The 41,959-nt window shown below is 69.6% G+C and carries 36 protein-coding genes and 4 pseudogenes; 16 read left to right on the forward strand and 24 right to left on the reverse strand.

What is annotated here, in order from left to right:
• The 6 genes and pseudogenes from H3H34_RS12710 to H3H34_RS12735 all read right to left on the reverse strand — a co-directional run.
• Positions 1 to 138: pseudogene (locus H3H34_RS12710) on the reverse strand (IS5/IS1182 family transposase); the annotation flags it as partial.
• 349 nt (positions 139 to 487) lie between these two features.
• A complete protein-coding gene (locus tag H3H34_RS12715; RefSeq protein ID WP_194745676.1) occupies positions 488 to 1,078 on the reverse strand; it encodes a hypothetical protein in 591 nt (196 codons plus the stop codon).
• The gene (locus tag H3H34_RS12720; protein WP_194745677.1) at positions 1,066 to 2,277 is read right to left on the reverse strand and encodes a M48 family metallopeptidase; all 1,212 of its coding nucleotides are present in this window, start codon (positions 2,275 to 2,277) and stop codon (positions 1,066 to 1,068) included. Before H3H34_RS12720 ends, H3H34_RS12715 begins: the two co-directional genes overlap by 13 nt.
• A complete protein-coding gene (locus tag H3H34_RS12725) occupies positions 2,274 to 3,023 on the reverse strand; it encodes a hypothetical protein (protein ID WP_328832088.1) in 750 nt (249 codons plus the stop codon). The genes H3H34_RS12720 and H3H34_RS12725 overlap by 4 nt, the downstream gene beginning before the upstream one ends.
• A 137-nt stretch (positions 3,024 to 3,160) precedes the next feature.
• Complete coding sequence (locus H3H34_RS12730) at positions 3,161 to 4,288, reverse strand: relaxase/mobilization nuclease domain-containing protein (RefSeq protein ID WP_194745678.1); 1,128 nt, start codon at positions 4,286 to 4,288, stop codon at positions 3,161 to 3,163.
• Position 4,289: 1 nt separating this feature from the next.
• Positions 4,290 to 4,619, reverse strand: a complete 330-nt coding sequence (locus H3H34_RS12735) for a hypothetical protein (protein ID WP_194745679.1) — start codon at positions 4,617 to 4,619, stop codon at positions 4,290 to 4,292.
• 359 nt (positions 4,620 to 4,978) lie between these two features.
• Between H3H34_RS12735 and H3H34_RS12740 the strand changes: the two genes are divergently transcribed.
• From H3H34_RS12740 to H3H34_RS13800, 6 genes and pseudogenes are all read left to right on the forward strand, one after another.
• Complete coding sequence (locus H3H34_RS12740) at positions 4,979 to 5,587, forward strand: UbiX family flavin prenyltransferase (RefSeq protein ID WP_207790948.1); 609 nt, start codon at positions 4,979 to 4,981, stop codon at positions 5,585 to 5,587.
• The gene (locus H3H34_RS12745) at positions 5,584 to 6,528 is read left to right on the forward strand and encodes an ABC transporter permease (protein WP_194745681.1); all 945 of its coding nucleotides are present in this window, start codon (positions 5,584 to 5,586) and stop codon (positions 6,526 to 6,528) included. The genes H3H34_RS12740 and H3H34_RS12745 overlap by 4 nt, the downstream gene beginning before the upstream one ends.
• Positions 6,525 to 7,391, forward strand: a complete 867-nt coding sequence (locus tag H3H34_RS12750; RefSeq protein ID WP_194745682.1) for an ABC transporter permease — start codon at positions 6,525 to 6,527, stop codon at positions 7,389 to 7,391. Before H3H34_RS12745 ends, H3H34_RS12750 begins: the two co-directional genes overlap by 4 nt.
• 56 nt (positions 7,392 to 7,447) lie before the next feature.
• The gene (locus tag H3H34_RS12755; RefSeq protein WP_207790949.1) at positions 7,448 to 8,335 is read left to right on the forward strand and encodes an ABC transporter ATP-binding protein; all 888 of its coding nucleotides are present in this window, start codon (positions 7,448 to 7,450) and stop codon (positions 8,333 to 8,335) included.
• A complete protein-coding gene (locus H3H34_RS12760; protein WP_194745684.1) occupies positions 8,332 to 9,111 on the forward strand; it encodes an ABC transporter ATP-binding protein in 780 nt (259 codons plus the stop codon). Before H3H34_RS12755 ends, H3H34_RS12760 begins: the two co-directional genes overlap by 4 nt.
• Positions 9,112 to 9,266: 155 nt before the next feature.
• Positions 9,267 to 10,358: pseudogene (locus H3H34_RS13800) on the forward strand (ABC transporter substrate-binding protein); the annotation flags it as partial.
• Between the two features lie 302 nt (positions 10,359 to 10,660).
• Here H3H34_RS13800 and H3H34_RS13805 read toward each other — a convergent pair.
• The 5 genes from H3H34_RS13805 to H3H34_RS12785 are packed head-to-tail and all read right to left on the reverse strand — an operon-like array spanning position 10,661 to position 17,022.
• The gene (locus H3H34_RS13805; RefSeq protein WP_235945967.1) at positions 10,661 to 11,836 is read right to left on the reverse strand and encodes a class I SAM-dependent methyltransferase; all 1,176 of its coding nucleotides are present in this window, start codon (positions 11,834 to 11,836) and stop codon (positions 10,661 to 10,663) included.
• 24 nt (positions 11,837 to 11,860) lie between these two features.
• The gene (locus H3H34_RS12770; protein WP_194745686.1) at positions 11,861 to 12,328 is read right to left on the reverse strand and encodes a (2Fe-2S)-binding protein; all 468 of its coding nucleotides are present in this window, start codon (positions 12,326 to 12,328) and stop codon (positions 11,861 to 11,863) included.
• Position 12,329: 1 nt separating this feature from the next.
• Positions 12,330 to 13,760 (reverse strand): flavin monoamine oxidase family protein, encoded by a 1,431-nt coding sequence (locus tag H3H34_RS12775; RefSeq protein ID WP_194745687.1) that lies wholly within the window; start codon positions 13,758 to 13,760, stop codon positions 12,330 to 12,332.
• Entirely contained in the window at positions 13,757 to 14,749 is a 993-nt protein-coding gene (locus H3H34_RS12780) for a formylglycine-generating enzyme family protein (RefSeq protein WP_194751929.1), read from the reverse strand. The genes H3H34_RS12775 and H3H34_RS12780 overlap by 4 nt, the downstream gene beginning before the upstream one ends.
• Positions 14,746 to 17,022 carry a xanthine dehydrogenase family protein molybdopterin-binding subunit gene (locus tag H3H34_RS12785; RefSeq protein WP_194745689.1) on the reverse strand — a complete coding sequence of 759 codons (2,277 nt, stop codon included), beginning with the start codon at positions 17,020 to 17,022 and terminating at the stop codon, positions 14,746 to 14,748. The genes H3H34_RS12780 and H3H34_RS12785 overlap by 4 nt, the downstream gene beginning before the upstream one ends.
• A 72-nt stretch (positions 17,023 to 17,094) precedes the next feature.
• Here H3H34_RS12785 and H3H34_RS12790 point away from each other — a divergent pair, with 72 nt between their 5' ends.
• The 5 genes from H3H34_RS12790 to H3H34_RS12810 all read left to right on the forward strand — a co-directional run bounded on the left by H3H34_RS12790 (position 17,095) and on the right by H3H34_RS12810 (position 22,195).
• Positions 17,095 to 18,327: an MFS transporter gene (locus H3H34_RS12790; RefSeq protein ID WP_194745690.1), complete on the forward strand. Its 1,233-nt coding sequence runs from the start codon at positions 17,095 to 17,097 to the stop codon at positions 18,325 to 18,327.
• Between the two features lie 109 nt (positions 18,328 to 18,436).
• The gene (locus tag H3H34_RS12795) at positions 18,437 to 19,312 is read left to right on the forward strand and encodes an ABC transporter permease (protein ID WP_328832095.1); all 876 of its coding nucleotides are present in this window, start codon (positions 18,437 to 18,439) and stop codon (positions 19,310 to 19,312) included.
• A complete protein-coding gene (locus tag H3H34_RS12800) occupies positions 19,309 to 20,190 on the forward strand; it encodes an ABC transporter permease (RefSeq protein ID WP_194745691.1) in 882 nt (293 codons plus the stop codon). The genes H3H34_RS12795 and H3H34_RS12800 overlap by 4 nt, the downstream gene beginning before the upstream one ends.
• Positions 20,190 to 21,155, forward strand: a complete 966-nt coding sequence (locus tag H3H34_RS12805; RefSeq protein ID WP_207790950.1) for an ABC transporter ATP-binding protein — start codon at positions 20,190 to 20,192, stop codon at positions 21,153 to 21,155. The genes H3H34_RS12800 and H3H34_RS12805 overlap by 1 nt, the downstream gene beginning before the upstream one ends.
• Positions 21,152 to 22,195 (forward strand): ABC transporter ATP-binding protein, encoded by a 1,044-nt coding sequence (locus H3H34_RS12810; protein WP_194745692.1) that lies wholly within the window; start codon positions 21,152 to 21,154, stop codon positions 22,193 to 22,195. The genes H3H34_RS12805 and H3H34_RS12810 overlap by 4 nt, the downstream gene beginning before the upstream one ends.
• On the opposite strand, the gene H3H34_RS12815 is transcribed toward H3H34_RS12810, so the two are convergent.
• The 6 genes from H3H34_RS12815 to H3H34_RS12840 all read right to left on the reverse strand — a co-directional run bounded on the left by H3H34_RS12815 (position 22,164) and on the right by H3H34_RS12840 (position 27,209).
• The gene (locus tag H3H34_RS12815) at positions 22,164 to 22,847 is read right to left on the reverse strand and encodes an SDR family NAD(P)-dependent oxidoreductase (protein ID WP_194745693.1); all 684 of its coding nucleotides are present in this window, start codon (positions 22,845 to 22,847) and stop codon (positions 22,164 to 22,166) included. The two genes, H3H34_RS12810 and H3H34_RS12815, sit on opposite strands and share 32 nt — an antisense overlap.
• A gap of 53 nt (positions 22,848 to 22,900) precedes the next feature.
• Complete coding sequence (locus H3H34_RS12820; RefSeq protein ID WP_194745694.1) at positions 22,901 to 23,614, reverse strand: TenA family transcriptional regulator; 714 nt, start codon at positions 23,612 to 23,614, stop codon at positions 22,901 to 22,903.
• Entirely contained in the window at positions 23,611 to 23,811 is a 201-nt protein-coding gene (locus H3H34_RS12825; protein WP_194745695.1) for a hypothetical protein, read from the reverse strand. Before H3H34_RS12825 ends, H3H34_RS12820 begins: the two co-directional genes overlap by 4 nt.
• Positions 23,802 to 25,247: a UbiD family decarboxylase domain-containing protein gene (locus H3H34_RS12830; protein ID WP_194745696.1), complete on the reverse strand. Its 1,446-nt coding sequence runs from the start codon at positions 25,245 to 25,247 to the stop codon at positions 23,802 to 23,804. The genes H3H34_RS12825 and H3H34_RS12830 overlap by 10 nt, the downstream gene beginning before the upstream one ends.
• 28 nt (positions 25,248 to 25,275) lie before the next feature.
• A complete protein-coding gene (locus H3H34_RS12835) occupies positions 25,276 to 26,799 on the reverse strand; it encodes an aldehyde dehydrogenase family protein (RefSeq protein ID WP_328832102.1) in 1,524 nt (507 codons plus the stop codon).
• A gap of 62 nt (positions 26,800 to 26,861) precedes the next feature.
• The gene (locus H3H34_RS12840; protein WP_194745697.1) at positions 26,862 to 27,209 is read right to left on the reverse strand and encodes a hypothetical protein; all 348 of its coding nucleotides are present in this window, start codon (positions 27,207 to 27,209) and stop codon (positions 26,862 to 26,864) included.
• A 124-nt stretch (positions 27,210 to 27,333) separates the two neighbouring features.
• On the opposite strand from H3H34_RS12840, the gene H3H34_RS12845 reads away from it, so the two are divergent.
• Positions 27,334 to 28,224, forward strand: a complete 891-nt coding sequence (locus H3H34_RS12845; RefSeq protein ID WP_194745698.1) for a GntR family transcriptional regulator — start codon at positions 27,334 to 27,336, stop codon at positions 28,222 to 28,224.
• On the opposite strand, the gene H3H34_RS12850 is transcribed toward H3H34_RS12845, so the two are convergent.
• Genes H3H34_RS12850 through H3H34_RS12870 form a run of 5 tightly spaced genes read right to left on the reverse strand, consistent with a single transcriptional unit; the run spans position 28,119 to position 33,365 of the window.
• Positions 28,119 to 29,726: a peptide ABC transporter substrate-binding protein gene (locus H3H34_RS12850; protein ID WP_194745699.1), complete on the reverse strand. Its 1,608-nt coding sequence runs from the start codon at positions 29,724 to 29,726 to the stop codon at positions 28,119 to 28,121. The two genes, H3H34_RS12845 and H3H34_RS12850, sit on opposite strands and share 106 nt — an antisense overlap.
• Before the next feature lie 57 nt (positions 29,727 to 29,783).
• Positions 29,784 to 30,671 carry a hypothetical protein gene (locus H3H34_RS12855; protein ID WP_194745700.1) on the reverse strand — a complete coding sequence of 296 codons (888 nt, stop codon included), beginning with the start codon at positions 30,669 to 30,671 and terminating at the stop codon, positions 29,784 to 29,786.
• Complete coding sequence (locus H3H34_RS12860) at positions 30,668 to 31,033, reverse strand: hypothetical protein (protein WP_194745701.1); 366 nt, start codon at positions 31,031 to 31,033, stop codon at positions 30,668 to 30,670. The genes H3H34_RS12855 and H3H34_RS12860 overlap by 4 nt, the downstream gene beginning before the upstream one ends.
• Positions 31,030 to 32,169, reverse strand: a complete 1,140-nt coding sequence (locus tag H3H34_RS12865) for a class I SAM-dependent methyltransferase (RefSeq protein WP_194745702.1) — start codon at positions 32,167 to 32,169, stop codon at positions 31,030 to 31,032. Before H3H34_RS12865 ends, H3H34_RS12860 begins: the two co-directional genes overlap by 4 nt.
• Complete coding sequence (locus tag H3H34_RS12870; RefSeq protein ID WP_194745703.1) at positions 32,169 to 33,365, reverse strand: Rieske 2Fe-2S domain-containing protein; 1,197 nt, start codon at positions 33,363 to 33,365, stop codon at positions 32,169 to 32,171. The genes H3H34_RS12865 and H3H34_RS12870 overlap by 1 nt, the downstream gene beginning before the upstream one ends.
• Before the next feature lie 159 nt (positions 33,366 to 33,524).
• Between H3H34_RS12870 and H3H34_RS12875 the strand changes: the two genes are divergently transcribed.
• The 4 genes from H3H34_RS12875 (at position 33,525) to H3H34_RS12890 (ending at position 39,050) form a co-directional block, all read left to right on the forward strand.
• Positions 33,525 to 34,637 (forward strand): nitrilase-related carbon-nitrogen hydrolase, encoded by a 1,113-nt coding sequence (locus H3H34_RS12875; protein ID WP_194745704.1) that lies wholly within the window; start codon positions 33,525 to 33,527, stop codon positions 34,635 to 34,637.
• The gene (locus H3H34_RS12880; RefSeq protein ID WP_194745705.1) at positions 34,625 to 36,061 is read left to right on the forward strand and encodes a flavin monoamine oxidase family protein; all 1,437 of its coding nucleotides are present in this window, start codon (positions 34,625 to 34,627) and stop codon (positions 36,059 to 36,061) included. Before H3H34_RS12875 ends, H3H34_RS12880 begins: the two co-directional genes overlap by 13 nt.
• Positions 36,062 to 36,228: 167 nt before the next feature.
• Complete coding sequence (locus tag H3H34_RS12885; protein WP_194745706.1) at positions 36,229 to 38,595, forward strand: TonB-dependent receptor; 2,367 nt, start codon at positions 36,229 to 36,231, stop codon at positions 38,593 to 38,595.
• Positions 38,592 to 39,050, forward strand: coding sequence for a c-type cytochrome (locus tag H3H34_RS12890; RefSeq protein ID WP_194745707.1), 459 nt, complete (start codon positions 38,592 to 38,594; stop codon positions 39,048 to 39,050). Before H3H34_RS12885 ends, H3H34_RS12890 begins: the two co-directional genes overlap by 4 nt.
• 266 nt (positions 39,051 to 39,316) lie before the next feature.
• Here H3H34_RS12890 and H3H34_RS12895 read toward each other — a convergent pair.
• Together H3H34_RS12895 and H3H34_RS12900 are read right to left on the reverse strand one after the other, a co-directional pair.
• Positions 39,317 to 40,159 (reverse strand): annotated as a pseudogene (locus H3H34_RS12895) (IS5 family transposase).
• Between the two features lie 177 nt (positions 40,160 to 40,336).
• Positions 40,337 to 41,442, reverse strand: a pseudogene (locus tag H3H34_RS12900) (IS256 family transposase).
• Positions 41,443 to 41,959: the final 517 nt, after the last annotated feature.

Consider the following 41,959-nt stretch of genomic DNA (forward strand, 5'->3'; position numbering starts at 1 on the left):
CCGCGGACGACCGCGCCGACCGGGCCGGGGCATCAGCGGCGCAATCCGCTCCCACTCCTCGTCCGTCAGATCCAACGGATAGCGCCTCGTCTTCCTGACAATCTCGGCCATCCGGCCACGGCTCCGCTGCGTCCACATCCGCAGCTTGAATCACGTCAAACAGCCCATGGGAATCCCCCATCAGCAATTTTCCAAACAGGCTCTAAGGACCGCACTCGGGATTCTATGAGCGATAAGGGACCTTGCCGTATCGTTGAGGCCGTGAGCCTCGCGAAAGCCGTGGTGTCGAGATTTGGTCGGACCTCTGTTCGTCATCGCCTGTCATTTCGCTCGTTGTCTTCCAAGCCGCGGCAAGCGCGGCTTGCGGTGCCTGTCAGCCATGCAACACATTGTCGGCGCCAAGTGCCGAGGGAAACCGGCGGATCCAGAGCGGGGGCCGCTTGTGGCAAGCCCGTTCGTAGACTGGGTTGGGTGCGCGCTGGTTCCATCAGAAGCGGACGGAATCGACCAGCGCCTGCCAGACAGGCCGGTCGCGCTCGAAATAATGGAGGCTCGGTGCCAGGAGCGACACGGCGTGAAACTGCGCGTTGCGGATGCACAGGAGCGCCCGGCCGCTCCTCTCCACTTCGTCCTCGGTGGTGACAGCGCGCCAGCTCGCGATCACGCCCGAGCAGCCGCCGCGCTCGGCCGGCTCGAGCGCGACGAGCGTGATGGTGACGCCCGGGATCTCGGCGGTCAGCGACTGCGAGAAGAAGTCGAACAGGCCGGTCGCATCGACCGCCGGATCGAAGCGCGGCAGCGGCCTGTCCTTGCGGTCTCGCTCGCGCAGCATCGGTTGCCCCGCCGCAACCCCTGCCACCAGCAGGAAGCGGTTGAGCGGCAGGCCATCGAGGGTCCAGAGCTCGGCCTGCCGGCCCGGCCGGGCGCCGAGGCGGTTCATCTCGACGGGCGGCGTGACCTTCATGGCCGAGCGCGCGACTGTGACCGGCGTGCCAGGGGGCACCAGCCTGTTCGAGCCGGCTGCGGGCGCGGCCAGCAGTAGGGCAGCAACGGCGGCGAGGCGGGTCACGGCTGACATGGCGGCATGTCCTTCACAAGCGGCGCGAGCACGGCGGCATCCGGCGCGTCGGGCCGGGCGCCGAGATAGGCGGCAAGATGGCACAGGCCGGACTCGCGCTTGCCCATCCTCAGCTCGACGAGCCCGAGGCCCCGCGCCGTCTCGGGCCTCGCGCCCGGCATGGCGAGCGCCGCCGTGAACAGCGTGGCGGCGGTCTCGAGGTCGCGCGGATGGCCGCGCCGGCGATAGAGTTCGCCGCGCGCATAGAGCAGGTCCGGGTCGGGCAGGATGGCGTTCAGCTGTTCGAGGATGAAGTCAGTGCCGCTGAAGTCGTTGCGGCCGAGCTGGTCAGACAGAAGGTCGCCCCAGTGCGGCCTGAGCGCCGTCCGCAGCGACACCACCGATTCCGGCCGGATCCCTTGGTTCGCGCCCGCAGCAGGTGCCAGATACGTGGCACGTTCGCGCATGCCGGGGTGGGTGTCGAAGATCCCGGATTTCAGCAGCCGGTCGGGGTTCCGGCCGCGACCGGTGGCGGTGGCGCGCGCCTCGCCGATCAGACGCTGCCAGAGGCGGGCGGCGGCATCCCCGGGCCAGCCCGACTGCCTGAGGTAGGCAGCGCCCAAGAGGTCGGCCTCGCGCTCCTGCTCCCGGCTGAAGCCGAACCAGCCGATGATGAACATCTCGGGCACCACGGGCACGCCCAGCATCGACAGCCAGACTGCGGCATCGGTGTTGCGCCGCGCCCGCTGATAGCCGGCAAGGCTGTGCCTGCGCTCGAAATGGGCGAACTCGTGGCCCAGCACTGCGGCCAGCTCGTCATCGCTCGCGGTGCGGAAGAGGAGGCCGGTCCAGACTTCCATCGCTCCATTGGGAAGCATCGTCGCGTTGAACAGCGGCACCCGCATCAGGTAGACCCGCACGTCACGGCAGCGTTCGTCCCCCACCGTCCGGCACAGCACGCCGCGCACATGGGCTTCGAGCGCCTTGTCCTTCAGCCGCCGGGCGGAGCTGGCGATCCGGCGCTCCATCTCGTCGGCTTCGGCCCACAGCCCTTCCTCGTCGCGGCCGACCGGCCTTGGAATGCCCTGCCACGGGCCGACGACGACGATTTCCGGGGCCGCTTCGGGGGCGGGCCTGCTCTCCTCCACCGCGGCTGCCGCCGGCATGGGGCAGACGGGCGCCAGCGCCAGCAGCAGGCCGAGCGCCGCGCGACGGATCACGGTCGCTGAGGCGCGGGCGCCGGCGCAGCGAGCGGAAAGCCGGCCAGCAGCTGCCCCGCGCGCTTTCTGGCACCGTCCGGCTCGCGCGGGTCGCCACCCATCTGGAGGTCGGCGTTGATCCAGACGAGATCGCCGGTCTTGAGGTCCACCAACCCGGCATAGCCCTGGTGGGTGCCCGTCGGCACATAGGCGCCGAACAGCACCGCGGCAGCGATCGCCGCGGCCTTGCGCCCTCCCGAGGCATAATGATCCTCGGTGGTGACGAACAGCGCATAGTCAGCGCCCGTGCCCTCGGCGATCCGGGCGATCCCGGGCCCGAGCGAGTAGGCGAGACCCTTGTCGCGCTTCTTGGTGGGAAGCCGGTTACCGGGAAAGAACTGATACTCCATGACCGCGGTCGCCACCGCCCGGAACAGGTGGCGATACTGGTCGATGAGCGCCGGATCGGCGCCGATCAGCACCTCCTCCTCGTCCACCGTGCGCAGCCCCATTGCCGCCTTCTCGGCTGCCAGGGCGGCGCCCAGGTTGCGCCGGGCCTGCTCGGTCCACTCCCGGTCCGGCTCGAACAGGCCGCCGGTCGAAACCTCGCCAACCCGGATATTTGGTCGCATGAAGATGACGGTGGCACCCGGCCGCGGCTCGAAGCCTGGGATCGTCGCGGTCTTGGTCGTCCCGAGCTGGGCGGTGGCGGGGGTTGCCGCCAGGAGAAAGACGGTCGCAAACCCGATGATGATGCCTCCGCGCACTCGCTTGCTCCCCAAAGCCAGGTGTCGAGCTAGCAGCCGGCGAAGGTCGTGTCGACCAAATATGGCTCCCTCCTACGGGGAACCCTTTCTGAATCCAACCTGGGACACGACGCACTGTGCCCTCTGGACGATAGCAGCTAGCACCCGTGCGCGTAGTACATCTTTCTGGTGCAGGCGATGATGTGTTCGCGTGGGTGGAGCATGTCCCACCCCCGGAATGCAGCGTCGCTGACGGCCACCGGGCTTGTCGTCATTGTGGAGTTTCCACAACTCGACCGTGACGAAGAGGAGTTCCCGATGACCGAGGACAGATTCTTGAGTGAGCTGGCTGCGAAGAGCGGCCAGCCGCCCGAGCCGTCGGTCGCGGCAAGGCGCAGGCCGCGGCCGCCCTTCGGGCCGCGGGTGAGCTCGGGGGTGAGGCTGCAGGCGGCGAGGCGTTCGCCGAGCTCCGGCCAGCTCGCCGCCTCGCGCAGGATGCGGGCCACCTGTCCGGCCCCGTCCAGCGTCATGCCGGGGGGAGCGACGGGGCGCCCCTGCGCCCGGGCGCGTTCCTGCCGTCCGGTCTCAGCCACGAAGCGATCGTGCTCCCGATGCAGCGCGTTGCCGGCATCCTCGCACACCCCTTCGCCGGTCCAGCCGGGCTGTGGGCTCTGGCGGGCGGCCGCGCGGAGCGTGCCGCGCTCGGGCGAGAGGCGGAACCTGCGGTCGAGGATCGCCACCACCTGCTGGGCCCGGCGGAAGGGCCAGGCGCCACCCACCGGTCGCATCTCGCGGGTCACGGGATCGACCCGGTTGAGGACGATATGGCAGTGCGGGTTGTCGGTGTCGCCGTGGACTGCCGCCACCACCGGCAGCCCGCGGGCGTCCATCAGGTCGAGCCAGTCGTCGAGCCGCCGCTCCCAGTCCGCCCGGGTCTTCGGGGCCTCCCCGCTGCGAAAGGAGATCACCCAGTGCTGCACCGGGTCGGCGCGCGGCCTGCCCCCGACGTCGCGGATCAGCGCGTCGAACTGCGCGGCCCACACCCTCGGGTTCCGGCCGGCAAGCCCGCCCCGCGTCATGACGTGGAGCACGCGCTCCCGGTGCGGCACGGTGGCCCCGGCCGCCCCGCCGTGCATGTCCGCAACATAGGCAAGGAGCGACCCCGCGGACCCGACCGCGCCGTCGTGGCCGGTCACGTAGGCGACGAGGCGCGCTGCCGATGCCGCGGCGGAGATCGGCGCGGGAGCCTTTCCTGCCCCCGAGATGCGCTTGATGACATGGCCCATGTCAGCGCGTCCTTGCAGATGCGTGGGCGAGCACGAGCCGCTCCACCGCCGCTTCGAGCTGGGCGACGAGGTCCGGATCGGCCCGGCCGGCCGCCTCGAGCCGGGCCAGCGTGGCGGTCAGCGCCACCAGCGGGTCGCGCGGGCGGGGAAGAGGCAGCACCGGGTCCCGCGGATCGGAGAGCGGCAGCAGCTCGTCCGCCCGCGCGAGGAGCTCGCGCACCAGCTGCGAGACGCTCCACCCGCGCGCCTTCGCCCTGCGCTCCGCGTCCTCGAGTTCCTGCCGGGTCATGCGGACGCGCAGCAGACCCTCCCGCGCCCGGCCGCCGCTCACCGCTGTCCTCCCGCCACGCCGCGAGCCGCGCAGCGCCGAGCGGCGTTCCCGACCTCGCGGGGCCAGCCGTGGCCACGCGAGGTCCATGCTGCCTTCTGGATGCCAGCCGCGCGGTGGTCGTGGACATGGTCGGCCAGAAGGTCGGCGCAGCGGTCCGGGGTCGGCCGGCACGGCGGACCGGTCAGGGCAGCGCTGAGGGCCATGCCGGAGCCAACCGGCAGGGAGGGGTAAAGGGCTCGGATCGGGCTGCCCTCCCGGCCGCTTCCGGGGCCGGGCGCCGGCCCTTAACGAGGATGTCGCAGCGAGGCACGCGCAGCACGCCTTGCACTTCGGGCCGGCTTGCTTGTAATGACGACATGATGAGTGGAACCCCGCCTCCCCGCAGGGTCGTGGTGGCCATCACCGGGGCGTCGGGGGCCGTCTACGGCGCGCGGCTTCTTGAACTCCTCCGTGAGCTCGGCCACGAAACCCATGTCGTCGTGAGCAGGGCAGGCGCGCTCGCGCTGCAGCAGGAGCTCGGGATCGAGGCGCGGGCGCTTGGTCAGCGCTCCGACTTCTTCTACTCGGCGGCGGATGTGGGAGCGCGGATTGCAAGCGGCTCGTTCCGGACCCACGCCATGGCGATCGCGCCCTGCTCGATCCGCACGCTTGCCGAGATCGCGACCGGCGTCACCTCGAGCCTTGTCACGCGCGCGGCCGACGTCATGCTGAAGGAGCGCCGCCGGCTCGTGCTAGTGGTGCGGGAGACGCCGCTGCACACCGGCCACATCCGGCGGATGCTCGAGGCCTCCGAGGCAGGGGCCATCATCCTGCCGCCGGTTCCCGCCTTCTACTTCCACCCGCAGACAATCGGCCAGATGGTGGACCAGACGGTTCACCGCATCCTCGACCTCATGGAGATCGCGCATGGGTTCGGCGCGGCCTGGGATGGGATCGCGCCGGCCGATCGCGCCGGCGCAGGCGCGTGAGCCTCCTAGCCCGGCTGGCTAGGCGGCTCGTGGCGCGCGCCACCGAGCTCCTGCTGCTGCTCGTCGCCCTTAGCCTCCTGCTCTTCGGCCTGCTGCAGCTCGCCGGCGACCCGGCGCTGGCACTGGCCGGTGCCGACGCCGATCCCGAGACCGTGGCTGCGGTGCGGAGCGCATGGCGGCTGGATCGGCCGCTGCCCGAGCAAGCGCTGCGCTTCGTCGAGCGCACGCTCACGCTCGACTTCGGGACCGCGATCGGCAGCGGCCAGAATGCGCTGGCGGCCGTCGGCGACGCGCTCCCGGCCACGCTCGGGCTCGCCGTTCTCGCGATCCTGCTGTCGATCATCGTCGGCGTGCCGCTCGGCGCCTGGATCGGGCAGGCCCCCGAGCGCGGGCCGCAGCGCCTCGTGATGGAGGGCGTGGTACTGATTCAGGGCACCCCCGGCTTCGTCGTGGCCCTGCTGCTCATCCAGCTGTTCGCCGTAGGGCTCAACCTCGTCCCGGCCATCGGCCAGTCGGGTCCCTCGAGCTGGATCCTGCCGGTGGTTTCGGTAGCCCTCTTTCTGTGCCCCAAGCTCATCCGCATGGTCGCCGGGAACGTCGCGGCTGCGCGCAGCGCGGACTGGGTGCGCACCGCGCGTGCAGGCGGGGCCGGCGAGGCAGACGTGCTTCTCCGGCACATCCTGCCCAACGCCCTCATCGGCGCGATCGCGCTCGTTGGCGCACAGTTCGCGTTCCTGGCCGGGGGCCTTCTGGTCATCGAGACCCTGTTCGCGTGGCCGGGCCTCGGCCGGCTCCTCTTGCAGGCGACGCTCACCCTCGACTACCCGATCATCCAGGCGGCAACCGTAGTCATCACGCTCCTTGTGGCTGCCGTCAACGCGCTCACCGACGCCCTCGTCGCGATCGTCGACCCCCGCGTTAGGAGACCGGCCGCGGCATGAGCGAGACAGCCTCCGCCGCCGACCCAGCCGCCGCTCTCGATGGGGATGCGGCCCGTCACCATCGCCCCGGCCAATGGTTCCTCCGGCCGCTCGCGATCCCACTCGCTGTCGTGGTCCTTGCCGCCCTTGGCGCGGGAGACACGGCCGTCGATCTTGAGCGACGGCTTCTGCCGCCGTCCCCGGGGCGATGGCTTGGCACGGACCAGCTCGGCCGGGACATCCTCGGCCGTCTCGTCGACGGAGCCGGCTGGACGGTCGGAGTCGGGCTTGGCGCGACCCTCCTGGCCTTCGCGATCGGCTGCGCCGTCGGGATCCTGGCGGTCGAGGGAGGGCCCCTCGTCCGGCGCGGCGCGCTCCAGCTGGTGGCGCTCGTCCAGGGTTTCCCGGCCCTCGTCGTCGCGCTTGGTGCGGTCGCGAGCCTCGGCCAGGGGGCCGTAACCGTCATCCTCGTCCTCGGGCTCTTCGGCTGGCCGGTGTTCGCCCGTGTCCTTGCTGCCGAGGCCGCCGAGGCGCTCCAGCGGGACTATGTGCTTGCCGCACGCATCGCCGGCGTCCGCCCCGTCAGCCTTTATCTGCGCCACCTGCTGCCGGCGGTCGCGCCCTCTCTGGGCGGACTGTTTCTGTTCCACTTCGCCGACATGCTTGTGGCGGCCAGCGCGCTGGCCTTCCTGGGGGTCGGTGCGCCGCTCGGCTTTCCAGCCTGGGGCGCGATGCTCTCGGAAAGCCGGGCCTATCTCCACGATGCGCCCTGGATGATGCTGGCGCCGGCGGCAGCGCTTGCCGGGACCGTGCTCGCCGTGAACCGCCTCGGCGAAGCGCTCGCAGGCCGGCTCGCCGGTCGCTCCGGAGATGGTCGACGATGAGCGGCAACGGGCTTTCCGTGAGGCGTCTGGTGGTTGCGACAGGGGACCGCGTTCTGGTGGAGTCTGTCGACCTGGTAGCCGAGCCGGGGGGCTTCACGGGCATCGTCGGCGAGTCCGGCTCGGGCAAGTCGCTCACCTGCCTCGCGATCGCCGGGCTTTTGCCGCCGGGGACGCGACTCGCGGCAGGCCGGGCCATGCTCGATGGGGAGTCGATCCCCCATGATCAAGCGGCCGAACTCCGGCGCTGGCTGGGCGCCCGGATCGGGCTCGTCTTCCAGGATCCCTACGCCAGCCTCAACCCCGTGCGCCGGGTGGGAAGTCTCGTTGCCGAAGTCGTCTCCCGCCATCGCGGCACGGGTCGCGCCGACGCCTGGGCGATCGCGCGGCGCGCCCTCCTCGACGTCGGGCTCCCGGACCGGGCTGCCGAGGCCTATCCGCACGAGCTCTCGGGCGGCCAGCGGCAACGGGCCGCGATTGCGCTTGCCATCGTCAATCGCCCGCGGCTGCTGATCGCCGACGAACCCACCACAGCGCTGGACCCCACCGTCCAGCTTCGGATCCTAGACCTTCTGGCGGAACGGGCACGGTCCGCGGCTGCTCTCTTCGTGACCCACGACCTCGGTGCAGCGGCCCGCCTCTGCCGTCGAATCGCGGTCATGTACGCGGGCCGCATCGTCGAGAACGCCCCCACACGGGGGCTCGTGGCCGCTCCCGCCCACCCCTACACCGCCGCGCTGCTCGCAACGGTTCCCCGCCTCGATGGTTCGGCGCGCCCGCGTCCGATCCCGGGAGCGCCGCCTTCGCCTGACGACCGAGGCCCGGGCTGCAGCTTCGCGCCACGCTGCCCGCGCCGCAGCAGCGCCTGCGAGCGCGCTCCACCGTTGCGCGCGCTCGGGGCGGGGCGGCTGGTTGCCTGCCACCATCCGGTGGCGGAGGCGGCATGACGGCGCCTCCGGTCCTTGCCGTCGAGTCGCTCTCGGTCCGGTACGGGCGGTTTCTCGCGCTTCAATCGGTTTCTCTCGAAGTCGGAGAGGGCGAGATCGTCGCCCTCGTCGGGGAGTCGGGCTCGGGCAAGAGCACGCTCCTTCGTGCTGTCCTCGGGCTGGTGCCGGTGGCGATAGGGCGGATCCTCGTCGCCGGGCGCGACGCCACGCGCGCGAACGGCGCCGAGCGGCGGCAGATCTGGCGCCATCTCCAGCCGGTGTTCCAGAATGCGGGCGGCTCACTCAGCCCGCGGCTCAGCATCCTGGAGACCTTGACCGAGCCGCTCCTTGCACATGGCATGGATCGCGCCGAGGCTGCGGAGCGGGCGCGCGCGATGCTCGACCTCGTGAACCTCGGCCACGTCGATCCCCGCGCTAGGCCCTGGAGCCTCTCCGGCGGGCAGCGCCAGCGTGTTGCGCTCGCGCGCGCGCTCGCGCTGTCGCCTAGGATCATCCTGGCCGACGAGCCGATGTCGGCCCTGGACGTCTCGGTCAAGGCACAGATGGCCGACCTTGTGCTTGCCATCCGCGAGCGGACGGGCACGGCCTTTCTGATCGTTTCGCACGACCTTGCGCTGATGGCCCATCTTGCCGACCGCATGATGGTACTCGACGGCGGCCGCTTGGTCGAGGCCGGGCCGGCGATGGCGCTCGCCCGCCACCCCGGCCATCCGCGCACCCGTGAGCTGTGCATGGCCCGGCTTGACCCGTTCGACGTGCTCGAGAGCCCTCCGTGAGCCGATCGCCTGCCTTGTCCCTGTCGGCGCTCCTCTCGGGCCTGCTGCTCCTGCTCCTCGGCGCCTGCGGCCGCGCGCCGCCTCCCCCCGACGAGCTCAGGGTGGCGGTGCCCTCGCTGCCGCCCTCGCTCGGCAACCCGTTCCAGGCCGAGGGCATGCCCTCGGCCGCGACCTGGGCGGCGATCTTCGACGGGCTAACGACTCTCGACGCGAAGGGACGCGTTGTCCCGGCGCTAGCGATGGGCTGGCAGACTACGGATGGACGGACATGGGACTTCTCGCTCCGCCGCGATGTGCGGTTTTCCAACGGCGAGCCGTTCGACGCGCAGGCCGTGGTGGCTCTCTTCGGCTGGCTGGCCGGTCAGGCTGGCCAGGCCACCTTCATGGGCGGCCGCTTCCGCGATGTCGCCGAGGTCAAGGCGCTCGCGCCAGACCGCGTTCGTATCGTGCTGAAGCAGCCGAGCGCCATCCTGCCGCAGCGGCTGGTTTCCCTCCTGGTTCCGGCACCTGGCGCCTGGGCACGCCTTGGCCCAGAGGGTTTCGCCCGTAAACCGGAGGGCACTGGGCCCTACCGCGTCATCGAGATCGACGAACGCCGGCGGCAGATTCGCTTGGCCGAAAATGCCCACGCGTGGCGGAAGCCGGTCACGCCGCGTCTGCGAATCATAGAGCTCGCCGACGAGGCCGTGCGGCAGCAGGCTCTCATGTCTGGGGATGTGGATCTCGCGCGGGTCGGTCTCGAGGACCGGGTGCGCATGCGCGAGGCAGGCGTCCGCATCATGCGCGCACCCTCGATGCAGGTCATGTCGATCGCCTTTCCTGTCGAGGAACGGTCAGGGCCTCTTGCCGACGCGAGGGTCCGCGAGGCGCTCAACCTTGCCGTCGACCGCGAGGCGCTCGCCCGGATCCTGCTCGATGGCCTTGCGCTTCCGGCAAGCCAGCCGGCAGCGCGGGGCACCTTCGGTCATGACCCGACCTTGCCCCCGATTCCTCACGATCCGGCCCGCGCGAAGGCGCTTCTCGCAGAGGCGGGCTACGAGCGGGGCCTTGCGCTCCGGGCCGAGGTCATCGTCGGCTCCCTGCCAGCGGATTCCCTCATCTACCAGGCGGCGGCAGCGCAGCTCGCCGAGGTCGGCGTCAGGCTCGAGCTCGCGACCATTCCCTTTCCCGTCTTCCTACGCAGGTTCCTAAGCAACGCGTGGACGAGTGACGCCTTCGGGCTCTCGTGGAACGCGGCCCCCGCCAACGACGTGCAGCGCCCGATGGAGATCTTCTCCTGCCTGCGCCGGCCGGCGGCCTTTTTCTGCGACTTGGCTGCCGTCCCGCTGCTGCGGGCGGCAAGTGCCGAGATCGATCCGGCGCGCCGAGAGGCCCTCCTGTTCCGTCTGGCAAGGCGGACGCGGGAAAGCTGGCCCGCGCTCTTCCTCGTTGAGCAAGTGGATCTGGTCGGTGTGGCCCCCCGCGTTGCCGGCCCGGTCGAGATCGCGAACCGAGTCCCGCGCTATGAGCGCATTGCCCTTCGCTCTCCAACCCTCCTGGCGCCGGGGCTTCAGGCGGCCTCGGCCCGCGCCCTGTCTCCCGCCTCCCCCGCCGCGGCGCACGCCGGCTTCGCTGCAGCGAAGAGATACCAGTGGCCTGGACCCGCCGTCTTGCCGATCCGGCCTTCCCAAACGTCCTCGGGCGCAAATCCGGCCTCGACGAGCTCGGCGGCGAAGTCGCAGGTGGCGTAGTCAAGCCAGAAGGGTTCGTTGTTGTAGCGGAGATCGTAGGCCCTCTCGGCCTCCTCCCATGCCTCCTTTCCGCGGAAGAGCAGGTCCACGTCCTGGTGGAGGGCCAGGCCTCCGGGAGCCAGGAGGCGGAGCGATTCCCCGGCGATAGCGCGCCGCTTCGCGGAGCTCACCTCGTGGAACAGGTTGTGGCTGACGACGAGGTCGAAATGGCCGTCCGGGTAGGGCGTAGCGGCCGCATCGGCCTGGCGGAAATGCACGGCAACGCCAAGCGCCTCGGCGCGCGCGTGCGCATAGCGCAGCATGGAGCTACCGAGATCGATGGCATGCACCTCGCACTCGGGGAGGGCAGCCGCCCAGGCTGCGCTGGCGCCGCCGGCCGAGCAGCCCATGTCGAGCATCCGCCGCGGCCGGAAGCCGGGATGATGCGCGCGCAGCCAGGCGAGCACGGCGCCGGCCTTCGAATCCTCCCGGGCCATGCCCCGCCCCATCGAATAGAGCCTTCCTCCGCTCTCATAGAAGGCGCCGGCGACGACGCTGCGCCCATCGGGATCGGGCGGACAGTAGCCCTCCGGTTGAAGGTGGATGGGAACCGCCTGATAGACCGGATCGGGCGCGAACGCGGGGTCGAGCGTGAGGCTGCCGCGGCGGGTCGAGCTCGCGGCGAGCCGCGTTGCGGCACTCTCCAGCCGGTCGAGCTCCCGATACACGGTCTCACCGACCGCCTGCCACATCATTTCTTGGCTGATGCGGTTGATCGCCTTGGCATAGCGGTAGTGGGCCGCCTCATCGAGCGCCGCCTCCGCCTCCTCGCGCGATGACGGATCGCGCCCATGCATCGCGCGGAAGGCTGGGCGCGCCACCATCTCCCACGCCACGGCAACCCCGGGCCGGAGCCTACTCATGAGATGGCGCTTGAGCGCCAGCACAAAGCGCTGGCGGGCCAGTTCGTCGCCCGTCGGCCGGGCGAGCATCTCGTGATAGAGGTTGTAGACCATCGGATGTCTCCTAGGCAGGCAGGATCATGCTAGGCGCGAAGGCAGCCGGGCAGCAACAAGAGAGGCGACGGCCCGGCGGACCGCAGGGGCGGTGCCGCAGCGACAGATGTTGGTCAGGGAGTCCATGACCGCGTCCACCCCGCGGGCGCCATGCTCTTCGATTGCTGCGGTCACTGCCATGACGAGCCCGGGCTGGCAGTAGCCGCATTGGGCCACGCCCTCCCGGATCCACGCCGCAACGACGGGGTGCGTCTGGTCCAGCGATTCGATCGTGCGGATCTCCCGCCCGACAAGGCCATCCACTGGCAGCAGGCAGGAGCGTTCCGCGCGCCCGTCGACATGCACGGTACAGGCGCCGCAGAGACCAGCACCGCAGCCATATTTCGCCCCGCGCAGGCCGAGGCGGTCGCGCAGGACAAACAGCAGCGGCATGGCGGGGTCGGCCTCGACCTCGACCATGCGCCCGTTCACCTGCAGGCGATACCGAGTCATCTCAAACCTCCTCGAGGATCGCGAGCGCCTCGCGCTCGGAGGATTCGCACGCGCCTTCCATGCCCTGATGCAACGTCGCCAGATGCTCCCCGGCGAACCGAACGCGCCCGTGCGGCTGCCGCAGCGCGTCGAACATCCGGCCGGCCTGCCCCGGAGCAAGGCAATGATAGGCGCCGCCTGCGCGCGCGCTCGCGTCCCAGCGGGTCACGGCAAGACCGACAATCGCGCCGCGCGCAGCCGGCCGGTGCGCCTCGATCTCGGCGATCGCGAAGCGCAGCAGCGCTGCATCGTCGAGCGTACGGCCGCGTATGGCCGATGCGCCACGCAGCCAGCAGGAGAGGGTCGCGCGGGTGCCGTCCTGCCCGGGCGCTGCAGTCACCCGCTGCGCCGGGCCGACGATTGCCATCGCCGGCGGCAGGCCGTCCTGCTCCCAGAAGGGATCGCGCACGCCGAGTGTCAGCATCAGGATAGGCGTGTAGGGAAGGGTAGCGAGCGCTCGCGCCTGGGCCGGCGGCAGTGGCGGATCGAAGGCGATCCGACAGGCGGCGGGCGCGGAGACTGCAATGAGCACATGCCGGGCGCGGTGCTTGCGCCCTCCCTCCTCGATCACTTCGACCGTGCGGCCGTCCTGCCGCACCGCGGCGACGGGCGCGCCCGTGGCCACCGCATCCCCGAGGCGCGCGGCCATTGTTTCGGGCAGACGCGCGGAGCCGCCCCGGATGCGGAGGAGCCGCCCGTTCCCCAGCTTCTCCACCAGCCGCTTCCGGCAGGCGAAAAGAGCCGACATCCTCGCGTAGCTTGGCCCGTCGAACCAGTGGGTGACAAGCGACAGCGTCGCAGCATCGGCTCCGCCTCGCCGGAGCAGCGTCGCCGTATCCTCCTCGTCGAGACGAGCATACGCGGGCTCGCGCCACTCGGCCAGCGAAGGGATCGGGTTGGCCCGGTCCACGAGATGGCCGAAGAGACCGAGCGGCGGCACCTCGCGAAGCGCGTCCGGCAGCCGGTTTTCGGGTTGAGACGGCCAGGCACTCGTCGGGATTGTCCTGCCGCCGACGAGGATGGCGTTGCCGTCTGCAAGGTCGGTCCGCTCGAATGTCTCGAGGCCGAGCGTCGCGACGAGGCCGAGGACCCGAGCGTAAGACGGATCAAGCGACTGGCCGCCGGCCTCCGGCTGGCCCGGCAGCCGGTCGAGCGTGTGCAACCGGCCGCCGACCCGGCGCTCGGCCTCGAGCACCCGGACCCGGAGTCCCTCCTCGGCGAGGAGGAGGGCAGCGTGCAGTCCGGCAAGGCCGGCGCCCACCACCACGACATCGACCTCTGGCCCTGCCGGGCCAAGTCTGCCACGCCCTGCCACCGGGCACGCTGCTGCCGCGGCGGCAAGGCCCGAAAGTCCGCAGAGGACCTGCCGGCGGTGGACTGCTCCGCCAGTCACGGGGCCGTCCGCGATGGCCCTGCGGGAGCCATCTCGTCGGGCAGGAGATCGCGCGCCACGCGGAAGCCGAACATGAAGAAGCGGGTGTCCGCTGGGTCGCGGCCGCGGAAGCTCGTGCGGTTACGATCGGGCCGAGTCATCCAGCTCCCGCCGCGGACGCTGCGCCGCGTGCAGGGCTCGCCGGCCGGTGCTTCCACCACCGCAGCCGCACGCGCTCCGGTGGCCGGCACGGGATACGGGGCGACGTAGCAGTCGGCGGTCCACTCCCAGACATTGCCGATCATGTCATGGAGGCCGAAGGCGTTCGCTGGGTAGCTCCCTACCGGCGCCGGGCCCGGGTGGCCGTCGTCGCAGGCGGCGTGCGGCCAGCTGAACCGGCCGGCCGCCGAAAGATCGTAGAGATTGGCGAACCGGCAGCCATCCTCGGCCCGGTCGCCCCAGGGGTAGGCAGCCGTCGTGCCCGCGCGCGCGGCATATTCCCACTCGGCCTCGCTGGGCAGCCGATAGAGTCGGCCCGTCCGTTCCGAAAGCCAGCGGACGTAAGCGACGGCATCGTTCCACGAGACACAGGCGACCGGGTGGTCCAGGCTGGATGGATCCGGGCCCGGCCGGCGCCAGTTCGCCGCCTCCCGGGGAAAGCTGCCCTGCGGCCACACCTCGCATCCGGCCGTGGGCTCGTGCCCCGTCGCTTCGACGAAGGCGGCAAACTGCCGGACGCTCGTCTCGGTTGTCGCCAGCGCGAATGCGCGCGCGACGACCACCTCGTGGGCCGGGCCTTCCGGGCGACCAAGTTCGCCGCCGTCATGGCCCATCCGGAACCGCCCCGGCGGGATTCGGACGAGCTCGGGGCATTCCGCGCAATCCCGGAACCGGAGCGCCCTAACGGCAGCAGAAGCTGCGCTCGCGCCAGCCGAGGCGGCAGGCGCTGCGACGCTGACGAACACGAGACCCGCCAGCACAGCTGCGATTGGCCGGATGCGGACAATCATGCCTCGAGGCCTTCCATTGCGGCAACCGGCAGGCGGCGGATCCACGGCCCGCCGGCGGCAGCGATCGCTGCCACCAGCGCGGCTGCAATCGGCACCACCCCCGGCTCGCCGGCGCCGCCGGGCAGGGCGCCCGGCGCGCGCGGCCACCTCACGATCTGCGCTTCCACGCGCGGCGCTTCCCGCACCGTCAGCACCCGGTAGTCGTGGAAGTTGGAGCATGCGGCGGCACCACCCTCGAACAGCACCTCCCCCCACAATGCCGCTTCCAGCCCGAACAGGCTTGCGCCCGCCAGCTGAGCCTCGACCATCGCTGGGTTGATTGTCTCGCCGCAGGCGATCGCGGCCCAGACCTTCGGGACCGCGATCCGCCCGCCCTCGCGCCGGACTTCCACCACCTGCGCCACCCACGAGCCGTAGCTTTCGGCAACCGCGAGGCCGAGGCCGGTTCCGGCAGGGCGCCGGCGCCCCCAGCGTGCCGCGCGGGCGACCGCATCGAGCACGGCGAGCGCCTCCGGGTGAGGAGCAAGAAGGCGACGCCGCAGCGCCAACGGGTCCGCCCCCAGCCGCGCCGCCGACTCGTTGATGAGGGTCTCGAGGAAGAAGCCGTTGTGGCTGTGGCCGACCGAGCGCCACACGCCCACGGGCACCGGTGTCGGAGTCGAGCTCCAGCCCACCCGCAGGCCCGGCACATCATAAGGCAGGTCGGGCAGCCCGGACACGGCGACCGGGTCGTGCCGCCCGCCCAGTCGCCCCGGGCGACCGAATTCGCTGATCGACGGCCCGGCCAGGTGGAAGTCGAGCGCGGCGATCGATCCGCCGGCAAGGGCCGCGCGCGCCTTGCAGGCGAAGGCTGGCCGATACCAGTCGTGCGCGAGGTCTGCCTCCCGGGAGTAGACGAGCTTCACCGGACGCCCAGCTCTCTGGGACAGCCTTGCCGCGATGACCGCATGATCCGTGTACCAGCGCCGCCCGAAGCCGCCGCCGCCCCGTAGCGACCGGACTTCCACACGGGCCGGTGCCAAGCCGAGCTGCCGGGCGACCGCGTCCCGCGCCCGGGTCTGGCTCTGGAAGCAGCCCATGAGGAGGCAGCCGTCCGCCCGCGCGTCGGCCACCACCGACATAGGCTCCATCGGCGCGTGCGCTAGGAACGGCACTTCGAGGGTGAGCTCGACCCGGTCTGCCGCCGCTGCGAACAACGCGTCCGGATTCCCACGCTCCGCCACCGGGATCGGCGCTGCAGCAAGTCCCGCGCGAATGCGGGCGGTGAGGATCGCCGCGTCGACCGGATCGCCGGTGAATCGGGGTGCCGCCGCCTCGAGGCCCTGGCGGGCGGTCCACCAGTCTTCGGCAAGCACCGCGAGAGGGTCGCCCGGCGCCTCGGGAGCGAGGACCGCAACAACGCCTGGGCGGGCGAGCGCTGCCGTGTGGTCGAACCGTTCCAGCCGTCCGCCGGCAGCAGGCGGAAATGCCACGGCCGCAACCAGCATCCCGGGCAGCTCGGCATCGATTGCGTAGACGGTGCGCCCGAGCACGAGGTCGGCCGAATCGCGCTGCGGCACGCGCCGACCGACGACGTGGCGTTCGGCGATAGAGCGAAGCCTCGGCGTCTCCGACGGCGGGATCCGCTGCGCGTCTTCGGAAAGGAGGTGGAACGGGATCCGTCCGCCAGGTCCCTCGACATGGCCGTCCGCTAGCCGGCAGCTTGCAGGGGACACCCCCCAGCGGTGGGCGGCTGCCGCCTCGAACTGCCCGCGCGCCGCAGCGGCCACCAGTCGGAGCTCGGCGAGATAGCCACGCACGCTGTAGGACTGGCCGACCGATTGGGTTCCCTTGCCCGGGTTGACAAAGATCTCGCCGGCGCCGGCGATCGAGACGGCGACCCGGTCAAGCGAAACGCCGAACTCGTCGGCCACGATCTGGGCAAGGGCGGTGGTGACGCCCTGGCCGATCTCGGCCGCCGGGCAAGTGAAGCCGAGCCTGCCGTCGGGCAAGACCGATAGGAAGGCGGAAACGAGCTGCGGGAGTGACCCCGGCAACTGGCCACGGCCGAGCGCCCCGTCCTGGCCGACGGCCACGCCCTCTGCGGTGGCCGGAAAGGCGCGCCCGACGATGACGGTGCCGGCAAACGCGCTGCCCAGCGCAAGAAGGGTGCGGCGATCGACGAAGCCTGACCGACGAACGTCGGCAGTCGCTGCCGGACCGGGCCCGTGTCGCCTCGCGGCGCTCGGCTTATGTGTAAACATCATGTTGTCATGACGATATACCTGTGCCATGGAAAAGGCAATGTCGAACGCGTCACCCCGGACCGTCCCGCAGGCCCGGCCGCCCGGTGCGGCAGGTGCCGAATGAAGCTGCGACCCATTGGGCCGGACAGTCGCCGGGCTGGGGCGGCGCGCGCGACACTCTTCGTTCTTGTCTTCGTCGACCTTATCGGCTTCGGGATCCTGAGTCCGCTCATTCCCTTCTATGCGCTGCGTCTCGGCCTCGCCCCGGAAGTCGTGACGCTCATCGTCGCGGCCCACCCCTTCGCGCAGTTCCTCGCCATGCCGCTTCTTGGCTGGATGAGCGACCGGCTCGGGCGCCGCCGCATCCTGCTTTTCTCGATGGCGGGCCATGCGGCGGCCTACCTCCTCCTGGCAGTTGCGGACCGCTGGGAGATCCTGCTCTTCGCCCGCGTGTTAAGCGGGGCGACATCCGCCAACCTTGCCACCGCCTACGCCTATGTCACCGACACGACGGCAGCAGCCGAGCGGCCGCGCGAGCTCGGCCGGATCTCCGCTGCGTTCGGGCTCGGGTTCATGGCCGGGCCGCTGCTTGGCGGGCTGCTGGCCGGTGGGACGAGTGCCGCCGATGCCGACTATGTCCGCCCAGCGATCATCGCTGCAGGCCTCTCGCTTGTCTCGTTTCTCGGCATCTTCCTGTTCCTCCCCGAAAGCCGGCCCGCGAAGGCCTCGGGGCGCTCCGTCTGCCCGGCCCCCAGGCTCTACCGTCGCCCCGAACTTGCCGGCCTCGTGTTCGTAGGTTTCCTCGTGATCCTGTTCGTCGCGGTGCGGGAGGCCATCCTCGCGATCTGGGCGCACGACCGGCACGCCCTTGGCCCGCCGGCGGTCGGCCTCCTGCTCGGCGCGAGCGGCGCAACCGTCGTTGCCGTCCAGTTCCTGCTCGCCGGGCCGCTCGCCCTGCGCTTCGGCTCGTTCCGGCTGGTCCAGGCGGCACTCCTGCTGTTCGCCCTCGGCTGGACTCTGCTCCTCCTTGCCCCCGGCCTGCCAATGATGCTTCTGGCCATGATCGTGAGCGGGTTCGGCATGGCCCTTTTCCAGACCAACATGCAGAATCTCCTCGCCGAAGTCGCGCATCCGGAGCAGCGTGGGCGCGTGATCGGCCTGTTCCAATCCGGCTCGGCGCTCGCCCGGTTCATCGGTCAGGGTGGCGCCGGCACGCTCTACGCCGGGCTCGGTCCGTCGGTGCCGTTCCTGTTTGGCGCCCTCGCCATGATCCCGGCGACGGCAGTGCTGGCTGTGTTGCGCTCGCGCCTCTATGGGCAGGCACCAGGCGCTTCGGGGCAGCCTGCGGAGTGACCGGGGCAGGACAGGCGATGCGGCAGGACAGGGCGGTACGACGACGATCGGCATGAAGATGCTCCCCTTCATCCTAGGGCGTGCGGTCGTCGCCGCCTTGACCATCCTCGTGATCATAACCGCTTCGTTCCTTCTGACGAGGCTTGCACCGGGCGGGCCGTTTGATGCGGAGGTCGACCTCGACCCTCTGGTCAAGGCCAATCTGGAGCGGACCTACGGTCTCGACCAGCCCATCGCCGTCCAGTTCCGCCGCTACCTCGGCGCTCTGGCGCGCGGTGACCTCGGCCCTTCGACGACCTATCCCGACCGCAGCGTGTCCGAGCTGATTGCGGATGGCCTGCCCATCTCGCTACGCATCGGGCTTGCCGCGCTTGCAGTTGCAACTTCCGTGGGCCTCGCCATCGGGATCACCGCTGCCCGGGCACGCAACAGCGTCCTCGACGCAGGTCTCATGGGAGCGGCGTCGCTGGGCGTTGCCCTTCCCGCATTCGTCACCGCGCCCTTCCTCACGCTCGTCTTCGGGATCTACCTCGCCTGGCTGCCGGTCGCCGGTTGGGGAGACGGCAGCGTTCGGCACTGGGTGCTGCCAGTCGTGGCCCTGGCGCTGCCGCAGATCGCGGCCATCTCGCGCCTCACCCGCGGCGCCATGCTCGAGACGCTCTCGGCCGATTTCGTGCGCACCGCCCGGGCGAAGGGACTGCCCGAGCGGCGGGTGATCGCCGTCCACGTCCTTCCAGCAGCCGTCCTTCCGGTCGTCAGCTATCTCGGCCCGGCCGTGGCCGGAGTGATCACCGGATCGGTCATCATCGAGCAGATTTTCGCGCTTCCCGGCGTTGGCCGCTATTTCGTCCAGGGGGCCATCAACCGCGACTACGGGCTCGTCCTCGGCGTCGTGATCCTCTACGCGAGCGCCCTCATTCTTCTCAATCTCCTGGTTGACTTTGCGTATGGCTGGCTCGACCCGCGGGCGAGGGCGAGGACATGACGGCAAGGACCACGATGGCGGGCTCCGCTTCGCCCGGGCCCCTGGCCCGCGCTTTGGCACGCTTCCTCGCCAACCGGCAGGCGGTCGCCGGGCTCCTGTGTCTCCTCGTCATCGCCGTGCTCTCGATCCTCGTGCCCGTCGTGTGGCCTCACGGCATCGAGGAGGCCTCGCTCGATCGCATAGCCCAGCCGCCCTCGTTTGCCGACTTCCACTGGTTCGGGACCGACGCGAACGGCCGGGACCTCTTCGTACGGACCTTCTACGGCGGCCGGATCTCGCTTGCCGTCGGCCTCGTCGCCACGGTTATCGCACTCGTCATCGGCGTCCTGTGGGGTGCGACGGCCGGATATCTCGGCGGCGCGGTAGACTTGGTGATGATGCGGATCGTCGACGTCCTCTATGCGCTTCCCCTCCTCTTCCTCATCATCGTGCTGGTGACCGTGTTCGGCAACAACATCATCCTCATCTTCGCCGCGATCGGCGCCGTCGAGTGGCTCACGATGGCACGGATCGTGCGGGGCCAGACGATCGCGCTCAGGAACCGCGAATTCCTCGAGTCGGCACGCGCGATCGACCTACCGAACCAGCGCATCCTCGCCCGCTACATCATCCCCAACGCAGTTGGCCCGGTGATCGTCTACGCAACCCTGCTCGTTCCCATCAACATCATCATCGAAAGCGCGCTAAGCTTCCTCGGCCTCGGCGTGCAGGAGCCGCTCACCTCATGGGGCCTCCTCATCAACCAAGGCGCTGCGCAGATCGACAGCGCGCCCTGGCTCCTCGGCTTCCCGGCGATCTTGCTGGTGCTGACCATGCTCAGCTTCAACTTCGTCGGCGACGGGCTCCGCGATGCCCTCGACCCGGGCGCGAGGGGCTGATGCTGCTCGTGGTCTCCGGTCTCCGCGTCTCCTATCCTGCGCCGGGAGGTCGGGTGACGGTGGTGAGGGGCGCCGACTTCGCGGTCGAGTCGGGTGAATGCCTCGCGATCGTGGGCGAGTCCGGCTCCGGCAAGAGCCAGGCACTGCTGGCCACGCTTGGGCTGGCCGGCCCCGGCGCGGAGGTCAGCGGCTCGGCCCTCTTCGAAGGCGAGGAACTGGTGGGCATGCCTTCCCGCCGCCTCCAGCAGCTCCGCGGCGACCGGATCGGGCTCGTCTTCCAGGACAGCATCACCGGCCTTACCCCGCACATGACCGTCGGCGAACAGCTCGCCGAGGTGCTCGTCGTCCACCGCGGTGCCGGTCGGCAGGCGGCGCGCGCCGAGGCGCGCGAGATGCTTGAGGTGTTGCAGATCCCGGAGCCGGACTACCGGCTCGGCCAGTATCCCCACGAGCTGTCCGGCGGCATGCGGCAGCGGATCATGATCGCGATGGCTCTCCTCTGCCGGCCGTCGCTGCTGGTGGCCGACGAGCCGACCACGGCGCTCGACACCACGGTCCAGGCGGCCATTCTCCGCAGCTTCGCCAAGCTCAAGCAGCACGCGGGCACGGCCCTCATCCTCGTCTCGCACGATCTCGGCGTGGTTGCCGGCCTCGCCGACCGCGTCGCCGTCATGTACGCCGGACGCATCGTCGAGATGGCGCCGGCGGAGCGGCTGTTCGCTGCACCGCGGCACCCTTACACGCAGGGTCTCCTCGCCTCGACGCCCCGGCTCGACCGCGCCCCGTCCGCACCCCTTCCGGCCATCGACGGCCAGCCCCCCGACCCGGCCAGTGTGCCGGAGGAGGCGTGCGCCTTCCGGCCGCGCTGCAAGGTCGCGCGCCCGGCCTGCGCAGCCGGTCGTCCGCCGCCGGTCGAGGTGGCCCCCGGCCACCGCGTAGCCTGCCTTGCAGCGGAGCCGGCATGACCGCCCCTCTGCTCGAGCTGCAGGATGCCGCGGTGGTCTACACGGTCGGTCGGACTCCGTTCCGAAAGCGCCGGCTGCAGGCACTTGCCCCCACAAGCCTGCGGATCGCGCCCGGCGAGAGCATCGGCATCGTCGGGGAATCCGGTTGCGGCAAGTCGAGCCTCGCGCGGGTGGTGACGGCGCTGGTTGCGCCCACCGCCGGCCGCGTGCTCTGGCGCGGGAGAGACCTCGCAAGCCTCGACAGGGAGGGCCGCCGCGCGTTTCGCCGCTCGGTGCAGATCATCTTCCAGAACCCGTTGTCCAGCCTCAACCCACGGATGAGCGTGGGCGAACTTGTGGCCGAGCCGCTCGCGGTGCTCCGCCCAGACGTCCGCCCGGCCGACCGGCCGACGCGCGTGGCGGCCTGGCTCGACCGCGTGGGGCTGACGGCGGCCCTTGCCGGCCGCTACCCTGCGGAGCTCTCCGGCGGCCAGGCGCAGCGGGTGGCGATTGCCCGGGCCATGATCTGCGAGCCGGAGCTCCTCGTCTGTGACGAGGCCGTCTCGGCGCTCGACGTCTCGATCCGGGCGCAAGTGCTCAACCTCCTCGCAAGCCTGCGCGCCGAGCTCGGCGTCGCGCTCCTCTTCATCAGCCACGACCTGGCCGTCATCCGCTACGTCTCGACCCGGATCCGGGTCATGTACCTCGGGCGGCTGATGGAGGAGGCCCCTGCAGACCGGCTCTTCGCCTCGGCGCAGCACCCGTACACCCGTGCCCTGCTCTCCGCAGTTCCCATCCCCGATCCCGTCGCCGAGCGCCAGCGCCAGCCGATCCTGCTCAACCCCGAGCTCCCGTCTCCCTTCGACCCGCCCTCGGGCTGCGTGTTCCGCACCCGCTGTCCCATCGCGCGGCCCAACTGCATCCTTCAGGTCCCCAACGTTGCCCCTGCCCCTGACGGCGCCGCCGGTCACGTCGTCGCCTGCCACTATGCCGGGCAGCCGGTCCCCGCCGGAACACCCCTTGCTCAGCCTAGCCCGGAACCAGCCCGCCGCTCAGGTTGAGGGTCGTGCCCGTCATCCCGCCCGCATGGTCCGAAAGGAGGAAGAGAACCGCCCCTGCCACTTCCTCAGGCGCGATCGGTCGCCCGCCGAACATCTGGCTGGCCAGACGCTGGCGCACCTCCGGCGCCAAGCGGTGAAGCATGGGAGTGTCGACCGGCCCGGGTGCCACGCCGTTCACCCTGACGCCGGCCTTGCGCCAGTCCTTGGCGGCATGGCGCACCAGGTTCACCACCCCCGCCTTGGCCGCCGCATAGGCTGGCCCCGAGAGGGGGCTGCCGCCATCGAGCGCGTTCGACGATGCCACCAGCACCACCCGGCCGCGCGCCTGCCGCAGCGGCGCGGCGCATGCCCGCAGCAGGAGGAAGGCCGAGGTAAGGTTGGCCACCAGCACCGATTCCCATTCGGCAAGCGACGTGGCCTCGATCCCGGCGCTACCAACCACTCCGGCAGCGTGGACGATATCATCGATCCGGCCGTGCGTGGCGAGCACCCGGGCGATGGCCGCCTGGACCTCCCCCTCGAGCGAGACGTCGCAGGCGAGAATCCCGTCTGCCGGCTCCCGGTCGAGCCCCACGACCGTTCCGCCGGCCGCAGCGTAGAGCCGGGTAACTGCCCGGCCGATGCCGCCCGCTGCTCCTGTCAGGAGAAGCACCCGCCCGCGGGCGTCTAGAAGCGGCGGTGGCGTCGTGTCCGCCGCTCCGTCGCTCAGGCCGCTTGCGGCAAGAGGATCGCCGCCTCCATCTCCGAGAGCATGTTGTAGCGCAGCGCAGCCGAGGTCTTGACGGCCTCGATTGCGAGATTCTGTTCGGCAGCCGTCGGACAGTAGCGGTCGCAGAGCTCGAGCCCAACGGCGGCATGCTCGACATCATTCTCGACATGCACGTGGAAGAACTCGAGGTCGTCCGGTGTGAAGCCCATCCGTTCCATCGCCGCGATGTAGGTGGGGTAGAGGGTGGGAAGCTGGCCCTCGAGCGCCACCATGATGCCGGCGCAGCTCTGCCCCAGCGGACGGATGCTTGAGAGCTCCCAGATCCACGCGCGCATGGCGCGGGTCGCCGGCAGGATCTGGCCGCGCTGCTCGGCCGCCTTCACTGCTGACGCCTCGAGCCCGCAGGCTTCGGCGAAGCGCAGCAGGAGGTTGGGGTGCGACTTTTCGGGCGCATGGGGCATCTCTTCGCCGACGAGGTTCTCCATCAGCAGGTGCCGGCCATCCTCGTCGGGCATCCGTGCGAAGAGCGCGGCGAACTGCTGCGGGATCGCCGAGATATAGTAGTAGTGCTGCGTCGCCCACTGGCCGAGCTGGGCGCGTGACAGCCTTCCCTCCGCCCAGGCTCGGCTGAACGGATGGCCGCCGGAGCCTCGCGGCTGGCGGGCGGCCTCGAGCGCCCGGAAGAACTCCTCCTTGGAAAGTCTCGTCATGGCGTGCTCCTTTCTTCGCGGGCCGGCCGGCCGGGGTGGAACGGGTGGTGGCAGGCCGGGCAGATGGCAGGGACGGTTGCGTGCGGCTCGGCAAGGGCGGCGCCGATCGGGAACCGGGTGCGGCAGGCAGGGCAAATGGCCCAAAGGCAGTTGCCCCGCTTCTCGTGGACGGGCTCGGCCACCGGCGTCACAGGCATGGAGCACCTTCAAGCCGGCCCGCCGCCCGGAGCCGGCGCAGCAAGTCGTCGGCAGCCGCGCGCGCCTCTGGCGGAGAGACGGCGGCTGGCGGCACGGGCCGCACGCCCGCCCCGTCGGCGAGCGGCAGGGTGGCATCAATCCCCACCTTCGAGGTGGTTCGGGCGCCTGCGGCGAGCGAGGGGTCGAGCGTGGACGTCGAGAGCCCGTCGAGGCGGAAGATGTCCCGATGCCACTGCACCCGGGTCGCGATCGCCCACAGCACCTGCGCCTCGTCGAAGACATCGACGTCCGCGTCGAAGGCGGCCGCGAGTTTGAGACGCCGCCAGGCCAGCACGGCAGCGAGCGCATCGCGCGCTTCGCCCGGTCCTGGGTCGGAAAGCGCAAGCCAGGCATGGAACCGCCTGCCCGAAACGGGCACGTGAACCGCCTGGAGCGAGGGGGCGACGGCGGCGGCAAGGGCGAAGAGCTTGCCCTCCATTGCCATGTTCTCGGGAACCAGCATGTCAGCGAGGCCCGAGCCATAGTCATGGAACAGCGCGTCGTGCCGCCGGGTGATCGCCAGCACTTCGACCATCGGCGCGATGATCTGCGGCCCCATGTAGCCGGTGTATTCGCCAAACGGCCCGTCGGCGCCGAGGTCGTGCGGATGGGCGAGCCCCTCGATCACGATCTCGGCATCGGCCGGCACTAGCAGGGCTTCTCCGAAGCTGAACGTCGGGGTCAGCCGCAGCGGGGCACCGGCCGCGGCGCCGGCGGCCTCCCAATGGGACTGCGGATAGGCAAGCTTGGCCTGGGCGCCGATCACCACGGCCGGGTGATGGCCGATCCAGAAGGCCACGGGGCAGGGTTGGCCGCGATCCCAATGCCGCCGGAGGTTTCGGGCATTGTGGGAAGAGGGATAGGGATACCAGGTCATCCGCGTCGGGCTGCGGATCCAGCAGCGCTGGATCGCCGTGTTGTCGATCCCCGTCTCGGGATCGCGAGTGGTCGCGTGCGCCGCGGTGAGGTACGGCCCCGGGTCAAGGGCGTGCTGGACGGTGGCCGGAAGGCCCGAAAGGTCGATGGCCGAGCCTGTCTCGACCACTTCGGCGATCGGGGCGCTCGCACGGTCCACCACAACCGGCGGACACCCGCCCTTGGCTGCGCGGGCAAGCGCCTCGCCGGCGATGCGATGGTCGGCAAGGCCGAGCGCACCGGCCACGAGGGACCGGCTTGCCGTCAGGTTGGTGAGGACCGGGATGGGGCTGTCCCGACCGTCGGGCAGCAGCGGATGACGCACCGAGATTACCGGGTGTCGCCCGGCCTTCTCAAGAGCGTGCTGGAGCGCAGTCAGGTGATGCCGCACCGGGAGCGGCTCGTCGATCTGGAGGAGGGCCGGTCCGAGCCCGGCAAGCCAGGCCCTCAGCGACGGCCGCGCGCAGGCGTGCCGTTCCACTGCGGCGCCGGCAGCCGCAGGTCGCGGCTCAGGCGGCATCGGCCGCCCGCCCGCGGCTCCCGATCGTCTCGGCGGGAGGGTCGCGGTAGTCGGCCAGCGGTTGCGGACGACCGCGCTGGGCAATGAGTGCCTTGCGCCGAACGAAGCGGAAGATCGAGGCTGGCCCCATGCGTGAGCCTCCCAGACCTGAGCATCCGAAGCTCGTCTTCTCCGGCTCATAGGTCTGGATGGTAAGGCCGCAGTCGTTGAGGGAGATCCCGCCCGCATTGACCCGAAGGGCAAGCGGGAGGGCCGCCTCAGGGCTTTCGGCAAGCACGGCCGCCGACAGGCCGAAGTCGGTGTCGTTGGCCAGGAAGACGGCCTCGTCCTCGTCGGCGAACGGCATCACGGGGAGGATCGGCCCGAAGGTCTCCTCGCGCATCAGCGCCATACCGTGATTCACGTGCGTGACGACGGTCGGGGCGAGCCAGGTGCCTCCATTTTCGACGAACGCGCCGCCGCAGCGGATCCGGGCCCCACGCTCGACCGCGTCGGCTAGGTGTCGGCGGATGACATCCACTTGCGGCGCGTGGATGATCGGGCCCACCTCGCCGCCCTCGGGCGCGCAGCTCAGCCGGACGGCTTGCGCCTTCTCAACCAACCGTTCGACGAATGCGTCGTGAATGCGCTGGTCGACGTAAATGCGCTCGATGGAGAGGCAGACCTGCCCCGCGTTCAGCACCGAGCCGCGCAGAACCGCGTCGGTTGCCCGCTCAACGTCGGCGCCGGCCAGCACGATCGCCGGGTCCTTGCCGCCGAGTTCAAGGAACGCCGGAATGAGGCGACCTGCCGCCTGGCGGGCCACCAGCCGTCCTGTCGGCACCGAGCCCGTGAAGCACACGAGGTCGACCTCGTCGACGAGGGCGATGCCGGTCTCGGCATCGCCGGTCACGAAGGCGAGAACCTCGGCAAGCTGCGGGACTTCGGCAAGCGCTGCCCGCAGCGGGTCGACGAAGCGGGGCGTGATCTCGGACGGCTTGACCAGCGCCGCCGACCCGGCGGCAAGCGCCGGCACCGCGTCGATAAGCGACAGGGTGACGGGAAAGTTCCACGGCGAGATGAAGCCGGCAAGCGGATAGGGCACCAGCTGCCCCGCATAGCTCACGTCGGGCAGGATGGCCGAGGGACGGAATTCGCCGTGCGGCCCCGTCCCCAGCAGCTGGGGCGCAAGCCGGGCCCAGCGCCGAATGTTGCGCGCTGCGCCCTCGACCTCCCGGCGTGACAGGAGCGTCCGCCCGGTGTCGACCGAAAGGGCGGCGGCGATGGCCTCCTGCCGGCGCTCGATCACAGCGGCGAAGGCGAGGAGGACCTCCGCGCGCCCCGATGCGCCGAGGGCGGCCCATCGGGGCTGGGCCCGGCGCAGCCGCTCCGCCTCGGTTGCCACGGCCGCCCGGTCGAGCGCGGGCACCTCGTAGTCGACTCGGCCGGTGACGGGGTTGCGCACCGGCAGCCGCCGCGCCGAAGGCTCCGCGCGGGCGCTGCGGACGGCGGAACGCTCGGCGGGTGCAATCACGGGCAAGCTCTCCGACAACTCGTCATGACCTTATGATGACCCGACAGGAAAGGCAAGCGGCCTCAGTCTCCGCGCACCTCGGGCAGGGCCGTGCCCGGGCGGTCCCGCAGCGCCTCGAGCTCGGCCGAAAGCACCCGCAGGACGCGTTCAACCATGGCCTCGTGCCAATCCATCCGCTCGCGCGAGGCGGCATCGTCCGGCTCGAAGCCATCTAGCTCCGCCCGGTCGAGGCCAACGCGGCCCTCGAGCACGCGTTCGAGCGTGTCGAGCCGCTCGTAGACGCTGGCCAGCTCTGCGGCGAGCGCGAGCACCATCGCGAGCAGCCGGTCCGAGTCCGCTCCATCGAGAAAAGTCGGCCGCTGTCCGGCCACGGTGCGGACCGACTTGCGGACGGCATCAAGCTTCTCCATATCGCAGGTCCTTTCGCTTGAACTGACGTTCGGACAAGAGGATGTCCGGCCTCGGCCAGGCGGGCCTCGACCGACCGGGTCGGCACCACGCTCTCGGCGCGGCCGTAGGAGCCAGGAGACGTCCATGGTGGTGTACGAGATCCGGGACTCGAACCTGCGCACGCCGCGCTACATGCAGGCCTACACGGCACTCCGGGACTGGATCCATCACGGCGCCTACAGCCCGGGGGACCGACTTCCGTCCGAACCGCAGCTCTGCGAGATCTTCGGAGTTTCGCGGATCACGATCCGCTCCGCGATCGATCTCCTTGAGCGGGAGGGGCTGGTGGCACGGCAGCAGGGCCGTGGCACGTTCGTCAGCGCCGAGGTGCCCGACGCTCCGAGCAGAGGCAACTTGCAGGAGCTCGTGCGAAGGCTGCGCCAGCTCGACCAGGCAACGACCCTTGCCGACGTTGCCATCGCCACGCAGCCGGCCGATCCGCCCACGGCTGGGGACCTGCAGCTCTCGCCCGGCGAGCAGATCGTGCGGATCACCTACACGCGCTTGCGGGATGGCGAGCCGATCGGCCTCACCGAAGTCGTGCTTCCCGCGCGGCTCGGGATCGTACCGGAGGAGCGGGAACTGCGCGGCACGCCCGCGCCCATGCTCGCCACGCGGGCCGGTGTCGACATTCTCGGCGCCGACCAGCTGATTGGCGCGACGTTGGCCGACGCGCGGACCGCCCCCCCTCTTGATGTTGCCGTCGGCACACCGCTGGTGCACGTGCGCCTCCTCGTTCTCGACATCGCCTCGCGGCCCGTCGAGCGTCTCTCTGCCTACTATCGCGCCGATCGCTACGTGCACCACGTGTTCCTCGCGGCCCAGCCGGCGGCGCTGCGCGCCTCGCCCACCACCGAGCCGGCTGCCGATCAGCCAGCCTTGACCGAGAGGAAGCGCGAGGCGACGTTGCCGCCCGGCGCGTCGACCCAGCCCTCCACCCGATCGGCCACCAGGCGCCGTGCGCTCGTGAAGTAGAGCGGCACCACCGGCCAGTCGGCCATGAGTGCACGTTCGGCCTCGGCCAAAAGCCGCATCCGGTCGGCTGGGTCGGCTGCGGCATCGGCGGCGGCCACTCGCCGGTCGATTTCGGGATTGCTGTAGCCGGAGAGGTTGGTCGGCGACCCCGAACGGACAAGGGCGAAAAAGGTCGACGGGTCGTCGTAGGGTGCGAACCACTGGTAACGGATCGCGTCGAACCGGCCGGCTCTCGCGGCATTGGTGATGCCGCGGAAGTCGGAGGCGACCAGGGCCGGCTGCGCGCCCACCGCCTTCCACATGTCGGCCACCGCCAGAGCGATCTGCCGGCTCTCCTCCTTGGTGTCGTACTGCAGCTGGAAGGCGAGGGGTTTGGCGGGCCCATATCCGGCCGCAGCAAGGAGCTCCCGCGCTTCGGATTGGCGCTCGGTCAGCGGCCGCTCGGCCTCGGGCGAGGGCAGCCGACGGTAGTCGGAGATGTCAGACGGCACGAGCGTCCAGGCGGGCTCGGAGTCGCCCTTCAGGATCCGCTGCACGAGGCCGTCGCGGTCGATCGCGATGGCAAGCGCCCGACGCACCCTAAGGTCGTCAAATGGAGGCCGCCGCGTGTTCAGCATGTAGTAGTATAGCCCATAATTGCTTACGGCCCGCACTTGGCCCGGATAGGTCCGCTCGAGGAATTCCGCCTGGTCGGGTGGGAAGTTCAGGACGACGTCCACTTCCCCAGCGCGGAAGCGGCGGACGAGGGACGCGGTGTCGTCGGTCGGGAAGTAGATCACCCGCTCCAGCCGGACCGCCTGCGCGTCATGAAAGTTCCCGTTCTTTTCGAGCACGATCCGGGTATTGGGCACCCACTCGACAAGGCGGAACGCGCCGTTCGAGACCATGACTCCCGGACGCGTCCAGTTGCGGCCTTCCCGCTCGATCACGTGCCGCGGCACTGGCACGGTCGCGTTCGAATTCAGCACTCTCAGGAAGTAGGGAACTCGCCGTTCGAGCGTGAACTCGACGGTACGGTCGTCGAGCGCGCGCACACCAAGCGTTTCCGGGGGCGCGCCGCGGTTGACCGCCCGCGCGTTCTTGATCGCATATAGGTTGGCTGCATAGCGTGCGCCGGTCTCGGGCAGCATGAGCCGCCGGAACGACCAGACGACGTCCCCGGCCCCGAGCGGTGTGCCATCCGACCATTTAAGTCCCGGCTTCAGGCGGAACTTCCAGACCAGACCGTCATCGGACACCTCGTAGGATTCAGCGATCCCGAGGACGGTACGCCCCTCGCGATCCCGCGTCGCAAGGCCCATGAACAGGTCGTTGACGATGGTGGACGCCGAGTTGCCGATGGCGACCTGCGGGTCGAGCGAAGGCGGCTCGCTGGCCGTTCCCCGGCGCAGCACGCCCGCTTCGCCGCCCCCGTTGCTGCCCCCGCTGCACCCCGCAATGAGCGGCAGCAAAAGCACGAGTAGCAGGGCCATCACGCCTCGCCAGCCGGTCGTCGCCGGCATCGGCCTCGTCAAGGATCCCTTCGTCACGCGAGCCTTGCTCCTTTCGCCTGCTGTCCGTCATGCCACGTCGGCCACGCCGCAAAGGACGCAGCGCCGTCCGATGTCGCAAACGGCAAGCACCCGTCCATTAGCCAGCGAGCGGCGTTCGATGATCCCTGCGAGGAAGTTGTTGAGAAAGAAGGTTTCGCCATCCGCCGAGGGGGTCACGCGCGTCCACCCCGTCTCGGGCGGGCCGGCCTGCCACTCGGCAAGGATCCGTCCCTCGGGGTCCAGACGAAGCACGGACCGGCCGGTCGCAAGAAGCGCGCCCGAGCCCGCCCACGCGACCCCATAGGCCCGGCGGGGGTCAGATTCGGGGAACAGGAGGAACGGGTCGAGGTCGACACTCCGTGCGAGGTCGAAGACCCCGACAGTGCGACCCCCTTCGGCCAGGTGCAGGAGGCGCGTGTCGTCCGGCACGGCCGCGAGGCTCGTGATCGCGTGCCAGCCGCTGCGGCCGCCGTCGCTTTGAGGCCGAAAGGCGCGGGCTGGCCGCAGGTCGCGGAGCTCGAGCAGCAGTCGGTCGCCGAGCCTGTCCTCCGGCGGGGCACCCCGAGACGAATGCACGGCAAGCAGCACGGTCCCGTCCGGCAGGCACAGCACGCTTCCCCACGGCCTTTCGGGAAGGTCGGAGATGGGTTCGAGCCGTCTGCCATCCACCCCGAACCGGACGACCGCGCGTCCTGTCGGATCTGCCGTCCAGATGACGCCGTCGGGGGCGATCGCGAGCCCGACGACAAGCCCGTCCACTCCGGTGCGAAGTTCGCCCCGCAGCGAGAAATCGCGGGAGAAATGAAGAAGCCGGCCCGGCCCACGGTGGTTGCGCAGATCGACGCGGGTGTCGTCAATGTCGCTTGCCGCGACGAGAATGTCGCCCGGCGCGAGGAGTCGGCCAGTCCCGCTCACGGCCCCTCCGGCCGTCCCAGCCGGTCGACGACATCGGGGTAGGGCTCATCGTCGCCGCGCAGAGCTCGCTCGGCCATCTCGTCGAAGACACGGAAGACGCGCTCGACCAGCGCCTCGGCGCGCGGCGCGCGGGCTGAGGCGGGCCCTGCCTCCTCCGGCAGCTTCACACCGTCCCGGGCGAGCGCGGCCAACAGTCGGTCGTGACGGTCCTCGAGCCGGTGCACTTCCGCCGCAAGCGCAACGATCATCGCCAGGAGCACCTCGGAGTCGGCAGAGGCCAGCAGGCGCGGCCGGGCGCCGAGCGCCGCCCGCGGGCGCGGCGGTATGGCCCTCCGGCGCGCGTCCCGCGACGGCGCCCTCATGCCGGCTTACGGGCAGCGAGCACCAGCCAGCCGCCGGCCTTCTGGTGGGCCGAGGGCACGACCGTCTCGACGACACCTTCCTGCGGAAACCCAGCCTGCACGCACAGCCCGGCCAAGTCCAGCCCGGCCAGATGGCCCCAGAAGGGCTCGTTGTTGTTCCATGCGTCCCATCGCGCAAGGAACGCCGCGGCCGGATCCAGATCCCGGATGGGCACCTCGACGTGCACCATGGCGCCGCCGGGCACCAGTACCCGGTGGCACTCGGCGAAGATCCGCGGCAGGGCGGCGCGGCTCGTCTCGTGTAGCAGGATGTGACTTGCGACCACGTCGAAGCTGCCGTCGGGATAGGGGAGCGCCTCGGCGTCCGCCTGCCGGAAATGGACGCAGCGGCCGAGCGCGCGCGCACGCGCATGCCCGTAGCGCAGGCACGGCGCCGAAACATCGACCGCATGCACCTCGGCCGCGGGAAAGGCATCGCACCAGGCAAGCGTGGACATGCCGATGGTACAGCCGAGGTCGAGGATTCGCCGGATGGCAAGGTCAGGCGCAAAGCTCCGGGCGAATTCGGCTGCCACCACGCCCTTGTCCTCGTTCATGGCCCCGTGCCGGCCCATGGCGAACGCGAGCGACCCGAGTTCCGACCGGGCGCCGGGACCGACGTCATCGGCGATGCGCTCGAGGAAGTAGGAGCCTGGCACGCAATGGATGTCCACGGCCGCCTGGTAGGTTGGCACGCGGACGGAGGGGTCAAGCGTGAGGCTGCCTGGCCCCGGATCACGGGCGATCGTTCTTGCCGTGGCCGCGAGTGCCTCGAGCTGGCGATCGACGATCGCGGCCGTCACGTCGACGTAGAAGTCCTGCTGCGCGCGTAGGGCAGCGCTCCACCAGCGGTAGATCGGCTCCTCCGTCAGCGCCTCCTCCGGAAGGTCTCCGCGGGCGACGCAGGCTTCCGCGCGGACGCAGACGGCATCGCGCATCCGGCCGCGCAGCAAACCCTTGAAAGCCACGGCGAAGGCGAGCAGCGCTCGCTCCTCCGGGTCTACCTCGGGCGCGGCCGCGTGAAGGCGTCCGGCCGCAACGCCGACCGGAGCCTCGGCCGCGGCTTCCTCCGTACCACCTGCGGGGACGGCGCGCATCAAGCCGCCTCGCCTACGCCCAGCCGATTGGCGATCTCGCCAGCCTGGCGGGCGAGATCTCGCCAGCCGAAGCCGGTGCGCGGGCGGGTCGTCGGCACCGCCTCGTGAGCCCAGCCCTTTGGATCGAGCCGGCGCGCGGGCGAGGGGATCACGTAGACCTTGCGGTCCCACTCCCGCTCCACCTTGTCGTGGTCGATCTCCCAGCCCGCCTCGATCATCTTGATGACGAGCGAGCGGAAAATTGCTTCCATCTCGTCGGCCTTGACGAGCGTCTCCTCCGCAAGGGGCGTCGGGCCGATCTTTGGCCGGACGTGGCGGACGACCGAGATGTCCTCGTCGATCGCCTCCCTTCGGCCAGCCAGGCGCTCGGCGTCATGCTCAGGCTCGATGGCGTAGTTGCGCGCCTGCAGCCCGAACTGGCGGGTGTTGCGGGCGTCGATCGGAGTCGAGGCGGAAAAGACAACCTGGCTGACCCCAGGGCGGAACGTGGGCTGGATCCGGTGGCACAGGCCGAGAAGCGAGAACTCGAGCTGGACGCTTGTCTTGTCGCGTGGCTGGGACAGGATCTGCCCGAGGACGCCGGTCTTCGCCTCCGGGCGCGGCGGCGTGCGCTCGCGCGCCACGCGGGCCCCGTAGGCCGTTCGTTCAATGGGCACGAGCGTGGCCCGGGGGTCCATCCGGTTCCCGAAGGCGCGGTGGACGAAGGACAAATGCGCCGTGTCGAGGGAATTCTCCTCGAACTTCTCCCAGTTCACCGGTGCCTCCACGACCATCCGGGTGGTGCGCCACCGCTCGGTGTCGTGGAACTCCGGGAGAAGCTCGGGCACCGGCGGCCGCTCCTCCTCCGGCAGGTCCCCGAGGAAGGCCCAGATCCAGCCGTAGACCTCGTGGGTCGGGTAGCTGTCGACGCGCGCGCGGGGCGGAATCCGGAAGTCCGGACCCATCGACGGAATGTCAATGCAGCGCCCGTCGGCGGCGAACCGCCAGCCGTGGAACGGGCAGGCCACCGTGCTTTCCTCGCAGCGGCCATGCGCCAGAGACGCCCCCCGGTGGGGGCACACGTTCGAAAGGCAGGCCACCTGGCCATCGGTCTGGCGGAACAGCACGAAGTCGCAGCCGAGCATGCGGACGGCAAGCGGCTTGCCGACCACGACATCGGCCGATTCGGCCGCCACGTACCAGTTGTTGATCAGCACCTCACCGTCTCCCTCGGATGACAGGCGCCACCCCCCGGCGCCAAGGTTGTCCTAACATCATAACCTTATTGCATCCCAAGTCGCGCTGCAATAGGCTGCGCCAGCAAGCGCGAGGATGCCGGTCGCGAGGGCCTCGTTCTGAACGTGGAGGGAGAGTGCATGACGGAGCGGATGGCAGATGCACCGGGCGGCGAGGAAGGGGGAGGGGCGGCTGGAAGCCCGATGGTGCGCGAGGACGGCACTTACGAGACCCACCCGCTGCGGGCGCCGCGCGTGGCGATCGGCATCGTCCAGACGCCAGTGCGGGCCGTTGACGGCGACAATCCCGAGCCAGGCATCCGCGACAATCTCGCGTACCTCCTCAACGCTATTGACAAGGCGCAGCAGACTGGCGGGCGCTGCGACCTGCTCTGCTTCCACGAATTCCCACTCCACGGCTTCGCCCCTTGGGATCTGAAGCAGATGCTTCGGGTGTCGCGCCATCCGGACGGCCCCGAAATCGCCGAAATCGGAAAGAAGGCCAAGCAATACAACTGCTACATCGCCCTCGGGTGCCAGATGCTCGATGACGACTGGCCCGGCCATACCATGAACACACAGCTCCTGATCGGACCCGATGGCCGGTTACGCGCCCGGCACTGGAAGCAGCGCAACATGCGCGGCATGTGGCCCGGGGTCGAGCAGTTCACGACCACCATCTACGATGTCTGGGACCGCTACGTCGAGATGTATGGTCTCGATGCCGTCATTCCCGTCGAGCGGACCGACATCGGCAACATCTCCATGTCCTCCGTCCAGTTCGAGCCGGAACTGTTCCGCTGCATGGCGCTCAAAGGCGCCGAGCTTATCCTGCGAACCGCGACGGGTGGCTGCGAGTGGGAGGACATGCGACTCACGAGCTATCACAACGACGTCTTTACCACGATCGTCAACAACTGCATCGACGTCCATCGCGAAAACCCGCATTACTTCGTCGAGCAAGCACCGAAGAACAACTGGGTGGGAAGGTCGGCCATCTTCGGCCCCCGGGGTGTCGTCCTCGCCGAGGCGGACAAGTTCGAGACCAAGCGTCGGGCCGTCATCGACCTCGAGGCTTACCGACGGACGCACCGGATCCCCGACGTCCATCTCTCGATCTATCGCCACGTCTTCAACGCCTATCGCGAGCGCTACGACCCCAACCTCTGGCTCGCGCACGTGCCCGAGACCCGGGCCGCCGCTGCCGCCTATCTGCGCGACAAGTTCCGCTGGACCAGCGCATGGCAGGGCTGAGGCTTCGGCAATCGCCACTAGGCCATCTGGTCCGCCTGTCGCGGCGGCAGCTACTTGCGGGCGGCATCGGGCTGGCTGGGCTGGGTCGGGTCGCGCGCGCGGCCGACCATCGTCCTGACGCCGACGTCATCGTGGTAGGAGCCGGGCTTGCCGGTCTCCAGGCAGCCCTCATGCTCGCCGGCGAAGGTGCGCGGGTGCTGGTCCTTGAGGCGGATGCACGCGTCGGCGGACGGATCCGCACACTCGACGACGCCGAGGGCCGGCCCGAGGCGGGCGGCGCCGAGATCGGCCCCTTCTACGCGCGGGTGCATCGGCTGGTCGATGACCTCGGTCTCCGGATCGTGTCCCGCCCAAGTCTGGGACAGGGCATGGCGATCCACGTAAGGACCGGCCTCGTGCCGGCATCGGCGTGGGGAACGCACCCGGACAATCCCGTGCGAGGCGAGCATCGCGGCGTGCCGCCTTTCGCGCTCGAGGCCGCCCTCATGCAGAAGGTCGCCCCGCTGCCGGCGCCGGAAAGCTGGCTTGAGCAGGAGGCGGCGGGGCTTGATGGCCCCTATGATCGCTTGCTCCTCGGGCTTGGCGCCCGCCCCGAGATGCTGCCGCTCGTTGCCGTCGGCAATCCGCTCGGCCGCCTGTCTCGCGTCTCCGCGCTCTGGATGATCCGCCGTCACACGCTCCGGCAGCATTCGCGTGCGCATGGCGATCTTGCCTTCCTCGATGGCGGCATGAGCCGCCTCCCAGACGCGATGGCAGCGCGCCTTGGGGATGCGGTTCATCTCGCCACCCCGGTCGTTGCGATCCGCCAAGGCCGTGCCGATGTCGAGGTTAGAACGGCCGACGGCCGTCGATGGCGCGCGGGCCGGGCGATCGTCACCACTCCGGCGCCGCTTACGGCCCGTCTCGCCTTCGAGCCGGCACCGCCGCCTGCGATTGCAGCCGCGTGGCGCGCGCTTCCCTACGGCCAGGCGATGAGCGTCTTCCTGCCGGTGCACGCGCCATTCTGGGAGGAGGACGGCCTGCCGCCGTCGATCTGGAGCCGGCAGCTCGGTGGCAGAGTGTTTCACGTCGAGAATGCGGCCGGAAGCTACCTTTGGTTCTACGCATCCGGCCCGGAGGCAGCGTCGCTCCAGAGGCTTTCCGCGCCTGACGCGATCGCGCTCGTGCAGGCTAGGCTAGAAGCCTTACGCCCGTCGCTAGTGGGGCGCCTCGGCGCCCCGTCGGCGCTGTGCTGGTCGCGCCACCGCTGGGCGCGGGGAACGTTCGCCTCACGGCATCCCGGTGGCCTTGCTGCGCTTCAGGAACGGCTCCGGTCGCCGTTCGGCCGGGTGCATTTCGCCGGGGAGCACACGGCCGACCTCGCCATGGGGATTGAGGGGGCTCTTGAAAGCGGCGAGCGGGCAGCCCTCGAAGTGCTGGCCTAAGCGAGGGAATTCGGAGCTGTCACGGCGCTTGACGCCTTTCAAATGTCAGGCCATCATGACGACATAATGACTAGGCGGAGGCTAACATGGCGGCAGCGTTAGGTATGAGGGGCGACGCTCGTCTGGTGCCTTGGCGTTCGTTTGGGGTCCGGACAACCTCGGGCGCTATGGTCGGCAGCCTCGCGAGACTTGCCGGTGCGAGCATCGCGCTCGCTGGCCCGGCGCTTGCCGAGCCTGCCGAGAGCGAACCTGGCCGCACCGGCGGCCTCGGAGAGATCATCGTCACCGCCAAGCTGCGGCCCGAGCGGATCGAGGACCTGCCGCTCTCGGTCACCGTCCTTAACACCGAGGACCTCCGGCGCGCCGGCTTTCGCGACCTGCGCGACTTCGCGGGAGATTTTCCGAGCCTCGTCCTCGAGGCATCGCGCGGACGCGCTTCGCCCTCGACCCTTGCCATCCGCGGTCTTGCGCCCAACACCATCAACAAGCAACTCCAGTCTGTCTCGGTCTTCCTCGATGGCGTGTTTCTCGGCGGCTCGGCTTCGGTCATGGATCCCCCCGTCATCGGCAGCATCGAGCTCATCCGTGGTCCGCAATCCGCGCAGTTCGGCAGGCAGACCTACGCCGGCGCCATCAACTACCGGACGCTCGACCTGAAGCCCGACGTGCTGCAGGTCGAAGGTCTAGCCACGCGGTCCGGCAACCGTGGCGCCGACAAGCCCAATTCGGAGATCGACCTCACCGGCACCGTCCGCGTCGTGGACGGCGTCTGGCTCACGCTTCAGGGGCGCGCGCGCACGCTCGGAACCCTTGCGACCAAGACGAACGCTACCCGGACGATCCGGATCGGCGAGGAGCGGACCCACAGCGGCTACACGTCGCTCCTCGTCAACCCGGACCCCGCCCTCCGCATCAGGCTGACCGCCATGTACCAGGAGCAGCGGGACTCTACTCCAGCGTTCACCACCATGCATCCCCACGAGTGGATCGCGCAGGGCACCAGCCTCGTCACCGTCGGCGGGATCCTCTGGCCGAACGGCCGGCTGGGCAAGGTGACGGCCGACATGGCCGGCTGCGAGAGCGCAGCGGGTCGGCCGCTCAAGTGCGGCCTCGACCGCGACCAGTGGTTTGCATCGGTAGTCGCTGAGTATCGCCTGCCGAGCGGCTACCAGATCGCGCTGCGCTCCGGCTGGCAGACGGAGAAGAACTGGGCCAACCAAGACCTGTACTTCCGCCAGTCCCCTGATCCCTTCTTCGGAACCCAGCCCTACTCCCGACGTGTTTCCAACACTGCCGTGTCGGCAACCAAGCTCGCAAACCCCTTCTTCTCGGCGACATGGGACGAATTTACCTCCTACAGTGCGGAGCTCCGCCTGTCCTCGCCAACCGACCGTAGGCTGGCCTGGCGGCTCGGTGGCTTCTTCTATGAGGAAAGTCTTTCCAACTTCGCTGCAACCAATGTCCGGCCGGAGAACCCCACAGGCAGAACCCGCGGCGACGAGGACGTCCGCAACATCGCGGTCTTCGGTGACCTCAGCTTCGAGGTCACCGAGCGCATCCGCCTTGCCGCCGAGATGCGCTACGACATCGAGCGGAACGTCTTCCAGCCGTGCCTTACTTGTAGCACAGCCGACACCGGTGCCTTCAATCCCAACAGGCTGACGGAGACCAGCCGCCAGTTCCTGCCCAGATTTACTTTGTCCTTCGAGCCCATGAAGGACAGCCTTATCTACCTTCTCTACTCCGAAGGCACAAAGCCCGGTCGATGGAACCAGACTATCCGGACGAACTTCAAATATGTTGAGCCCGAGCGGAACTTCAACTTCGAGGTCGGTGCTAAGTCTCGTCTGCTTGATGACCGCCTGTTTCTGTCGGGCGCCGCTTTCCTCATGAAGGTGAAGGACCAGCAGTTTTCGGCCGTCTCCACGCAGACGGGCGTGCCTATCACGCTGTTCGAGAACATCGGTGAAAGCCGGATCGAGGGGTTCGAGCTCGAGACCCTCTTCCAGGTGCTACCGTCTCTTCGCCTGCGGGGCGGTGTCGGCTACGCACGGCACCGGTATACGACCCCCGTCAGCCCGACCGACCCGAACTTGCAGCGGATCTTCGGCGGCGGGACGTTCGAAGGCAAGACGTCCATCGGCCTGCCCAACTGGACTGGCTCGGTTGCTGCCGACTACGCGCGCGAGCTTGGCCGCGGGCTTCAGCTCCTGGCGGGCATCGGCCTGCAGCACACCGGCGAGCGATTTGCTGACGCCGCCAACCTCGCCCGGCTTGCTCCCATCAACCGCGTCAACGCGAACCTTGGGCTCGACTTCGGGCCAGCGGTGGCAACCTTCTTCGCTCGTGACCTGTTCCACAACGATCGCGCGGCGACTGGCTCTCTCGCGGCCACCAACAGCTGCCTGTACTTCAACAGACCTGAGGGCGGACGCTTCAGCCTCAACCCCGAGCAGCGTTGTCTCGCGGTCGGCGTCGACCGCGGCCGGGAACTCGGCGTAACCTTGGCCTTCCGGATCGGGACCGACCGGTGACAGGCGCGCGGCTCCGAAGGCTGCTCGTACTAGGCCACTGGCTTCTCGCGCCGGTCCTCGCGTCGACGGCATCGGCCGCGACCGAGGCCTGCACCGTGCCGGTGGCCGGCGAGGAGCGCTCAGCCAATCTCGAGAGTGGGCGCCGTGCGTTTCTTAAGTGCCGGGCGTGCCACACGCTTGGCGAGGGCGAGCGCCACTTGGTTGGTCCCAACCTCTGGCACATGTTCCGACGCCCGGCTGGAAGCGCGGCCGGCTTCTCCTATTCGCCTGCTATCCGCCCTGACCTCGGACCTTGGACCAACGACAGTCTCGACCGCTTCCTTGCCCAGCCGTCGAAGGCCCTCCCCGGTAACCGGATGGTCTTCGCCGGGTTGTCCAACCCCGCCGAGCGCGCGCACGTCATCGTCTACCTGCGGCAGCACACTGGAGACCCGCAGCCTGGCTGCCAGCCCTAGCCTGGTTTTCGATCATGTTCGGTCACGTCCACACACGCTGAAATTGTTGGCGAATTCCTGCAGTGTGTCGATGTCGAGGATGCGTCCGATGGCGGTCCAAATGCTCTGCCGATGGCGTTCCACAGGCAGCGAATGATGCGCTCGGCCGCTTGGCGGACGTGGGCCGTCATCTTCGAGAAGGCCGCGTCAATGGGGGGTGAAGTCGCGGCAGAAGGCGCGGGAAGGACCCACAGGGTCGTGGCGACGGCCTCGACTTAGAGTTTGATTCAAAACCATTGTGATAGATTTGTTGTTCTTGCGATGCGGTGTGCGAAGAGCTGGATTGAGGCGATGAACAGCCATGCGGTGGCCGAGGCGATGGTCTGCTCGAAGTCCTTGGCGAGGCGGCGGTTGCGACCGAGCCAGGGAAAGGTTCGCTCAACGACTTAGCGTCTGGGCAAGACCTTGAAGCCCTTGGCGTGGTCGGACCGCTTGATGATCTCGACCGTCCATTTCCCGATCTTGCGCAGCGCCTGACGAAGCTTGTCGCCGGCATAGCCACCATCTGCAAAGATGTGCCGCAGCCAAGGGTGACGGCGGATGATCTCGGCTAAGACGAGCGGTGCACCATCACGGTCCTGGACATCGGCGGTATGGATCACGGCATGAACGAGATTGCCATCGGTGTCGGTCACGAGGTGCCGCTTGCGGCCCTTGATCTTCTTGCCCGCATAGTAGCCCCTTGGCCCGCCGCTCTCGGTGGTTTTGACGCTTTGGCTGTCGATCACGCCGGCGCTCGGAGAGGCCTCGCGTCCGACCGCTTCCCGTGCGATCAGCAGCAGGGCGTGATTGAGCGAGAGCCACAGACCATTGTCGCGCCACAGGTAGAACCAGCGCCGCACCGTCGAGACCGGAGGAAAGCAGGGCGGCAACATCCGCCAAGGCAGCCCGCCACGTAGCAAAAACAGGATCGCCCCGATGATTCGCCGCAGCGGCCATTTGCGCGGTCGCCCTACACGACCAGGCGCCGGAAGGAACGGCTCCAGCACGGCCCATTCCGCATCAGTCAAATCGCTTGGCAAAGCCAAGTCGGCACAGGCATACTGCGCTCGGGTGGTGTCAGTCCACATCGTTGAACTCGATAGTGTCCCCCGTCGTGGTGTAGCGGAGCCGACCTTCGAAGAGGTGAGGGCTTGATCAGGTTGCCACGGCGGACAGCCTGACGGTGGGATTGTCGGTGAGGCGGGCGAGTGTTTCCAGCGCCATGTATCGTCTTGCGACTGCCCATTCGTCGTTGGTCTCGAGCATCAGCGCGCCGACGAGGCGGATGATGGCTTCGTCGTTGGGGACCCGAAAGGCGGCGAAGCCGACATGCCGATGACGTCGGCGCGCTGCTTCCCCTCGCGGTTCACCCGCTCCAGCGGGTTCGTGCTGGCGATCTGGGCCCAATGTTCGCGGGGGAAGGATATGTAGCCAGCACGTCGTCACGGGAGCTGTCCATCAGCGCGCCGAGTTTGGGCTGCCTCTCGCGGAGCGCGTCCGCAAAGATATCCCACTGTGTCTCGGCCTCAACCTTGGTCGCTTGCGCGACGATCGTCTTCAGCATCGCCGCGACCGCGGTGCGCTGCTTGGCCGGGGCATGGGCCAGGGCGTTCCTCATCCAGTGAATGCGGCACCTCTGGCGGGTGGCGTTGAAGACCCGACGTGCCGCAGCCCGCAGGCCCTTGTGGTCGTCGGCGATCACCAGCTTGACGCCACGTAGGCCCCGGTCGGCCAGGGACCGCAGGAACTCGGTCCAGAACGTCTCGGCCTCCGAGGGACCGGTGGCGACGCCGAGCACTTCACGCGCGCCGCCCTCGTTCACGGCGACGGCGATTATCACCGCTCGGCTGGCGATCCGCCCGCCTTCGCGGACCTTGAGGTCGGTCGCATCGAGCCAGAGATAGGGCCATCCGCCCTCCAGCGGCCGCGCCAGGAAGGCATTCACCCGCTCGTCGATCTCGGCGCAGCGCCGGCTGACCTCGCTCTTCGACATGCCGCCCGCGCCCATGGCCTTGACCAAATCGTCGACGGCGCGCGTCGAGACGCCGTGGACGCAGGCCTCCTGGATCACGGCCACGAGCGCCTTCTTCGCCGTCCGGCGCGGCTCCAGGAAGCTGGGGAAGTCGCTGCCCTTCCGGAGCTTGGGGATCTCCAGCGCGATCCGCCCGGCACGGGTCTCCCAGTCGCGGTCGCGGTATCCGTTGCGCTGCACCTCCCGCATCGGCGTGCGCGCGCCCTTGGCCGCGCCTGTCCGGCCCTCGACCTCGGCCTCCATGATCCGCTCGGCCGCGAACGCCAGCATCTCGCGCACAAGATCGCCGTGGGCCTGCTTCTCAACCAGCTCGATCAGCGCCATTCTTTCTCCGGTCATCGTCGTCTCCGTTGTCGGTTCCAGGTCTCGCAACCCGAACCTTCTCCGAAGATCGGCGGTGACCACCAGCGTCACCCGCGGCCGCGCGCTGCCCTACCCCAGAGGCTCCCCCCGCAGCCTCCTACGCCACCAACCGGGACACTGCCTTAACTCCAAAAGTTTTTTGCAAAACCTCAGAATCAGCGACCCGGGCTCGCGTCAAGCTAACCCGCTGACACCGCGCAATTTAATTTCAGACCAGGTTCTTTGGCAAGATGACCCGCTCGATACTGGCGGTGAAGGCATCGCAGATGATCAGGCCATATCGCACCATGGGTTCGACAATGCCGATGTTCATGAGGCCGGCGTTGGCAGGGAGGCGACTTCCGGTGACCGTGTGGGATCCCGGCGCGCAGCCGACGACCCCGAGACGCCAAGGCGGACACCCAGGTGAAGGACCGGACGGCGTGGGTAGTTCGGGCTGCGCTCAGGCGCCCGTGGCGACCCCCTCGTGCGCGGGCATCGGCACGCGGCCGGC

The sequence above is a fragment of the Thermaurantiacus tibetensis genome, from assembly GCF_015354055.1.
Taxonomy (GTDB): Bacteria; Pseudomonadota; Alphaproteobacteria; order Sphingomonadales; family Sphingomonadaceae; genus Thermaurantiacus; species Thermaurantiacus tibetensis.

Coding starts and splice junctions, on each gene's coding strand:
- H3H34_RS12715 (WP_194745676.1), bottom strand. CDS start 1,078: ATGTCAGCCGTGACCCGCCTCGCCGCCGTTGCTGCCCTACTGCTGGCC.
- H3H34_RS12730 (WP_194745678.1), bottom strand. CDS start 4,288: ATGGGCCATGTCATCAAGCGCATCTCGGGGGCAGGAAAGGCTCCCGCG.
- H3H34_RS12740 (WP_207790948.1), top strand. CDS start 4,979: ATGAGTGGAACCCCGCCTCCCCGCAGGGTCGTGGTGGCCATCACCGGG.
- H3H34_RS12750 (WP_194745682.1), top strand. CDS start 6,525: ATGAGCGAGACAGCCTCCGCCGCCGACCCAGCCGCCGCTCTCGATGGG.
- H3H34_RS12760 (WP_194745684.1), top strand. CDS start 8,332: ATGACGGCGCCTCCGGTCCTTGCCGTCGAGTCGCTCTCGGTCCGGTAC.
- H3H34_RS13805 (WP_235945967.1), bottom strand. CDS start 11,836: ATGGTCTACAACCTCTATCACGAGATGCTCGCCCGGCCGACGGGCGAC.
- H3H34_RS12770 (WP_194745686.1), bottom strand. CDS start 12,328: ATGACTCGGTATCGCCTGCAGGTGAACGGGCGCATGGTCGAGGTCGAG.
- H3H34_RS12780 (WP_194751929.1), bottom strand. CDS start 14,749: ATGATTGTCCGCATCCGGCCAATCGCAGCTGTGCTGGCGGGTCTCGTG.
- H3H34_RS12785 (WP_194745689.1), bottom strand. CDS start 17,022: ATGGCACAGGTATATCGTCATGACAACATGATGTTTACACATAAGCCG.
- H3H34_RS12790 (WP_194745690.1), top strand. CDS start 17,095: ATGAAGCTGCGACCCATTGGGCCGGACAGTCGCCGGGCTGGGGCGGCG.
- H3H34_RS12800 (WP_194745691.1), top strand. CDS start 19,309: ATGACGGCAAGGACCACGATGGCGGGCTCCGCTTCGCCCGGGCCCCTG.
- H3H34_RS12805 (WP_207790950.1), top strand. CDS start 20,190: ATGCTGCTCGTGGTCTCCGGTCTCCGCGTCTCCTATCCTGCGCCGGGA.
- H3H34_RS12810 (WP_194745692.1), top strand. CDS start 21,152: ATGACCGCCCCTCTGCTCGAGCTGCAGGATGCCGCGGTGGTCTACACG.
- H3H34_RS12820 (WP_194745694.1), bottom strand. CDS start 23,614: ATGACGAGACTTTCCAAGGAGGAGTTCTTCCGGGCGCTCGAGGCCGCC.
- H3H34_RS12825 (WP_194745695.1), bottom strand. CDS start 23,811: ATGCCTGTGACGCCGGTGGCCGAGCCCGTCCACGAGAAGCGGGGCAAC.
- H3H34_RS12840 (WP_194745697.1), bottom strand. CDS start 27,209: ATGGAGAAGCTTGATGCCGTCCGCAAGTCGGTCCGCACCGTGGCCGGA.
- H3H34_RS12845 (WP_194745698.1), top strand. CDS start 27,334: ATGGTGGTGTACGAGATCCGGGACTCGAACCTGCGCACGCCGCGCTAC.
- H3H34_RS12850 (WP_194745699.1), bottom strand. CDS start 29,726: ATGCCGGCGACGACCGGCTGGCGAGGCGTGATGGCCCTGCTACTCGTG.
- H3H34_RS12860 (WP_194745701.1), bottom strand. CDS start 31,033: ATGAGGGCGCCGTCGCGGGACGCGCGCCGGAGGGCCATACCGCCGCGC.
- H3H34_RS12865 (WP_194745702.1), bottom strand. CDS start 32,169: ATGCGCGCCGTCCCCGCAGGTGGTACGGAGGAAGCCGCGGCCGAGGCT.
- H3H34_RS12875 (WP_194745704.1), top strand. CDS start 33,525: ATGACGGAGCGGATGGCAGATGCACCGGGCGGCGAGGAAGGGGGAGGG.
- H3H34_RS12880 (WP_194745705.1), top strand. CDS start 34,625: ATGGCAGGGCTGAGGCTTCGGCAATCGCCACTAGGCCATCTGGTCCGC.
- H3H34_RS12885 (WP_194745706.1), top strand. CDS start 36,229: ATGGTCGGCAGCCTCGCGAGACTTGCCGGTGCGAGCATCGCGCTCGCT.